This window comes from Nonomuraea sp. WAC 01424, from assembly GCF_003947315.1.
Lineage (GTDB): Bacteria > Actinomycetota > Actinomycetes > Streptosporangiales > Streptosporangiaceae > Nonomuraea > Nonomuraea spiralis.
Genome location: NZ_QHHZ01000009.1, coordinates 55,622 through 109,793 on the forward strand (window position 1 = coordinate 55,622; position 54,172 = coordinate 109,793).

Below are 54,172 nucleotides of genomic sequence, written 5' to 3' on the forward strand. Positions count from 1 at the left end.
CGATCGCTGGACGAAGGGGGCCGACAACCCGCGGCCCTGGGGGGCGGTGGGCTCTGCCGTACTGGAGGGGAAGATCTACTCGGTCGGCGGGTGCACCGGCGAGTGCCAGACGGCTACCGACCAGGTCACCGTCTATGACGTGGCCGGTGACCGGTTCCGCGAAGCCGCGCCGTACCCGGAGCCGATCTCGTGGGCGGCCTGCGCCGGGATCGACGGGAAGGTGGTCTGCGCCGGCGGGCTGGCCGCCGGTCCGGAGGGCACACGGCGCGCCTACGCCTACGACCCGGCGGCCAACCGGTGGAGCAAGGTCGCCGAGCTGCCGACCGACCTGTGGGCCAGCAGCTACTCGGCGGCCAACGGGCAGCTCGTCGTCGCAGGCGGTGTCACGCAGGGTGGCAGCGTACTGACCAACGAGGCGTTCGCCTACAACCCGGACGCCGACACCTGGAGCGCGATCGCCAACTCCCGCTACGCCCTCTTCCGCGGTGCGGGGGCGTGCGGTTTCTACAAGATCGGCGGCGCCAACGGGCCGCGCGTCACTCCCTTCAGCGAACTGCTCCCCGGGTACGACGGCTGCGATCCCGCAGGGACCGACGCTCCCTGGCTGTCCGAGAGCCCCACCCGGGGCACCCTCTCCCCCGGCGCGACCGCGCGCGTCACGCTGACTCTCGACGCCCGGCGGCTCACCCAGCCGGGCATCCGGTCCGCCCGCCTGACGATCAACGAGAACACGCCGTACCCGGCTCCGCACCTCGACGTCACCCTCAAGGCCACCCCGCCGAAGCACTGGGCGATCCTGTCCGGTCAGATCCTCTCCAGGTCCTGCGACGGCACGACCGCGCCGCTGCCCGGAGCCACGCTGACCACTCGCGGCCAGACCCTGGGAACCACGGTGGACGGGCGGTACTCCGGCTGGTTCAAGCCCGGCCTCCACACCTTCACCGTCACCGCCGAGGGCCACAGACCGGCCGATTTCACCGCCCGCACCCTCCCCGCCACCGAAACCCGCCACAACCTGACCCTCACCCGTACCCCTTGCACCGGCTAGACGATGCACCCGATTTCGGTTGTCAGACAACGACCCCTTCATGTCTGGGTGCCGGATGATGGAAGATCGCTAGCGCCACCTCCTCCGCGCGCGGGGGCGGCGGCGCCCCGGGGTCGATCCCGCCGGCCGTGGCGAAGGCCAGTGCCGGTGGGTCCCGGAACAGCGGCTGCTCGCGTGCAGCGCGAGTCTGCGGGCATGGGCGAGAGCCGGTGAGCACCCTGGTGGGTGACGACATGACCGGCCGTAGGCGGTGCGAAGCGCGCCATGGATCTGGGGTTGGTCAGTGTCGCCTGACCTGGGAGTCCTCATGGACCTGATCTTCCGCTGGAAGCCGATCATCGACTTCCGCTCCCTGTGCGTGAGCCCGCTCTGGGAGCAGGCGCGGCCGTGGGTCGCGGAGGCTCGTGTCACCGTGCTGCTCGTGCTCCGGCAGATGCCGCCGGTGTACGCGATCCGCATCCACCTCTAGCGCCTGCCAGCGCCGCCGAGCAACCCATCCCCTACCACACGAGGCGAGTGGCCCCGCATCTCAGGGTGCGGGGCCACTCGCATGCGGGCGTCGCCTCACGGCGCAGCGGCACGGCGTATCCGCTCCTCCCGGTCGTCGGCGAGCAGGTCGTACACGGTCACCGGCAGATGGAACGTCACCTCGGCCAGGGTGTCCGGCCCGAGCCGCGCCCACGCCCGGCGTTCCCGCAGGCCTGCCATCGCGCGCGTCCACTTCTCTGCCGCCGGCAGTTCGTACCAGCCGTCCCACACCGGCTCGTCATCGCGCTCCCGCAGCAGGGCCAGCACGTCCTTCCAGCCCAGCTCGACCGTCCGCTCCGGCCCGTCCGGGCCGACGCGGGAGGTGAGCTGCTTCCGGTACAGCCCGGCCGCCAGGCCCTGCTCGATGATGTCGGCCGCCCATGCCCGGTCCGGCCCCTCGATGAAGGCGTGCTGCGAACCCCACGCGGCGATCTTCGCCGCGAGCCGCATCGGGTCGTTGCCGACGGCCAGTGTTGTGTTCAGGTCCACGTTGCCGGTGTTCAGCCGGACCCCGGCCACTTCCAGGTCCAGCCCGGACAGGCGCATCCGGACCTGTAGCGTCTGCACCAGGCGGTGCCGCAGGGTGGCATCGGCGGGTGATTCTTCGCCTCGGTCAGCAGCTTGCGCAGGTCGGCGATACCGTCCCCATCGACCGCTCTCACCCAGCCGAGGATCAGCTGTGCCCGGTCCAACGAGTCGGCCCGGTCCAACGCCCACGCCGCTTCGGCAGGCTTTCCGGCCAAGTTGTGCAGCCACGCGTACTCCGACCCCAGCAGTTCGGCGGTCCGGGTCGGGTGTGCCAGTACAGACGGCTCACCGGCGCCTCCATTCACGCGCGGACAGGGCTTGTCCCGGCCGCTGACGTCCGGGACAAACTACGCCGATCCCAGCCTCTCTATTCGATCGAGGCGGCCGGTTCGCCTCGCGGACCAGGTAGTGGACGGCGTCATGCCAGAGGGGATGGCCGGGCGCGACGATGTGCCCGGCCAGGACCGGGCGGGCCACTCCCCCGCCAGTCGCGAGCTAGCCGCTTGGCGGCCCGCTAGGGTCGCTCCAAGCGTCACGGTTTTGGCGCGCGAAAGGCCCTCGCAACGGCCGGGCGGCCGCGTGAGAGCACCGTCAAGCGCGTTGTGATGTTGTGGAGGCCGGAACGGCGACTCGGCTGCTCAGCTCGCGTAGGTTGACCGCCTGGAGCTGAGCGATCTGGTCGCGGGTCTCGACCTCGGGAAGGCCGCGCACTGCGCGGCTTTTCTCATTTCCGGGCCCGCTCCCCCCGCCGGACAGGCAGCCGGGCGTGGCGGCGGCAGGCCGAGACGAGTCTCTTCGGCGCGCGGGCACATCGCGCAAACCTCGCGACCTCGCCCACCAACGCCCCCCATCCGCAACACCTCACCACCAGACGGGCCGAAAAGTCGTAGCCCCCAGGCCCACTCGCCCTCGAACGAGCGTCTGCGACGTACACAGGCCCATACACGCAGCACGAGGGGTGTCTGCAGCAGCGCGAGCATCGCGACCTTGGGCAAGGGGGCCGTCGCAACGGCTGTGGCCAGACGTCAGGAAGAACGTGATGCACCGAGGTTGTCCGGGAAGGCGCCCCCCCGTGCCACGGCGGCCTATGACGGGAGCTCGCCAACCAGTGGCCCGCGGCCGATCGGGGATAGTGCGGTCGAGGTCGGTGACGTGGCTGGTGGACAAGCACGCCTGGTGCTCGCCCTCGACGGCACACGGTCGTCTCCACCCCAAGAACGACAAGCGTCGGGTGGAGCTAGGCCAATTGCGTACCACCTCACCTGGGGATACGCAGGCGGCCACCACGTCAGCGAGGCAGGGGCGATGGACATGGTGGTCATAGAGGCGAACGCCTGACATAGGCCAAAAGCGAAGCCGTAGAGAAATTAAAGCGCGACTGGCGGCCGCCAGGATCGAAGCTGCGCAGTGATGACCGTTGACCTGCGTGTTCCTGCTCAGGCTGGAACTAGGGGACGATCCCGGCCCCGACGGGATGAACTGGCTCTGTCGCACCGGTAGCGCGATCAAGTTTTGTCCAGGCGGCGAATCGGGGTTCCAGACAATCCCGCAGTCGCCCAGGCTGAGAGCCGCCGCCGTGATGCTGTGCGATGTCACCGGTATTCACCACTCGAACGAAGGAGAGATCCGTGCGGAAATCAAAAACACTCCGGCCGAGGAGGGGAAGCATGACTCGCATGCTGGCCAGCGTCCTCGCGGTCGTCGGGCTCACGATTGTCGGGCTGTCGAGCAGCCCCGCCCAAGCCTCCGCCGATCCAACCGTCAGAATCTTCAGCCGGGGAACCGGCGACTGCATAGACGCTGGTACGGGCGACGTCCACACCAGGGCGTGCAACAAAGAGGCAGGAAAGCCGGAAGAGGGGTGGCAGCTCTGGAGAATCCACTCCTGGGCTCTCGACGTCTACTCGCTGGAGAGCGTCAGGTTCCCTGGCCGTTGTCTGGCTGGAAGAAGCGAAGCCAGCAATGGGGTGGTGCTTGCCGGGTGCTCGGCGGCCGACTCCTCGCAGCTATGGTTCACGACGGCTTATCGCTTCCCAGAAGTATTCACAAATATTACTAACTACTTCCATAAGTGCGACCTCTACGACGAAGCGGGCACACTCGACCTCCGTATGCACTGTGGGCCTATAGACCCGGTAAAGAACGCACAGTGGACGATCCAAGTCTGGCGCTGACCCGCTCGCGCACAGCCCAGAGACTCCAGTCGGCAGGCTGGCCTTTCGCCGACCTGGGCCGGCTCAGGCAACTAATGAGGAGATCTCATGCTGAGAGAATTCATCCCGGCCGCTGTCGCTGCCGTCTCCCTCGCAGGGCTGGCGTTCGCGCCGTCTGCGAGCGCGGACAGCCTTTCCTCTTCCACCCTCTACGGCTGCGCGGCCGGAGACTTCTGCATGTATTCGACAGAGGTCATCTCCGCGGGAACGAAGATCGGCATCGGCCGGGGCGAAACCTGGCCGGACGGCGGGTTCTCCAGTGTGGAGGCCAGCCCGTACAAGAACGTCCGGTCCCTCTTCAACAACGGCTTGGTCGATCCCAAGGACCACGTCCGCGTCGTCTACGTCTACGGGAACGGCGGTGTCGAGTGGCAGTGCATTGGCCGCGCCACCGACAGCAACCCTGCGGCGGGACATGTGTGGCCCAAGCTCCGAGCCCCCGTGACCGTCATCCAGATCAAGTGGACGGCGAAGGGCTGTCCCACGTAGTCCACATCCGCCGGTGATCCGGCGGTCCGGTCCGACGCCACCGGGGCCGTCGGGCCGGACCGCCGGGGCGTGCGTCCGGGACCGGTTGGGCCGATCTCGGCTCCCTTGAGTCTGCGACCGAAGGCACGGGGACGACCTGACTGTTGGGCCGGTCAGCTGCCGGAAGTCTTCTCACAATCTTCGCCTCGCACCCACAACACGCCTCCGGCCTGGCCGGTTCGACAGCTGTAGACGCTCCGGGTCGCGGCGTCGATGATGCGGAGCTGCGTCACAGGCCCCCGCTTGATGGTCATGCAGGTGAAACCCATGACGATGGGCATCTGTGATGCATCCACCGTTTCGCACGCTATGACTTCCTCAGCGTGGGCCGCAGCGAGAGGGGCCGCCGCCATCGCGGTAGCAGCGGCGACGGCAGCCAGCGCCGACAGAACGAGTCGCATGATCGATTCCCTTCCGAGGTGCGGGCGTGGCATATGCCACCCCAACCGATCATCAACACTATGTGATCAGACAACTACTATCTGTGCCGTAAGGGTGTCATGCCAAGCAATCACAACGGCCCGGCGAACCCCAGCCGTCTCCTCCTCGTCAAACACTTCAACTTCCACCTCGCGCGATCAGGTATCCAGCTCCTGGCCCAGCCGCCCCAGCTCGTCTGCAGCCGCACGCGGCACCACATCATCCCGGCGCCGGGACTCCTCCACATCCGCCCGCGCCACCCGCACCTCGCCCCCGGCCACCCGGGCAGAGATCACGCCGTCCTCCAACAGCTTCACCAGGAACTCCGACGACACGTTCAACACGTCCGCCGCCTGCTGCACCGACAGCTCGCCACGCACATCCGCCACCACAACACCCCCTCCCCCGCAGCGTCCCCCAAGAGACGAGACAAACGCACCCAACCTGACCACAGCCGCTCGGAAGCGCCGGCAGCCAAACCCCCGACTGCCCCCGCCCGCCATCCGAACGTGGCAGACTAGACAGCACAGCACCACACACCAAGGGCCAACGCCGTCCCTTCCAGAACCTGGAAGGGACCAGCATGCCCTCCGCTGTTCAGGCCACCCGCGAAACCATCGACCAGCTCATGCTGCTCATCATCGCCATCGGCGGCCTCATCGCACTCACCCTCGTCATCGCCCACCTGACGATCGGCACCTACCGCGCCCTCTTCCCCACCGGCCGCGCACCCCGATTGCACCGCCGAGCCCGCACCGCACGTTCCACCAGCAACGGCGATCAAGACGCATCAGGCGCCAACGGCCGCCACGCCAAGACCTCGTTTCGCTATTCGATCGCCGCAGCGACCAGGTCAGACGGGTCGTCCTCCAGCCGCCGGGCGGCCGACAGGTAGATGTCCATGGTCGAGGACTGCGCGTGATCCAGCGCCTCCTGGATCTTCTTCACCCTGACGCCCGCCTCCTCGGCCACCGTCGCGAACGTATGCCGCAGCTTGTGCGGGTGCAGCCCCTCGATCCCGGCCTGACGGCCGACGCGCCGGACCAGCTCGTACACGTCCTTGCGGTCGAGCCGCCGCCCCGTGGCGGACGCGAAACAGCGGGCCGGTCAGCTCCGCCACCGCCCCCACCCCCGGCCCGCCCCGCGTGGTCGGCCAGGTACACGTCGATCGCGTGCGCCGCAGCCGGCGGGATTTTGCGCGTCTTCGGCTTGTCGCCCTTGCCGACGATCCCCGCAGGGTGCGGTGACCGCGCTCGTACCCGAGGTCGTCGATCTGGGCGGCCAGGCCTCGGTCGCGGTGCGCAGGCGTTCCCGGCCGTGGTCGTTGTCGGCCGCGTGGAGCACGTCGCGGGCTTCGGCACGGGTGAGGCCGAGGTGCTGCCGGTTGCCCCTCGGCCGCTTCACCCGGTCGTACGGGTTGAAGTCGGCTGCCTCCTCCTCGACCAGGTAGCGGTACCAGCACGACACGGAGGCGAGCCGCCGCGCGAGTGTCTTCGCGGGCAGGTGCTCGTCAGCTTGCAGGTCGAGCCACCGCTGTAGACATCGCCGTGCGGGCGCCGCACCTCGGCGATGTCGAGGTCGTGTTCGGTGAGGAAGTCGAACCACATCTCGATGTCGCGCCTGTAGGCGTCGCGGGTGTTCGCGGAGTTGTAGCTGAGGCCGCGGGCCAGACGGTTGCGGGAAGCCTCGGCCCACTGCTCACCAGACCGGTCGCAGTCGCCGGCACCAGCTCGCCACCGGCGGTTCCACCCTGGCGAGGTTGAGCTGATCGCCGGTCCGGTTCCGGCCGAAACGCGAGTACTTCCAGACGAGGATCGCCTTGGCCATCCCCGATTCGACGTGGGAGAAGGCCTCCAGGATTGTCCACTGGAAGCCTTTTGCCGGACGTCTCCCGGCCCGGGGGCCGGGTTGACCGAACCGCCCCGGCGCCGCATGAGGTCGGCGCCGGGGAGTCATGTTCACGGCGTCGGCGTGAGCACCTTCGCCTCGTGCTTGGGAGCCGACGGCTTGCGCCGCATCCGCTCCTTCGTCCGCTCCACCACCGTGTACAACGTGGGAACCAGCACCAGCGTCAGCAGCGTCGAGGTCACCAGACCGCCGATCACCACGATCGCCAGCGGCTGCGAGATGAACCCGCCCGATCCGGTCACCCCCAGCGCCATCGGCGTCAGCGCGCAGATCGTGGCCACCGCCGTCATCAGGATCGGCCGCAACCTGCGCCGGCCGCCCTCGATCACCGCCTCGACCACCCCCAGCCCCTGCTCCCGGTACTGGTTGATCAGGTCGATCAGCACGATCGCGTTCGTCACCACGATGCCGATCAGCATCAGCATGCCGATCAGCGCCGGCACGCCCATCGCGGTGTCGGTCGCCACCAGCAGCCCCACCGCGCCGGTCGCCGCGAACGGGATCGACACCAGCAGGATCAGCGGCTGCACGAAACTCCGGAACGTCGCCACCATGATCATGAACACGATCGCGATCGCCGCCAGCATCGCGATGCCCAGGTCGGAGAACGCGTCGGCCTGGTCGGCCGAGGCGCCGCCGATCTCGTAGCGGGCACCCGAGGCCAGCGTCACCGACTCCATCTTCGTCGTCAGCTCCTGCGTCACAGTGCCCAGGTCAGCCGCCTCGACCTTGCCCGACACCGTCGCCGAACGCTCACCGTCGATCCTGGTCACCTGCGTCGGACCGGCCACCTGCTCCACCTCGGCCACCGACGACAACTTCACCAGCCCCGCCGCGGTCGGCAGCTTCAGGTTCTCGATCGCCTTGATGTCCTCGGGAGCATCGGCACCGCGCAGCACCAGGTCGCTGCTGCGCCCGTCGAGGGTGATCTGGCCCAGCGGCGCGCCGCGGAAGGCCTGCGCCACCGCCTGACCCACCTGCGCCTCCGACAGCCCCTTGGCCGCCGCCTTCTCCCGGTCCACCGCGACCTCGATACGCGGAGCGCTGGCCTCCAGGTTGGACGACAGGTCCCGCAGGCCCTTCACCCCGCCCATCGCGCTCTTGACCGAGTCGGTCGCCGTACGCAGCGTCTCGGCGTCGGGCGCCTGGACGATCACGCTGACGGTGTCGGAGGAGAACCCGCCGCCACCCGAGCCGCCCACGGTCACCTCACCGACCCCGGACAGGCCCGTGATCTTCTCCCGGAGCTGCTGCTCCACCTTCGCCGGGTCGGCGCCGTCCTTGACCGTCACCGAGAACGACGCCCGGTCCGCGCCGCCGCCCACGCCACCCTGCATGGCGTTGCCGCCACCCACGTTCACCTGGTACGTCTCCACCCCCGACACACCCGACAGCACGCCCTCCACCTTCGCGGCGGCCTTGTCCGTCGTGGCCAGGTCGGTGCCCACCGGCATCTTCTGCGTCAGCGAGATCGTGTTCTGGCCGGAGGAGTCCAGGAAGTTCGTCCGCAGCCCGCCGGCCAGGCCCATCGTCCCGATGAACACCGCCACGCCGATCAGCACCGTCACCAGCTTGAACCGCGTGGCGAACCGCAGCACCGGCAGGTACGCCCGCTGCAACGGACTGCGCAGCTCCTTGGCCTCGGCCGCCTCGCGCTGGGCCCGCGCCTCCTCCGGCGACAACGCCGGAGCCTTGAGGAACCAGTACGCCAGCACCGGCACCACCGTCAGCGACACCACCAGCGAGGCCAGCAACGCCACCGCCACCGTCACCGCGAACGGCCGGAACAGCTCGCCCACCATGCCGCCCACGATCGCGATCGGCGCGAACACCGCCACCGTCGTCAGCGTCGAGGCCGTCACCGCCCCCGACACCTCACGCACCGCCGTGAGGATCGCCTGCAACTTGGCCTCGCCGTAAGCGAGATGGCGCTTGATGTTCTCCAGCACCACGATCGAGTCGTCGACCACCCGGCCCACCGCGATCGTCAGCGCGCCCAGCGTCAGCATGTTGAGCGAGTAGTCGCCCGCCCACAACACGATCAGCGCGATCACCACCGACAGCGGGATCGACACCGCCGTCACCAGCGTCGAACGCACCGACAGCAGGAACACCAGGATGACCAGCACCGCGAACGCCAGACCCAGCAGGCCCTCGGTGGTCAGGTTCTCGATCGACTCCTCAACGTAGGGCGCCTGGTCGAACACCACCGACACCTGCGTGTCGGAGGAGTCGCCCAGCGACCGCGTCAGCTCCGGCAGCTTCTCGCGGATCTCGTGGGAGATCGTCACCGCGTTGCCGTCGGGCGTCATCGTCACCGACAGGCCGAGGCTCGTCTTGCCGTCGGTACGGGTGATCGTCGAGGCGTCGGCCAGCCCGCGCTTGATCTCGGCCACGTCACCGAGCTTGACCGGCTTGAGCGGCTTGGGCCTGACCGGCTGCTGCGGCACGGCCGTCCGGCCCGTCTGAGCCGGCTGCCCGGCCTGCGGGCGGCCCTGAGGCTGGGAGGGCTGCTGAGGCTGCGAGGGCTGGGCGGCCTGCGGCTGGACGGGGGTCAGGTAGAGGTTCTTCAGCTTCTCCAGCGAGTCGACCCGCGCCCCCACCTGGACGGTCAGCGACCTGCCATCGGCGGTCAGCGACCCCGCCGGGATCGGCGTGCCGTTGGCCTTGAGCACCTCGGGGATCTGCGCCGCCGACACCCCGGCCAGCGCCATCTTCTTGACGTCCGGCTCGATCGTGACGACCTCGTCGCGGGTGCCGGTGACCGTGGCCTCGCGCACCCCCTCCACGCTCTGCAACTCCGGCACCATGATCCGGCGCAGCTTGTCGGCCATCGCCCGCTCGTCGCCGCCGTCGCCCACCGCCAGCACCAGCACCGGGATGTCGTCGGTGTTGCCCGCCACCACCTGCGGATCGACACCCTGCGGGAGCGCGATCCGGCTGACGGCCTGCTGCATCTTGTTCAGCGAGGCCTCGATGTCGGTGCCGTACTCGAAGGCCACCTGGATCTGGGCCATGCCCTCCTTCGACGTGGAGGTCATCTGCTCCATGCCGGGAATCCCCTGGAAGGAGTCCTCGATCGGCTTCGTCACCTGGTCTTCGACGATCTCCGGCGAGGCGCCGGGGAAGGGCGCGATGACGAACGCGCCCGGAAACGCCAAGGACGGCAGAAGTTGCTGCTTCAACTGCGGGATCGTGAACGCGCCGAAGGCCGTGATCACCACCGCGATCATGATCACAAGACTGCGGTTGACCAGACTCAACCGGGCGAAAGCGGTCATAGGCTCCCCTCCAAAGTTCGCCCCAGACTAACACTTTGCCTTGCACGAATATTTAGCGTGATGCGACTTTCCTGATAACCTTCTCAGGAAGCGAGAGGTGAGCGTGAACGACGAACGCGAAGACCTGATCCGCCGGATCAACGACACACAACACGACCTGGGACGACTGTTCACACAGCACCAGTCGCCCCTGTTCAGCTCCAACCTCACCATCCGCCAGCTCCGCGTCGTCATGCGGCTCTCGACGAACGGCTCGGCCTCAGGCCAGGATCTCGCCCACACCCTCGGCGTCGGCCTCGGCACCGTCACCGGCATCGTCGACCGCCTGGTCGCCCAGGGCCTGGTCAGCCGGCACGAAGATCCCAGCGACCGCCGCGTGCGCCGGGTCGAGCTCACCCCCGCCGGCGCCACACTGATCGCCGAGATCAACGACGCCGGCCTCAGACACTACAAGCGCATCATGTCCCACCTCGACACCGAGACCCTGCGTGCCCTCGACCTCGTCACGCGCCGCATGCGCGAGGTCGCCGACAAGCTCTACAACGACTGACCCGGCCGGCGTTCTCCCGGCCGGGGCTGCCTTTTTGGTGAATTACCGGGAAATTTCCCGGTCCGAGCGGCTTTACATTGTAGATTTCAAGCGGGACAACATCGGCGGAAGATCGTCCTCGTGCGCCACCGTCAGCCGCCGGGTGGCGCGCGTCACCGCCACGTACAGGTCGTGGCCGCCCATGGGCGACTGCTCCAGGATGCCCGCCGGCTCGACCACCACCACCCCGTCGAACTCCAGCCCCTTGGCCTGGTTCACCGTCAGCACCACCACTGGCGCGTCCAGGTCCTCCGCCCCCGGGAACAGCTCCGCCACGCCCGCGTGCAGCGCGTCGGGCGTGATGATCCCCAACCGGCCCTCGCCCAGTTCGGCCTGCTCCGCCGCGACCAGCCCCGGCAGCTCCCCGACCGGCAGCCGCACCGCGCGCGGCTCGTCGCCGCCGTCCCGCACCGACTCCGGCGGCTCCTGCCACGGCGCCACCGCCGCCAGCACGTCGGCCGCCACCAGCATGATCTCCACCGGCGTACGGTAGTTGACCAGCAACCGCTCCTCCCGCCAGCGCCCCTCCAGGTACGGGTCGAGCACCTCGCCCCACGACCGCGCCCCCGCCGCCGACCCCGTCTGGGCCAGATCGCCCACCACGGTCAGCGACCGCGCCGGAACCCGCCTGATCACCGTCCGCCAGGCCATCGGCGACAACTCCTGCGCCTCGTCCACGATCACATGCCCGTACGCCCACGTGCGGTCGGCCGCCGCCCGCTCGGCCGTCGTCAGGCCCCCGCCGTCGTCGGCCTGCCGCTCGGCCAGCACGTCGGCCTTGTCGAAGACGCCGCCCTCCAGCAGGCCGGTGGTCTCCAGCACCTCACGGGCGTACAGCTCCTGCTCGGCCCACTCCTCCCCCGCGCGGCGCGCCGCCACCCGGTCGGCCGAGTCGTCCCGGCCCAGCAGCTCGGCCGCCTCGTCCAGCAGCGGCACGTCGCCCACCGTCCACGGAGACTCGCGCGGACGCACCAGCGGCGTCCAGTCGAGACCCGGCGGGCACACCGCCCACAACGTCTCCGGCGAGGACAGCAGGCCGGCGACCAGCTCCTGCGGCGTCAGCTCCGGCCACAACTCCGACACCGCCCGCCGTACCGGCTCCTCCCCCCACAGCCGCTCGGCCGCCAGCGCGATGTCCACCTCGTCCAGGTCGCCCTCCAGGTCCAGCGGCTCGGCCAGCTCCGGGTCGTCGACCGCCAGCTCCTCCAGGTGCAGCGACTCCTCCAGCGCCCGCGCCTCGGCCCTGGCCAGCTCCTTCAGCAGCTCCGTCACGTACAGCTTGCGTGCCATGTTGTGCGGCAGCCGCACCGCGCGCGCCCGCTCGCGCAGCCGGGCGCACACGCCATGCGGCACCCGCAGCCGCAGGCCGTCGAGCTCGACCTCCAGATCACCCGCCGGCACCCGCTGCCGGTCGGCCACCGCGGCGGCCACCACCTCGGCCATCCGCAGGTCGCCCTTGACCACCGCGGTCACCGGCGGATCGGCGGCCACCGCCCGCACGCCCGGGAACAGCTCACCCACCGTGGCCATCACCACCTGCGTCTCCCCCAGCGCCGGCAGCACCTGCCCGATGTAGCGCAGGAACATCGGATTGGGCCCCACCACCAGCACGCCGCGCCGCTCCAGCGTGTCGCGGTGGGTGTAGAGCAGGTAGGCGGCCCGGTGCAGCGCCGCGACCGTCTTGCCGGTGCCCGGCCCGCCCTGCACCACCAGCGCCCCCTGCAGCCCGGACCTGATCACCCGGTCCTGCTCGATCTGGATGGTGGCCACCACGTCGGCCATCCGGCCGGTACGGCCCCGCCGCAGCGCGGCCAGCAGCGCCGCCTCCCCCACCAGCGTGCGCCGGTCGCCGTCGGACATGCCCTCCAGGTCGAACACCTCGTCGTCGATGCCGACCACCGCACGGTCCTTCAGGTGCAGGTGCCGGCGGCGGACCAGGCCGCCGGGGTCGGTGGCGGTGGCCACGTAGAACGGGCGCGCCGCCGGGGCCCGCCAGTCGATCAGCACCGACTCGTGATCCTCGTCGCGCAGCCCGATCCTGCCGACGTACGTGCTCGCGCCGCCGGAGTCGTCGATCCGGCCGAAGCACAGGCCGCGCTCGACGGCGTTGAGCTGGGCCAGCCGCCGCGCCTGCTCCGAGGCCGCCACCTCGCGCTCGACCATCGCCTGCCGGCTGCCGCCCAGCGCGCCGCCCCCGGCGTAGACCTGGCGCAGGGCCGCCTGCGCGCGTTCCCTTGCCGCGTCGAGCCTGGCGTACAGGCGCTGGACCGTGCGCTGCTCGTTGTCAAGGGCTTCCGCGAGACCATCTTGACGATTCGCCATTCCGTGCTATACTCCTAACGGGATGCTTGTGGAATCGACGTTCTGCGTGTCGAGCCTACGAGCTTAGCCCTCCTTCGGTGTCCCGGCAACCGACTCCCCGCGCCCGCGTGCTAGCTTGAGCGGTCATGCCGGACTATCTACGCGACCTGTTCTCCCTCCACGGCCGGCGCGCGCTCGTCACCGGCGGCAGCTCCGGGATCGGGCTCGCCATGGCCGAGGCGATCGGCCGCGCCGGAGCCGAGGTCGTGCTCGCGGCCCGCCGGCCCGCCCAGCTCGAACAGGCCACCGACCGGCTGCACGCCCACGGCGTCACCGTCACCGGCATCGCCGCCGACCTGCACGACCGCGACGACCTGGCCCGCCTCTGCGCCACCGCCGGAGAGATCGACATCCTGGTCAACGCAGCCGGCAACAACATCCGCAAACCCATGGCCGAGCTCACCCCCGGCGACTACGAGCAGACCGTCGCCGTGCACCTGACCGCCCCCTACCTGCTTGGCCAGCACCACGGCCCCAGGATGGCCGCCCGCGGCTGGGGACGCATCATCAACATCGGCTCCCAGCAGACCATCAGCGCCTTCGGCGACAGCGGCGTGTACGGCGCCGCCAAGGCCGCCGTCGCCGGCCTCACCCGCTCCCAGGCCGAGGCCTGGTCGGCCCGCGGCGTCTGCGTCAACACGATCATCCCCGGGTTCGTGCTCACCCCGCTCACCGAGCCCGCCCAGGCGGTGCCCGGCCGCGTCGAGGAGCTCGCCGCCCGCCACATGACCGGCCGCAACGGCCTGCCCGGCGACTTCGCGGGCGCGGCGGTGTTCCTGGCCGGGGAGGCGAGCGCGTTCGTCACCGGCCAGATGCTCTTCGTCGACGGCGGTTTCTCCGTGCACTGACAGCCCGCTTTCGTGCCGGCCCGACGCCTTTACGTTGTAGATCACTTACGGCGGAACCGGCGTACACCCACGCCCTCGCGCCACGATTCGATGACCAGCTCGTCGCCCTCGACCCACGTGCGCACCACCTCCGTCAGCTCCAGCCGGAACAGGTGGGACCCGCCGTCGGGCAGCTCGAAGGCGGCCAGCACCGCCGGGTCGAGGACCTCCACCGCCCGCCCGGCCAGCTTCACGTCGCCCTCCCACGACGACGGATCACCCTCGTCGGGATCGTCGGCGCTCACGTGGATCGCCATGCGCGGATCGCGCCGCAGGTCGAGGGCCTTGACCGCGCCCGGCATCGAGCCCGACCACAACTCCCCGTCCTTGAACTGCGTCTCCACGCCGCTCACCCGCGGCGAGCCGTCCCTGCGCAGCGTCGCCAGCACCTTGTGCCTGCGCCGGTCCATCAGCCGGCGCGCCGCCGCGGCCAGCGCGGGCGCCTGCTGCTCGAACTCCTGCCATGAACCCATGCCCTCATCCTGCCCGCCGCCACCGACAGAACCCGGCCGGTCCCCCGGGCCCAAAGGTCAGGCACGGCGGCGGGCGCGGTAGGCGCTGGCCTTGGCGCGATTCTGGCAGGACAGGCCGCAGAACCGGCGCGAGGCGTTGCGGGTGACGTCGAAGAAGACCAGCTCGCACGCCGCCGCCTCGCACGAGCGCAGCCGTACTCCCTGGCCGACCCCGATCACCATGGCCAGTGCCGTGGCGGTGTCGGCCGCCCAGGCGTCCACCAGGTCGGCGCCGGGGCCGTGGAAGGCCAGGACGGGTGGGTCGCCGTGCAGGTTGGGCACCGCGCCGTGCCGTACCAGGGCCTGGTTCAGCGCGGCGGTCGCGTCGGGACCGGCGGTGAAGGCGGGGTGCAGCTCGGCGGCCACCCCGGCCAGGCGGTCGGCGTCGGAACCGGTCAGCGCCCGGCTCGGCGTCCAGCCGCGCTCGGCGAAGGCGGCGTCGAGCGCGGCCCGCCGGTCCTCGGGCACGCCGGTGGTACGGCCGCGCGCCCGCGTGACGGCCAGTTCGTTGACCAGCAGCACCGCCAGATCCACCCACCTCCCAACATAACTGTCTATTTGAGATTGACCAGTGATGTGCCACGCGTCTATCGTCACTGCCGAAGCTTATCTAGACAGTGAGGTGTTCGTCGTGAGCGCATCGTCGAGACTTTCCCGCCGCATGTGGCACCAGCTTGAGCCCCTGCACGCCGTGCTGTACTTCGCACCCGAGGCGTTCGCCGAGGCCGCGGCCCTCGGCTACGACGTGGAGTCACGCTGGCCGAGCTACTTCGCCTACCGCACCGCGCCGCTCGGCCGCGCGGGCGCGCATCTGGCGACCGCGGCGTACTACAGCTTCAGCCCGCGCACGGTCGGCGAGCACGTGCCGGGCGTGTGGGAGGTCGCCGCGCCCGAGCGGGTGCTGGAGGCCCGGCTGACGGCGGTCGACCGTACCTACCGCGCGCTGCTCGCCGCCGGGGTGGGCGGGCCGGAGCTCGCCGAGGCAGCCGGGCTGGCCCGGCGGGCCGCCGAGAGCGCGGAGGTCGCGGGGCGGCCGTTCACCGCGGCCAACCTCGACCTGCCCTGGCCCGACGAACCGCACCTGGTGTTGTGGCACGCCGCGACCGTGCTGCGCGAGCACCGCGGCGACGGGCACGTGGCGGCGCTGCTGACGGCCGGGCTGGACCCGTGCGAGTCGCTGGTGTCCTTCGCCGCGATCGGCGCCGCGCCACCGGAGAACTTCGCCGGACGCGGCTGGAACGACCAGGAGTGGGCCGAGGCCGCCGAACGACTGGCCGCGCGCGGCCTGGTCGACGCCGACGGCCAGGCCACCGAACGCGGCCGGGCGCTGCGCGACCAGGTGGAACGCCTGACCGACGAGCTGGCCGCCCAGCCCTGGCGGGAGCTCGGCGAGGAACACGCGGACCGGCTGGCCGGGCTCGGCGCGCCGCTGCTGGGCGCGATCTTCAAGGCCGGGCTGCTGCCCATGACCAGCACGTTGGGCATCACCACGGTCAAGGCCCCCGACTGAGCCGGACGGCTGCGATCAGCCGAAACCGGGATCAGTCGAAGCCGGGGGCGGGCTGCCACAGGCTGATCTCGGTGCCCTGGTCGTCGGTGCAGGTGCAGCCGCGGCCGGACTTGCTCTCGTACACCTCGCCGGTCGTGCCGCCGAGCTCGCGCACCTGCTCGACCGCGGCGTCGATGTCCTGTACGTGGTAGTAGAGGTTCGGCTGCGAGGATGGGCCGCCGGCGCGCAGGCCCATCGGCACGGCAGTGTTGGTGACGTGCAGGTAGGTCTCGTGCTCGCGCCTGAACTCCCAGCCGAACAGCGGCCCGTAGAAGGCCGCCGCCAGCTCCAGGTCCCGTACGGACAGGGTGTAGTAACCCAGCTCGACACTCATGTACGGCCCTCCGCAATAATTGCCTTCAACGTTAAGGACTCACACCATAACGGAAGTGGGCAATAATTAACAGCAACGTTAACGACTTGGACGCGACCCTGGCCGCCCTCGCCGACCCCACCAGGCGCAAGGTGATCGACCTGCTGCGCGACGGGCCGCGCCCGGCCGGCGAACTGGCCCAGGCCGTACAGATGAGCGCCCCCGCGCTCAGCAGGCACCTGCGCGTGTTGCGGGCCGGCGGGCTGGTCCGCGCCGAGGCCGGGGGCGCCGACGCCCGGCTGCGGCTCTACACCCTGCGCCAGGAGCCGTTCACCGCCTTGCAGGCGTGGCTGGACCAGGTGCAGGCGTTCTGGGCCGAGCAGCTCGGCTCGTTCAAGGAGCACGTGGAGCGCGGGCGGTGAACGCGGTCAGGGCGACCGTCACCGTGCCCGTCGATCCCGCCACGGCCTTCCGGCTGTTCACCGACGAGATCGACCAGTGGTACGTACGCGGCCGCCACAGCTGGATCGACCCCGATCGCGCGGTGGCCATCCGTTTCGAGGACGGCCACCTGCGCGAACTGTGGGACGACGGCGGGCACGTGGACATGGGCCGGATCGTCCGCTGGGAGCCGCCCCACCGCGTGGTCTGGGCCGACCTGCTCAACCCGGACGGCCGGATGGAGATCGAGGTGGCCTTCACCGCGGTCGAGGACGGCACCGAGGTCCTGCTCGAACACCGCGGCCTGGACACCCTGCCGCCCGACGTGGCCGGGCGCATCCGCCGCGGCTACTCCTGGAACATCGTCCTGAGCTGGTTCGCCGCGCGGTGGCCCGAGGCGTGAGTCAGCGGCGGCCGTACTTCTTGTGCACGGCCTGCTTGCTGACGCCGATCGCGTCGGCGATCAGCGCCCAGGCCAGGCCCGCCACCCTGGCCCGCCGCACCTGGACGGCCTCCAGGCGCTCGACCTCGCGGCGCAGCGCCGTGGTGGCGCGCAGGGCCAGCAGCGGATCGTCGTCCTGCGCCTGCCGCATCAGGGACGCCAGGTCGTTCGTCATGCCCTAAAGGTAGTCCAGGAGCCTCTAAAGGTGATCCAGGAGCAGGTCGGCGATCTCCTTCGGACGTTCCATGGCCGGCAGGTGACCGGCCCAGTCCAGCTCGACCAGCCGCGCCTGGGGCAGCGTGGCCGCCAGGTGGCGGGCGCCCTCGCGGAAGAAGGTGAGGTCGAGCACGCCGGAGACGACCAGCGCGGGCACGTCGATGCGGGCCAGGTCGACCTCGTGCTCGATCTGCTCCGGGCCGGGGTGGGCGGCGAGCTGCACCTCAAGGGCGTGGCGCTGCATCTCCAGCAGCCGTCCGCGCGCCTCGTCGTCCGCGTCGGGCCCGAGCAGGGTGCGCACGTTCAGCTCGGCCGCGCCCGCCACGTCGCCGGCCTCCAGCAGGCGGTTCTCCTCGTCCCAGAACGCCCGCAGGTCGGGCGTGGGCGTCAGCGGAGCCAGGGAGTTGAGCAGCACCAGGCGCGTGGCCCGCCCGGCGGCGGCCAGCTCCAGTGCCGCCATCCCGCCGCCGGAGGCGGCGACCAGCGCCGCGCGCTCGACGCCCAGCTCGGCCATCAGGTCCGCCACGTCCCCCGAGTCGCTGTACGGGCCGTCCGCGCGCAGCGGGGTGCGGCCGTAGCCGCGGAAGTCCACCCTGATCACCCGGTGCCGGGCGGTCAGTTCCTGCCAGACGCCGTCCCACATGCCGGAGTCGGCCGCCGTCGAGTGCAGCAGCACGACGGGGTCGCCGGTGCCGGCCTCTTCGTACCAGATGGTCATCGTGCCTCCACAACCAGTCGCACGCCGAGTGCGATGAGGACGACGCCGGAGATCTGCTCCAGGCGCCGCTTGACGGACGGGCGGCCGAGGAAGGCCTTGGCCTTGGCGACCGTCCAGATGAGCAGGCCGTACCAGACGGTGTCCACCAGGACCCACACGACGGCGAGCGTCACCAGGGTCAGGGGCACGTTCTGCCCGGCGGGCACGAACTGCGGCAGGAACGACATCGCGAACACCGCCGCCTTGGGGTTGGCCATGCAGGTGCCGAGCCCGGCCAGGTACGCCCCGCGCACCCCGGCCACCGCCTCCACCTCCACGGGGGGCGAGCCCTTGCGCGCCTGCCACAGTGCCTGGACGCCCATCACGACCAGCACCACGGCGCCCGTGACGCGCATCACGTCATAGGCGACCTGCGAGGCCACCAGCAACGCAGACAGTCCGAACGCGGCGGCCAGCCCCCACAGCAGGATGCCGGTCTCGTTGCCCACCGTGGCGGCGAACCCCGAGCCGCGCCCGGACCGCAGGGTCTGGCGCAGGATGATGGCCGTGCTCACGCCTGGGACCATGGCCACCAGGAAGCACGCGCCGATGAAAGCTAACACATACATGGCAGGCATCATGGCAGAAGTTTGTCCTAGTCTCTCCTGCTTTATCCGTACAGCTTGCTGAGGCCGGCCACCGCCTCGGCCATCAGTATCCGCAGGTCGGCGGGTTCCAGCACCTCGACATCGGCCCCCATGCGCAGCAGCAGCCAGCGCGCGTGCGTGATCGACTCGACCGGCACCGTGAGCACCCGCCACCCCTCGGGGTCGGGCTCGCCCGCCGCGGCCAGCGCCGCCGTGACCACGTCCGACCCCATCGTGTACGCCAGCATGTCCTCCCGCCCCGGGGCCAGCCGGATGACGGCCTCGGTGGTGTACATGCGCTCGCGGAACTCCTTGGCGTACTCACGCCAGAACGCCGTCAGGTCGAACCCCTCCGGCCTGCGGAAATGTCCGGGAAGCTGGTCGATCGTGAGGATGCGCGAGACCCGGTAGGTGCGCGGGGAGCCCTCGGGCGGCGCGGCGACCAGGTACCAGGAGCCGCCCTTGAGCACCAGCCCGTACGGGTGGATCACCCGGTCGACCTCCTTCCTGCCCCAGCGCCGGTAGGTCATATGCAGCGGCCGCTGCTCCCACACCCCCTCGGCCACCTCGCTCAGGTGCGGCACGTCGTCGGCCGAGCGGTACCAGCCGGGCACGTCCAGCAGGAAACGTTCGCGCATCCGGGAGGCGTGCGAGCGCGGCTCGGGCGGCAGCGCGGCCAGCAGTTTCAGCTCGGCGGTCGCGGCCACCTCGGCCAGGCCCAGCTCGGCGGCGGGGCCGGGCAGCCCGGCCAGGAACAGGGAGGACGCCTCCTCGGCCGTCAGCCCGGTGAGCCGGGTGCGGTAGCCGTCCAGGAGCTGGTAGCCGCCGGCCGGTCCGCGGTCGGCGTAGACCGGGACGCCGGCCGCCGACAGGGCCTCCACGTCCCGGTAGACCGTACGGATCGAGACCTCCAGCTCGGCGGCCAGCTCGGGCGCGGTCATGCGGCCCCGCGTCTGCAGCAACAGGAGGAGGGAGAGCAGACGGCTGGCACGCATACCCGCCATTGTATTGCGCACATTTTCCGTGTTTGTATGAACATATGGAACGTTTGACCGCCATCATGAACGCCCTGCGCGCCCAGGACAGCGTCTCGGTGACCGAGCTGGCCGAGGAGCACGGCGTGTCGGAGATGACGATCAGGCGCGACCTGGACGAACTGGCCCAGCAGGGCGTGGTCCGCCGGGTCAGGGGCGGGGCGCTGTCACTGCTGCTGCGCGGCGAGGAGCCGCCGTTCGGGGTGCGCGAACGGGAGGCCGTGGAGGCCAAGAAACGCATCGGCGCCCAGGTCGCGGCCCTGATCGCGGACGGGGAGGCCGTGGTGCTGGACGGCGGCACCACCGTGCTGGAGGTGGCCCGCACCCTGGCCGGGCGGCGGCTGACCGTACTGCCGCTGGCGTTGCAGGCGGTCGGGCTGCTGGCCGCGGCGCCGCGGGTGCGCCTGGTCCTGCCCGGCGGCGAGGTGCGCAAGGGCGAGCTGAACTTCATGGGCCCGCTCACCGAGAGCTCCATCGCGGCGCTGCGCTTCGACACTGCGGTGATCGGCTGCTGCGGCCTGTCGGCCGAGCACGGCCTGACCGCGCACGACCTTCCGGAGGTCGCGGTCAAACGGGCGGCCATCGCCGCCGCCCGCCGGGTGATCGTGGCCTGCGACTCGGGCAAGTTCTCCCGTACGGCGTTCGGCGCGGTCTGCCCGATCTCCCGGCTGGACGTCGTGGTGACCGACGAGGACGTGCCGCCCGAACAGCGCGACGCGCTCGCCGCGGCCGGGGTGATCGTCGAGGTGGCCGGATGAGACGCGAACGCACGGCCGTCTACCTGCTGTTCTTCCTGGCCGGCATGGCCATCGGCACCTGGACGGCCCGCATCCCCGCCATCAAGGAGGGCCTCGGCCTGGACGCGGGACGGCTCAGCCTGGCGCTGCTGGCCACCGCCGCGGGCGCCGTCGCGGGCATGACGACCGTGGGCCGCCTGGTCGACCGCTACGGCAGCAGCCGCGTCATGATCCCGGCCGCCCTGCTGCAGGGCGTGGTGCTGGTGCCGCCCGCCTACGCCCCGAACCTGGCCCTGCTGGCCGCCTCCCTGCTGGCCTTCGGGATCGTGCACGGCATCCTGGACGTGTCCATGAACGCCAACGCCGTCGAGGTCGAACTCGCCTACGGGCGGCCGCTCATGTCGTCCTTCCACGCCGTCTACAGCATCGGCGGGTTCGCCGGGGCCACGACCGGCGGGGTGTTCGCGCAGGCGGGGCTGCCGCCGTCGGTGACGTTCGGGTGGGTCGGGGCGGTGATCGCCGTACTGGCGGTGTGGGCCTGGCGGTGGGCGCTGCGCTCGGTGCCGGCCCCGCTGCCGGCCGGCGGCGGGCGGGCCGGGCGGCCCCGGGGCATCCTGTTCCTCGGCGTGCTGGCCTTCTGCTGCCTGGTGGGCGAGGGGGCGGCGGCCGACTGGAGCTCGGTCTACCTGCGCGAGAACCTGGCCTCGTCGGCCGGGTTCGCCGCCGCCGGGTACGCCGCGTTCTCGATCACGATGACGGCCGGGCGGCTGGCCGGGGACCGGCTGGCGGTCAGGTTCGGGCCGGTGGCGCTGGTGCGGTGTTGCGGGCTGCTGGCCGCGGCGGGGCTCGGGCTGGCGCTGCTCGGCGGGCGTCCGGTGACGGGGGTGATCGGGTTCGCCCTCTTCGGGGCGGGACTGTCGTGCATCGTGCCGCAGGTGTTCTCGGCCGCCGGGCATCGCGATCCGGCCTTCGCCGGGCGGGCGCTGGCGCGGGTGGCCTCCATCGGCTACCTGGGGTTCCTGTCCGGGCCGATGATCATCGGGGCGGTGGCGCAGCTCGCCGGGCTGCCGCGGGCGCTGGCCGTCCCGGCGCTGATGGCGGCGTTCGTCGCGCTGACGGCGACCGCGCTGCGTACCCCCGAGCCGGCCGCCTGAGGGACGTCCCGGGCCTCAGGCGAACTGCTGCCAGCCGAGCCTGATCACCATCGCCACCACCACGCACAACAGCACGATGCGGACGAACGCCGTCCCGCGCCTGATCGCCATCCGCGCGCCGAGCTGCGCGCCCGCCACGTTGCACACGGCCATGCCGAGCCCGAGCGCCCACTGCACGTGGCCCTGCAGCGCGAACACCGCCAGCGCCCCGAGGTTGGTGCCCACGTTGATGATCTTCGCTGAGGCGGAGGCGGAGACGAAGTCCAGCCCGAGGATGGTGGTGAAGGCGATGATGAGGAACGTGCCGGTGCCCGGTCCCATGATGCCGTCGTAGAAGGCCACGCCCACGCCCGCCACGGCCACCGCGGTCACCACGCGGGCGTTCGTCCGCAGGTGCGGCTGGGGCAGCGCGCCCATCGACGGACGCAACGTGACGAACGCCGCCACCCCGAGCAGCACCACCATCACGACCGGGCGCAGCACGTCGGCCGAGATCGCCCCGGCCGCCCAGGCGCCCAACCCGGCGCTCAGCACGGCCAGCCCGGCGCCCGGCAGCGCCACCTGCCGGTCGATCTTGGTGGAGCGCGTGTAGGCCACGGCGGCCGAGGCCGTGCCGAACACCGAGGAGAACTTGTTGGTGGCCATCGCCTGGACGGGGGGCATGCCGGTCATGAGCAGGGCGGGCAGTTGCACCAAGCCGCCGCCGCCCACGACGGCGTCGATCCACCCGGCTCCGGCCGCTGCCGCCAGCAACACCACAACCTGCTCCAGCGGCACGCCAACCCCCTATTTCCCCCAAGAAACGCCCAGAAGACTACAACCCCCTCCTCCACCCAGCACCGGGCCCCCACCCCATCGCTCCGTCCGATGAAAGGGGACAAGGATCCAGCAGACACAACCGGACAACCGGGCCGGGCCGCTCTTGGGGCGAGGCGCCGGGGGTTCCTCAGGGCCCTCGACAGATGGCGACCATCCGTTGCGCCGGCCGCCTGCGCAACCCGTCGTAGCGGCGCAACGCCGAGCTCAGATCATCGGCCTCCCCCAGGCAGGAGGTGAGGGCGGCGGCGTCCAGAAGGGCCTGGCAGGCACCCTGCCCGAGCGAGGGCGTCATGGCGTGCGCCGCGTCCCCCACCAGGACCGTGTTCCCACTGACGAACGACCGCAGGCGCGGCGACAGGTCGTAGATCTCGTGCCGCAGCACGCTCTCCTCGTCGGCCTCGGCCAGGACGCGGGTGACGAGGCCGTGCCAGCCGGCGAAGCGGGCCCGCAGTTCCTCCAGGGACTCGCGGTGCCCTTCGGGGGTGGCGACGGCGGCGTACCAGTTGGTCGAGCCGGGCTCCTGGGGCGTGATGCCGAACACCTGGCCGGCGCCCCACGTCTCGCCATAGACCGGCGGCTCGAACCCGGCGACGCCGCGCCAGGCCACGATCCCGGAGTAGCGCGGCCGGGCGGCGTCGCCGAAGAACGCCTCGCGGACCGTGCTGCGCAGCCCGTCCGCGCCCACGACCAGGTCGTACCGGGTGCGCAGGGCCTCGGGGATCGTGATTTCCGCGCCGGTCTCGACCGTCGTCGCACCCACGGCGTCGAGCAGCATCTCCATCAGCGAGACCCTGGACAACATCAGGACGGGCGCGCCGCCCTTGCGTTCGACGCGTTCCAGGGGGAGGTCGGCCAGCCGGCGCCCGTCCGGCCTGCGGATCTGCGCCGACCGGTACGGCACGGTACGGCGCCGCAACTCCTCCCCCAGACCGAGCCGGTCGAGGGCCGCCTGGGCCTCCGGCCGGATGCCGAGCGCCGTGCCCTCCGGACGGATCTTCGGCCAGCGTTCGAGCACGGTCACCTCCCAGCCCGCCCGCCGCAGGCCGACGGCCGTCGCCAGCCCGCCGATCCCGGCACCGACGATCACCGCGGTTCCTCTCATGGCCATGCCTCCTCCTTGTTTCACCACAACTGTGGTACCACTGTTGTGGTGGTTCGGCAAGCTGGGAGGATGGCGGCCATGGCGGAGAACCGGGACCGGCGCGACCAGCTTCGCGACGCGGCGATCGAAGTGCTGGCCCGGGAGGGCGGCAGGGGCCTGACCCACCGCGCGCTCGACCGCGAGGCCGGCCTGCCGGAGGGCACGGCCAAGAACTACTTCGCCAGCCGCGACGCCCTGCTGCGGGCCGCCGCCGAACGTTGCGTCGAGCGCTACTGGGCCGATCTCCAGGCGGCGCCGGCACAGGAGATCCGGGGGCGCGACGGGCTGGCCGCGTTCCTGCGGCGGCTGGTCGACCAGGCGGTCACGGCCAACAGGTCGAGGGTCCTGGCCTACGTCGAGCTGCACGCCGAGGCGGCGCGCCGGCCGGAGCTGCGCGAAACCCTGGCCGGGCTCACCCGCGCCGACCTGGACCTGCATCTGCGCACCCACGAGGCGGCCGGCCTGCCGGCCACCCGGCGCACCGCCGCGACGGTGACGATGTGCCTGAACACGGCCCTGACCTACCTGCTCACCCAGCCCCCCGAGACGCTGGCCGACTACGGACTCGACGACCTCGACGCCTTCCTGCGCGACCTCGTCCACACCGTCTACCCGCCGAAGGATTGAGCGACAGGCGGCGTACGGACGAAGAACGGCGGGCTGCCCGACCCGCGTGGCCGTGCCGTACGGCCAGGACAAGGACGGGCAGCCCGCCGATGGGTCAGCGCGCCGGGGTCAGGCTGCGCTTCCTGGAGGCGTAGATGTCGTCGATCAGCCGGTACGTGCGCGCCTGCTCGGCCGTGAAGATGCGGTCGCGCTCGATGTCCTTCCTGATCTCCAGGACCCCGCGCCCGGTGTGCCGGGACAGGATCTCCTCCTGCTGGTCACGCATGCGCAGGATCTCCCTGGCGTGGATCTCCAGGTCGCTGGACTGCCCCCGGCCGCCCTCGGTGGCCGGCTGGTGGAGCAGGACACGCGAGTGGGTCAGGGCCGCCCGCTTGCCCGGCGCGCCCGCCGCGAGCTGGACGGCCGCCGCCGAGGACGCCTCACCGATGCAGACCGTGTGGATCTCCGGCCGGACGAACTGCATCGTGTCGTAGATGGCCGTCATCGCCGTGAACGACCCGCCCGGCGAGTTGATGTACATGTTGATGTCCTGGTCGGGGTCGAGCGACTCCAGCGTCAGGAGCTGGGCCATGACGTCGTTGGCCACCGTGTCGTCGATCGGGGTGCCGATGAAGATCACCCGGTCCTCGAACAACTTGTTGTACGGGTTCATCTCCCGCACCCCGTAGGAGGTGCGCTCGGTGAAGGAGGGCAGAACGTAACGACCGCTCATGTCAGTTCATCCCTTCGGCGATGTGGTCGACGAACCCGTACTCCAAAGCCTCACGCGCGGTGAACCAGCGGTCGCGGTCGGAGTCCTCCTGGATGCGCTCGAGCGGCTGGCCCGTGTGGTGGGCGATGATCTCGGCCATCCTGCGCTTGGTGTAGAGCATGTTGGCGGCCTGGATCTCGATGTCACTGGCCGAGCCCCCGATGCCGCCCAGCGGCTGGTGCATGACGATGCGGGCGTTGGGCAGGGCGTAACGCTTGCCCGGCGCGCCGGCGGTGAGCAGGAGCTGGCCCATGGAGGCGGCGAAGCCCATCGCCACCGTCGCCACGTCGCACGGCACGAACTGCATCATGTCGTAGAGCGCCATGCCGGCCGAGACCGAGCCCCCCGGGGAATTGATGTAGAGGGTTATGTCCCGCTTGGGGTCTTCGGCCGCCAGCAAAAGCAGCTCACCGCAGAGCCGGTTGCAAATATCGTCGTCGACCTCCTGGCCGAGCACCACGATGCGCTCCTTCAGCAGACGCTGACTGAGCTGGTCAGGCCAGGCTGCGCGCGCGGTCTCCATCATTGACGTCGCCTTTCTGTCGGACTAATTCTGCGAAAAACGCTAGACCCGGCGGCGGCGAATTCCAGTCCCTTTTCGCTGGGGGCGCATTTCACTCAGGGCGCATTACTCCCTGCGCGAAAAACTGTCGACATACAATCCCGGATATGAGAAGGAACCTCCCCCGCCGCTGGGCGTGCCTCGTCCTGGGCGGCGCGCTGCTGATGCCGTACATGATGGCCGGGGTGCTGGTGGCCGGGATGTGGCACGGCGGGGCGGCCGACCTGCTGATGCCCATCCAGGTCGGGGTGTTCGTCGCGGTGCTGCCGGTGGTGGCGCTGACCGGGCTGTTCCTGCCGGTGCGCGGCCTGGAGGTGAACGCCGCCCAGGGGCTGCTGGGCGCGCGCGTGGAGACCCCGCCGCGCCAGTCCCGCAGGTCGTGGCAGGAACGGCGGCGCACCGCCGCGTGGTTCACGCTGCACCTGGCGGTCGGCGGCGTGGTCAGCGGGTTCACACTGGCGGTGGTGCCGTTCACCGCGTTCACGCTCGTCCTGCCGTTCCTGGGCGAACCCATGCCGGTGCTGGGCGTCACCGCCGAGCCGGGGTGGCCGTCGGTGTTGTGGTCGGTGGCGGGCGTGACGGCGCTGGCGCTGCTGGTGGCGGTCGCGGCCGGGGCGGGCGCGCTGCTGGCCGCCCTGGCCTCCCCGCTGCTCGGCCCCACCCCCGCCGAACGGCTGGCCGCCGCCGAGGAGCACGCCCGTACGCTGGCCGAACGCAACCGGCTGGCCCGCGAGCTGCACGACTCGGTCGGCCACGCGCTCAGCGTCGTCACCCTGCAGGCCGCCGCGGCCGGCCGCGTCCTCGACCGCGACCCGGCCACGGCCAGGACCGCCCTGGCCGCCATCGAGCAGTCGGCCCGCGCCGCGCTGGAGGACCTCGACCACGTGCTCGGCGTCCTGCGCGAGGACGTCCGCGGCCAGGACGTCCGCGGCCAGGACCGACGCGGTGGGGACCGACACGGCGAGGACCCCGACGGCGGGCGGCGCGCCCCGCAGGCCACGCTGGCCGACCTCGGCACGCTGGTGGCCGCCTCCGGCGCCGAGGTGCGTCAGGAGGTGGGCGACCTGTCCGGCGTGCCCGCCGTGGTCTCCAGGGAGGCCTACCGCATCCTCCAGGAGGCGCTCACCAACGCGATCAAGCACGGCCACGGCCCGGTACGCCTGGCCGCCGCCGTCCAGGGCGACGACCTGCGGCTGGAGGTCAGCAACCCCGGCGCCGCACGCGGCAGGGGCCGGGGCGGGGGCAGGGGCGTGCGCGGCATGCGCGAACGGGTCCGTCTGCTCCGCGGCGACCTGCGGGCCGGCCCCGACGAGGGCGGGTGGACGGTGTCGGTCCGCCTCCCGCTACGGTCGAGCCCATGACACTCAAGGTCGTGATCGCCGACGACGAGGACCTCATCCGCGCCGGCCTGCGCGTCATCATCGACGCCGAGCCGGGCCTGCGCGTGGTCGGCGAGGCCGCCGACGGCGCCGCGGTGCTGCCGGTGGTGCGCCGCGAGCGTCCCGACGTCGTGCTGATGGACGTCCGCATGCCCGCCGTGGACGGCATCCAGGCCACCCGGCGGCTCGTGGCGCTCGACGACCCGCCCAAGGTGCTGGTCGTGACCACGTTCGAGAACGACGACCACGTCTACGACGCCCTGCGCGCCGGCGCCAGCGGCTTCCTGCTCAAACGCACCAGGCCCGACGACCTGATCCAGGCGATCAGGCTGGTCGCGGCCGGCGAGTCGCTGCTGTTCCCCGCCGCCATCCGCGCCCTGGCCGGCCGCGGGCCGCGCGGCCACGTGCCCGGGATCGACCGGCTCACCGGCCGCGAGGGCGACGTGCTGCGGCTGATGACCAGGGGCATGTCCAACACCGAGATCGCCGCCGAGCTGGTCGTCAGCCAGGAGACCGTCAAGACGCACGTCGGCAACGTGCTGGCCAAGCTGGGCGCGCGCGACCGTACGCAGGCCGTGATCGCCGCCTACGAGTCGGGGTTCGTCTCCCCCGGCTGAGCCCGGCCGAGCAGCCGCGCGGCGGGCAGCAGGGTGGCCTCGGCGGCGCTCAGCCCGCGCTCGGCCAGGGCCCGGTCCACCAGGCGCAGTCCCACCGCGTACCCGGCCATGTCGGGGACGCCGCGGGGTTCCTGGCCGAACAGGCGCACGGCGCTGTCGCCCAGCACGTACGCCGGGGTGTTCCACATGCCCTGCAGGTCGAACGCGTCCATGATCATCTCGTGGGCGCGTTCCAGCTCCTCCCCCGTGACCATCCGCGACCACGGGCCCATCGCCTCAGGCCCCGACAACTCCCGGACGAACGCCTCGGCCAGCCCTTCGGCCACCACGTGCTCGCCCACGGTCACCCGGGCCGGGTCCCACTCCACGTTGGTGTAGCGCACGTTGTGGTGGAACTCGTGCACCGCGCAGTGCGCGATCCTGCCGATGACCTCCTCCGACGGCCACCCCAGCAGGTACAGCCAGCCGGGTGAGCCGCCCATGCCGTAGTAGCCGCCGCTGACCTTCGTCAGGTGCTCGTTGTCCGGGTCGCCGAGCACGAACATCACCTGGAGCGAGTCGGCCTGCCGGGCGTCCTTCAGCGCCCGCGAGGCCCGTTCCAGCTCCCTGCGCACCTGGCCGAGCACGTCGGCCTCGATCATCGCCCGTACGGCGGGCAGGTAGCGCGGGTCCTCGACGTCGACGCGGAAGCCGGCGCCCTGGTGGTGGACGTCCACGATGTCCCCGGGGACCGGGATGGCCGGCCGGATCGGCGCCAGCATCTCCCGCAGCGCCCCGGGCCGGTCGGCGAGCGGCCCGGCCAGCAGGTCGGCCATGGCCGTGAGTGTGTCGTGAATGATGAACTCCATGCCGGGGACGCTAAAGCCTCACGTAACGTCAGGCTCAAACGCTTAAACAGGCTCAGCCACTCACAGCGGCGACTCGCCCAGTTCGTCACCCGGCGACTCCCCCGGCGTGCCGGGGCCGGTGCGGGTCGGCGACGGCGACTGCGACGGGGAGGGCTGCGGCACCGGCGTCGCAGGCGTCGGCGGCGGGGTCGGCACGAACACCGTCGGCGGAAGCTGCCGCGGCATCTGCTCGCTGTCGCGCCTGCCGAACAGCAACAACAACAGGATCGTCGTCACCAGGACCAGCAGCAGCGCCAGCGCCAGCGCGGCCAGCAGCACCCGCCTGCGGGTCTCGGTCAGCGGCAGCGCGCGCCGCAGCGGCCCCGGCAACGCGGGCGCGCGGTCAGTCAGCCAGTACGGCACGAAGTCCGGCCCGTGCGCCTGCCCGATGAACGTCCCGCCCACCATGACCGGCTCCAGGAACCGTTCGGCCCCCGCCTGCCCCGGCGCGTACGGCACCGCCACCCACGGCGCGGGCCCGTCGTCCACCTCGAGCACCTCGGGCGCGCCGTCGATCACCGAGCCGCGCGCCCGCCCGATCCCCAGCCAGCCGCGCGCGCCCGAACGCCCCGACGACTCCTTGATCGCGGTCAGGAACCGGTCGCGCGCCGCGGCGTCCAGCGCGGCGCCCCGGGTGAGCACGCCCAGCGACACCGCGCGCCCGTCGGGCCCCTGGCCCAGGTAGACGAACCCGGCCGGAGCCGTGTGCAGGCGGGCCTGCACGACGTAGCGCCCCAGCTGGGGCGGATCACCGTACTGCAGGGGACTTGCCACGTTTGCCATGAAAGCACAGACGTGGCGTCGTGCACGTTCGCGGCGCGTTTGGTGGAATGGCGTCATGAGCGTCGCCGAAGAGTTGCCAGGCGGAAACGACGCGGCACTGCTGCGTCAAAGTCTCGACGAGGTCCGGCGTGTCATCGTGGGACAGGAGCACATGGTCGAGCGGCTGGTCGTGGCCCTGCTGGCCCGCGGTCACTGCCTGCTCGAAGGTGTGCCCGGTGTCGCCAAGACCCTCGCCGCCTCCACCCTGGCCACCGTCGTGGGCGGCACGTTCGCCCGGATCCAGTTCACCCCCGACCTCGTGCCGAGCGACATCGTCGGCACCCGCGTCTTCCATCCCTCCAACGAGAAGTTCGACGTCGAGCTCGGTCCGGTGTTCGTCAACTTCCTACTGGCCGACGAGATCAACCGCGCCCCCGCCAAGGTCCAGTCCGCGCTGCTGGAGGTGATGGCCGAGCGCCAGGTCACGCTGGCCGGCGTCACCCATCCGCTGCCCAGGCCGTTCATCGTGCTGGCCACCCAGAACCCGATCGAGTCCGAGGGCGTCTACCCGCTGCCGGAGGTGCAGCGCGACCGCTTCCTGTTCCGCGTCCGCGTACCCCACCCCAGCGCGCACGAGGAGCTGGAGATCCTCCACCGGATGAGCGTCACGCCGCCCGTGCCCGGCCGGGTGCTCGACCCCGGCCGGCTGCTGGCCCTGCAGAAGGCCGCCGAGCAGGTCTCGGTGCACCAGCTCGTGGCCGACTACGTGGTGCGCCTGGTCATGTCCACCCGCGCGCCCGCCGACTACGGCCTCGGCGACCTCGCCGAGACCATCGAGATCGGCGTCAGCCCCCGCGCCACGCTCGGCCTGGTCTCGGCCGGGCGCGCGCTGGCCCTGCTGCGCGGGCGCGACTACCTGCTGCCCGACGACGTACGCGACGTCGCCGTGGACGTGATGTCCCACCGGCTCATGCTGACCTTCGACGCCCTGGCCGACGGCGTCGACCCCGAGCAGGTGGTCAAGCAGATCCTGCACGCCGTGCCGCCGCCCCTCGTCGTCTGGAACCAGAACCGTTGAACACCGCCGAGCAGGCGCTGCGGCGGCTGGAGCTGACCGTCACCCGGCGGCTCGACGGCCTGCTGCACGGCGCCCACCAGGGGCTGCTGCCCGGCACCGGCAGCGAGGCCGGCGACAGCCGCGTCTACGTGCCCGGCGAGGACGACGTACGCCGCATGGACTGGGCGGTCACCGCCCGCACCACCGTCCCGCACGTACGCGACCTGATCGCCGACCGCGAGCTGGAGACGTGGGCGCTGGCCGACCTGTCGGCCAGCATGGACTTCGGCACCGCCGACACCGACAAACGCGACCTGGTCGTGGCCGCCGTCGGCGCGATCGGCTTCCTGTCCAGCCGCTTGGGCGACCGGTTCGGCGCGCTGGTGCTGCACGACGAGTTCATCCACCGCATGCCCGCCCGTACCGGCCGCCCGGCCCTGTACGGGCTGCTCAACTCCCTCATGGACGCCCCCCTCGGCGGGGCCGTGCCCGACGCCCCCGACCTGGCCGAGGGCATCGACGTGCTGGCGGCCACCCGCCGCCGCAGGGGCCTGCGGCTGGTCGTCTCCGACTTCCTCGACGCCCGGCCCGAGCTCGACCCCGACGCCGAACGCCCCTGGGAACGCCCGATCAGGCGCCTGGCCGCCCGCCACCAGGTGCTGGCCGTGGAGATCATCGATCCGCGCGAGCTGGAGCTGCCGGACGTCGGCCGGGTGGCGTTCACCGACCCCGAGACCGGGAACGTACGTGAAGTGCACCTTTCTCCCAAAGTCCGGCAAGCATATGCAGAAGCCGCCGCCCTCCAGCGTGAGGGCACCAGGATGGCCCTGCGCCGCGCCGGGATCGCCCACCTGGTGCTGCGAACCGACAGGGACTGGGTGTTCGACGTGGCGCAGTTCGTGCTGCGCCAGCGCCGTATGAGCCACGTAGCCCACCGGAGACCCGTATGACGTTTCTCGCGCCGGGCTGGTTGTGGCTGTTCGTCCTGCTGGCGCTGGTCGTGGCCGGATACGTCGTGGCGCAGTTCGCCCGCCGCCGCTACACCGTGCGCTTCACCAACCTCGCCCTGCTCAACCTCGTCGCCCCCGCCGGGCCCGGCTGGCGCCGCCACGTGCCACCCGCGCTGTTCCTGGTCATGATGTCGCTGCTGGTGGTCGGCGCCGCCAAACCCGCCGACCAGGTACGCGTCCCCCGCGACCGGGCCACCATCATGATCGCCCTGGACGTGTCCCTGTCCATGGACGCCGACGACGTCCAGCCCAACCGGATCAGCGCCGCCAAGGCCGCCGCCCAGGCCTTCGCCAAGGAGCTGCCCGACCGCTTCAACGTCGGCGTGGTCTCCTTCGCCCGCTCGGCCAACGTCGTCATCTCCCCCACCACCGACCACCAGGCCGTCGTCACCGCCATCGGCAACCTGACCACCCGCCCCGGCACCGCGATCGGCGAGGCCGTCTTCAACTCCCTCGACTCGGTGCGCTCCTTCGACCAGCAGGCCGCCACCGACCCGCCGCCCGCCGCGATCGTGTTGCTGTCCGACGGCGACAACACCTCCGGCCGCTCGGTGAACGAGGCCATCGACGCCGCCCAGCAGGCCCGCGTCCCGGTCTCCACCATCGCGTACGGCACCCAGGAGGGCACCGTCAGCATCGACGGCAGGCCGGTGAACGTACCGGTCAACAAGCAGACCCTCCAGTCGCTGTCCGACGGCACCAGCGGCCGGGCCTACACCGCCGAGTCCGGCAGCGAACTGCGCGACGTCTACGAGCAGATCGGCACCTCGCTCGGGTTCAAGCTGGTCAGCCAGGAGATCACCCAGTGGTTCATCGTGGCCGCGATCCTGCTCGGGCTGCTGGTGGCCGGCGCCGCGGTCTTGTTCGGCACCCGGATCCCGTAACGTTTTCCCACGTGGCCCACTACTTCTCCGAGCGACCCGAGACCGCGAGCAGGCCGGGCGTGGTCGACCTGGTCCTGCCCGACCTCCATCTGCGGCTGGAGACCGACAGGGGCGTGTTCTCGCCCGAGCGGGTCGATGTCGGCACGCGCGCGCTGCTGGAGTCCGTCCCGCCGCCGCCACAGGAGGGCGACCTGCTCGACCTGGGCTGCGGCTACGGCCCGATCGCGCTGACGATGGCCGCGCGGGCGCCCGAGGCGACGGTGTGGGCCGTCGATGTGAACCGGCGGAGCCTGGAGCTGACCGAGCGGAACGCCCAGGCCGCCCGCCTTTACAAAGTAAGACCGGTGCATATCGATGAAGTGCCGGATGACGTGAAATTTCGGGCCATCTGGTCCAATCCCGCCATCCGGATTGGCAAGCCGGCTCTGCACGAAATGCTCACCAGGTGGCTCTCCCGGCTGACGCCCGACGGCGTCGCCTACCTGGTCGTCCAGAAACACCTCGGCTCGGACTCCCTGCAGCGCTGGCTCGGCGAGCAGGGCTGGCAGGCCTCCCGAGAGGCCTCCCGAGCCGCCTATCGCATATTGAAGGTGGCCCGATGAGAAGGCAGCTGCGCCCCACCGACGTCAAGCGGCTCAACCGCACCTGGCGCAGGAACACCGAGAACCGGCTCGCGCTGATCCTGGAGTCGGTGACGGGCCCGTTCAACGTCGGCTCGATCTTCCGCAGCGCGGCGGCGTTCGGCGTCGACCAGATCTGGCTGGCGGGCAACGCCACGCCGCCCACCAACCCCAAGGCGGGCAAGACGGCGCTCGGCACCGAACGCCTGGTCACCTGGCACGAGCCGGTCCCGGCCACCGAGGCGGTCAAGGCCGCCAAGGAGGACGGCTACACCGTGCTGGCCATCGAGCTGACCGGCGAGGCCCTGCCGCTGTACCGCGCCGACCTCGGCCGCGACGTGTGCCTCGTGGTCGGCAGCGAGGACCACGGCTGCTCCCCCGCCCTGCTGGAGGCCGTCGACGGCGTGTGCTACATCCCGCAGGTCGGGCGGGTCGGCTCGTTCAACGTGTCGGTGGCCGCGGCCATCGCGCTGGCCGAGGCCCGCCGCCAGGAGTGGGAGAATCTCCCCCAGACGTGACCTAACCGTTCACCCAGGGAAGGGATACTCGGGTCGTGCTCAGCCGTCGTTTCGCCTTTCTCGACCATCCGGGCCCGCTCGCCTTCGCCCACCGCGGAGGCGCGCTGGAGGGCGCCGAGAACTCGGTCGCGGCCTTCGAACGGGCGGTCGCCCTCGGCTACGACTACCTGGAGACCGACGCGCACGCCACCTCCGACGGCGTGCTGCTGGCCTTCCACGACCACACCCTCGACCGGGTGACCGACCGGCGGGGCCGCATCTCCGAGCTGCCCTACCGGGCGGTCCGGCAGGCCCGCATCGGCGGCCTGCACGAGATCCCGCTGCTGGAGGACCTGCTCGGCACCTGGCCGCAGGTGCGCTTCAACATCGACGTCAAGGAGGCCGCGGCCATCGCGCCGCTGGCCGACGCGATCCGCCGCACCAACGCCCACGACCGCGTCTGCCTGACCTCCTTCTCCGACGAACGCCTGGTCATGGCCAGGGCCGCGATGGGCCGCGAGGTGTGCTCGGCGCTCGGCCCGCGCGGCGTGGCCGCGCTGCGGGCCGCCGCGACCACCTCCGGCTACGGCCGCCTGCTGACCCGCCTGTCGCGCGCCGGGATCCCGTGCGCGCAGGTGCCCATCGGCTTCCGCGGCCTGCGCGTCACCACCGGCCGCCTGATCCGTACGGCGCACGCCATCGGCATGCAGGTGCACGTGTGGACGATCAACGACACCGTCCGCATGGAGAGCCTGCTCGACCTCGGCGTCGACGGCATCATGACCGACAACGTCATCGGCCTGCGCGAGGTCCTCGACCGCCGGGGCCTGTGGCATCCGCGCGGCATGGCGGCCTGACCGTACGGGCCCGGCGGGCGCGACCTTCCTCTCATGCGGTGATCACTGTAAGGTCATGGGCACGACATCCGGACGTGACCTGCGACCTGCGAGGATGGTCACTCCGTCAAGTTTGGTCCCATCCCCGTTTCCGGGCCGCGCGAGGCCCCCGGCCGCCCGGCCGCAGAGGAGCGACACGACACCATGGCCTCCACCGCACCCCCCGCGGCCCTCGACGACTCCCCCGCGGCGCGCCGCCGGGAACAGCGCGGCTGGTACTTCTACGACTGGGCCAACTCGGCCTTCTACACCACGATCATCTCGGTGTTCCTGGGGCCGTACCTGATCCCGGTCGCCAAGACCGCGGCCTGCGCCAAGGACTTCCCCGAGCTGGCCTCCGAGACGTGCATGTCCCAGTTCGACGCGCTCGTCCTGCGCCACCCCGGCCTGGGGTACGTCGACGTGCTCGGCGCCGACATCAGGCCCGCGGCCTTCTTCGGGCTGACGCTGACGGTGGCGGTGTTCCTGCAGATCGTGTTCCTGCCCATCGTGGGCGCGCTGGCCGACCACACCGGCCGCAAGCGGGAGCTGCTCGGCGGGTTCGCCTACGTCGGCGCGCTGGCCACCATGGGCCTGTACTTCGTCGAGGGCGACCGCTACATGCTGGGCGGCGTGCTGTTCGTCGTGGCCAACCTGGCCTACGGCTCCTCGGTGGTGGTCTACGACTCCTTCCTGCCGCAGATCTCCACCCCCGAGGAGCGCGACGGCGTCTCCTCACGCGGCTGGGCGATCGGCTACCTGGGCGGCGGCCTGCTGCTCCTGCTCAACCTGGGGCTGTTCCTGCAGCACGACAGCCTGGGGCTGAGCGAGGGCATGGCGGTGCGCATCAGCATGATGTCGGCCGGGCTGTGGTGGGCGATCTTCACGATCGTCCCGCTGCTGCGGCTGCGCAACCGTCCGGTGGCCACGCACGAGACGACGACGCTGCGCTCGGTGGGCGGCAGCTTCCGCCAGCTCGGCCGTACGCTCGCCGAACTGCGGCGCTACCCGCTGACGCTGCTGTTCCTGGTGGCCTACCTGGTCTACAACGACGGCGTGCAGACGGTCATCGGCAACAGCGCGGCCTTCGCCTCCGAGGCGCTCAAGCTGGACAAGACCGTACAGATCACGGCGATCCTGATGGTGCAGTTCGTGGCGTTCTTCGGGGCGCTGCTGCTGGGGTCGCTGGCCCGCCGGTTCGGCACCAAGCGCACGGTGCTGGCCAGCCTGGTGTTGTGGACCGGGATCGTGGTGGTGGCCATGTTCGTCGGCGAGGGGCAGGCGCTGCAGTTCTACCTGATGGCCTTCGCCATCGCGATCGTGCTGGGCGGCACGCAGGCGTTGTCGCGGTCGCTGTTCTCGCAGGTGATCCCGAAGGGGCGGGAGGCGGAGTACTTCAGCCTGCTGCAGATCAGCGACAAGGGGTCGGCGTTCATCGGGTCGCTGACCGTGACGATCGCGCTGCAGCTCACCAACAGCTACCGGATCGCCATCGTGTCCATGATCATATTCTTCGTGGTGGGCTTCGTGCTGCTCGCCCTGACGAACCTGCCCAAGGCCATCAGGGCGGCCGGCAACGAGGTCCCCTCCCGGATCTGACCCCCGTCAGGGGCCGAACCTGCGCGAGAACCAGTACGTGGCGCCCACCAGCAGGCCGGTGCCGAGGATGGCCGCCAGCACCAGCGGGCCGACGTACCCGCCGGCGCCCACGCCGTTGCCGACGGTGTTGCCGACGGTGCCGCTGACGGAGTTGCTCATGGTGTCGCCGTCCAGCAGGATCTCGGCCCGCCTGGGGACGTCGTCCTGCGCGCGGACGACCCGGTCGCCGGCGTCGTACGAACCGGGCGCACGCTCGGGGTCACGCGCCTCCAGACCGGGGATGCCCCGGACGTCGTCCTCGCGCCGCCGTTCGGGCGCCTGATCCCTGGCCCGATCGCGCCGCCCGGTCGAGCGGGCCTCCCCGTCGTCATCGTCGTCGTCCCCGTCGTCGTCAGCGGCGAGGACGAGGGCTTGGGGGGGCGACGACGCCTGCGCGGGGAGAAGCATCGCCCCGCCGCCCAGGACGAACGCGAGCGCGGCCGCCAACGCGAGCCACCGTGGTCCGAGATCCATCTACGCCTCCTGTACGACGTCCCCGTCCCCTCAGGCTGCGCGGAGGCCGTTGGGTGGCCGTGAGCGGCCGATGAGAGTCCTCTCACGCCGGGCCGGGAGTCAAACGCGGACCGTCACAGATCGGCGGCCAGGACCATCGTCCCCGGCCCGCGCGCGGCTCCGGGGCCCGGCACCGGCAGCACGGTCTCGGCGGTGACCTCCCCGCCACAGTGAGGGCAGGTGACGACGGGCGTGAACTGCCGGCCGCAGGAGTGCACGAGCAGCGCGGGCGGTCCGCCGGGCGGCGTGGACCAGCGGTCACCCCAGGCCATGAGGGTCATCAGCGCGGGCACGACGTCACGCCCCGCCTCGGTCAGCAGGTATTCGTGGCGCACCGGCCGTTCCTGGTAGGGCCGTTTCTCCACGACCCCCGTCGCGACGAGATGGTCGAGCCGGCGGGCCAGCAGGTTGCGCGAGATGCCCAGGTCCTCGGCGAGGTCGTCGAACCTGCGCAGGCCCAGGAACAGGTCACGCAGGATCAGCGGCGTCCAGGGCTCGCCGATGACGCCGACGGCCTGGGCTATGGAGCAGTGCATCTCACCGAACCTGTTCATGCACCCAGGATAGTCGGTTGATAAAGTGAACCCATGACAGTTCACATTCAGGACTCACCCGCCCGGGCGTACCGCGAGGCCGGCGAGGCGCATGACGTCCAGGCGATCAAGGCGACGTTCGCCGACGGGGTGGTGTTCCATTCGCCGCTGAGCTACAGAGCCCGCTTCGACGGCCGCAGACAGGTGGGCGAGCTGTTCGAGGCCGTCTTCGACGTACTGTCGGACCTGCGCTACCAGAGCGACATCGGGGACGGGAACGTCCGCATGCTCACGGCGACCGCCCGGGTGGGCCGCCAGGAGCTGAACGAGGTCGCCCAGCTCGTCCTGGACGACGACGGCCTGATCCGGGAGCTCACGATGTGGATCAGGCCGCTGCCGGCGCTGACCGCACTGATGGCCGCGCTCGGCCCCCGGATCGCCAGAGGCAAGGGCACGCCGGGCCTTCCGCTGCTGGTCAGCGCGGCCTCCAAGCCGCTGGCGGCGATGACGAACTTCGGCGACCGCACACTGGTGCCGCTTCTGACGTGACCTCCACGGCATGACGATGCTCCAAAGAGAGAGCAGTGCTCTTGACATGGCGGGCCCATGGCGAGAGCATTGCTCTCATAACGGAGCAACGCCCTCAGCAAGGAGCATCCCATGACCGCCCCCCGCCTCACCTCCGCCGCCTTCGCCCTCGGCGGCATCCTGTTGTTCGCCTATCCGGTGTTGCGCCCGTCCGGCGACGACGCCGTCGCGATGGCCTCGACCGGCTGGGTCACCGGCCACCTGGCCGCGATGCTCGGCTTCGTACTGCTCGGCCTGGGCGTGCTCGGGCTCCACCAGGTGCTCGGCGACCGCCTGTCGCTGCGGGCGGCCGCGGTGACCTGGGTGGGCGCCGGCCTCACGCTCCCCTACTACGGCGCCGAGGATTTCGGCCTGCACGTGATCGCCGCACGTTCCCTGGCGGACGGGAACCCCGCACTGATGGAGCTGGCCACGCAGTTCCGCTTCCACCCGGTCGCGATCACCATGTTCGCCTCCGGGCTCGCGCTGCTCGGCGTCGGCGCGGTGATGGCCGCGGTGGCCGTCTGGGGCACGGGGACGCTGCCCAGGCAGGCCGGAATCGTGCTCGGGCTGGGTTTCGCACTGTTCATCCCGCAGTTCTTCAGCCCGTACCCGGTGCGGATCGCGCACGGGGCGCTCATCATGATCGGCGCGTTGTGGCTGGCATCGAGCCTGGTCAGGGCCCGTCGCACAGGGGTCGCGGCCTGAGAACGCGGAGCCGATCGGAGCGGGCTCGAATAACCGAGGCCCCAAGCGCGATTGGATCACCCCGCGGGTGGGAATCCCATCACGGTACCAAGCGTTAGACACCGTGGGAGACAGACCCCCCACGTATGGGGGCCCTGTAGGAGGCATTTAGACATGGGCGAGCGCGCGCTTCGTGGCACCCGGCTCGGGGCAACCAGCTACGAGAACGACCGTAACACGGATCTGGCCCCACGCCAGGAGGTGTCCTACACCTGTCCTAAGGGCCATCGCTTCGAGGTTCCGCTTGCCGCCGAGGCCGAGATCCCCGCGACCTGGGAGTGCCGCATGTGCGGCGTGACCGCGGTGCGGGTCGACGGTGAGCAGCCGGAGTCGAAGAAGACCAAGCCCCCGCGGACACACTGGGACATGCTCCTGGAGCGGCGGTCCATCGAGGACCTGGAAGAGGTGCTCAACGAGAGGCTCGCGGTGCTCCGCGCGCAGCGACGCAAGAGCGCCTGACGACCTCTCACGGTGAAAACCCCCGGGCGGCGCCCGGGGGTTTCGCTGTGTCCGTGGCGGCTACCAGCGGTTACGGGCCTCCTCGGCCCAGCCGGTCAGGCCGTCGAGGTCGACCCACGCGCCGTCGTCGTCCTGGATCCGGCCGGAGAAGTGGCCGAAGCACTGGTGGGTCTCGCTGGCCACGACGCCGAGCTGGGTACGGGCGACCTTCTCGTGGAAGGGCCGGAACTCCACCTCGACCCGCGGGCCGGTGATCCGCCACGGGCGCAGCCAGTCGGCGCGGTCGTAGGACCACTCCAGCTCATCGCCGATCTTGTGCAGCCGGCCGCCGGTGAACAGGGCGTTCTCGGTGACGCCGGTGCCGTCGGTCCACTTGCCGCCGAGCTGGACGGCCCTGCCGGGCCCGCTGCCGGCCGCCCAGTTCCAGGTGACCGCGTACGGCCACTTCCCGCGGCCGTGGTCCAGCACCGCGAAGGAGTCGGTCTCCTCGATCGCGAACTCCGCCGTGCCCAGCCGCAGGCGTCCGCGGGCCGGGCGGCCGACGTCCTTGACCGTGTACTGGAACCGGTTCGGCCCCCAGGGCACCACGACGCCGAGCGACTCGTGGCCCTCGGGCAGCGGCACCTCCAGCTCGATCTGCACACCCGGGGCGGCGGCGTGGATGCGCGTGCCGCCGGGGTCCTGCCGGATCTCGATCGCCAGCCCGCCGCCGCGTACGGAGACCGTGCCCGCGCCGCTGCGGTCGGGGAGGACGGCGCCGCGGGCCAGCGGCACCACCACGTCCTTGGCGAACTCCTCGCCGGTGGCCCGGTCGAGCACGTAGATCCCGTGCACCCCGGCGTAGTCGAGGGAGGAGGCGACCAGGCCGATGATGTGGGAGGGGGTGACCACGCCCCAGTACTCCCAGCGCTTGCGCCGTCCCCATCCGCGCAGGCCGGCCCGGTGCAGCGGGGTGCGGGTCCAGCCGACCGCGGCGGGGTTCAGCCGGCCGCCGGGCAGGCACAGGTCGATGGGGGCGGTGATCTCCCGTTCATGGGTGGTCATGGAATGTGAGCCTTCTCGTGACGGAGCGGATGAGGTCGGCGGGCAGCTTGAGCTCGGCCCTGTCGTAGGTGAGCAGGCCGTTCAGCTCGTCCTCGACGTCGGAGAGCTGGGTGTAGACGGTGGCGCTCAGGCCCTTGCCGATGGCCGGGACGATCTGCTCCTCGTGCAGCCGGACGAACGCCTCGCCCAGCTCGGCCGCGGTGCCGTAGCGCCGGTAGCCGAACTCCTTCTCGCCCCAGGTGTGGCCTTCGACGGGCAGGCTGTAGCCACCGTACTCCGACAGGACCAGGACGCGGCCGTCCGGGCGGGGCGGGCGGAAACGCCGGAAGTAGACGTGCAGGCTGAGCAGGTCGCCGGCGCCCTGGTCGTGCCAGCCACTGGCGTGGTCGATCGTACGGGTGGGGTCGAGCCGGGCCAGCTCGCCGGCGACGCGCGCGGCGTCGAACTGGCCCCAGCCCTCGTTGAACGGCACCCACACCGCCAGGCCGACCACGTTGCGCAGGTGCTCGACGGTCTCGCGCAGCTCGGACTCGAACGCGGCGCGCCCGTCGGCGTCGGCCCGTCCGAAGCGGTGGTGGCGGCGGTCGTCCAGCCGCAGCGGCAGGATCGCCGGCGTGGTGATGACCAGCGGCCGGTAGGTCTCGCCGCCGTTGACCAGGTCCTGCCAGACGAGCATGCCGAGCCGGTCGCAGTGGTGGTACCAGCGCAGCGGCTCGATCTTGATGTGCTTGCGCAGCATCGTGAAGCCGAGCTGCTTCATCATGACGATGTCGTCCACCATGGCCTCGTCGGACGGCGGCGTGTACAGGCCGTCGGGCCAGTAGCCCTGGTCGAGGATCCCGGCGTGGAAGTACGGCTGGCCGTTGAGCAGCAGCCTGGGCACGCCGTCGCCGTCGGGGCCGACGGAGAAGGAGCGCATGCCGAAGTAGCCGCGGACATGGTCGGCGCCGAGCGTGACGGTGACTTCGTACAGGAAGGGGTCCTCCGGGCTCCACGGGCGGGCGCCGGGCAGCGGGACGCGCACCGGGCTCCCGGCCGGGGCCGTGGCGCGGGCCACCACCTCCCCGGCGGCGAGGATCTCGATGGCGGCCTCGCCGGCCGGGGCGTGCACGGTCACCTCCACGCACTCCTCGGCGAGCACGGGGGTCAGCGTGAGCCGTTCCACGTACGTCTCGGGCACGCGTTCGGCCCAGACCGTCTGCCAGATGCCCGACTGGGCGGTGTACCAGATGCCGCCGCGCCGCAGCCGCTGCTTGCCGCGCGCGTGCCAGCCGGTGTCGCTGTCGTCCCGTACGGCCACGTCGAGGGTGTTGCCGCCCTCGCGCAGGGCGTCGGTGACGTCGAAGGAGAAGGACAGGTAGCCGCCGGTGTGGCCGCCCACCTCGACGTCGTTGACCCAGACCCGGCAGGTCTGGTCCACGGCGCCGAAGTGCAGGATCACCCGCCCGCCCGCGGGCCCGGCGGGCGGCTCGAACGAGCGCCGGTACCACAGGGTCTCCCCCGGCTGGAGCTGCCGCCCGACCCCGGACAGCGGCGCCTCCGGCGAGTACGGGACGACGATGTCGCCGTCGTAGGAGCCGGGCCGCGTCCCATCGTTGACGGCGTACCGCCAGCGGCCGTTGAGGTTGAGGTAGCTGTCGCGGACGAGCTGGGGCCGGGGGTACTCCGGGAGCGGGACCGGGTCGTGGGTCACGAGAGCCACACCGCCGTGTCGGCCGGCAGCGTGCCGCCGTCCAGGGGGCCGCTGGCCAGCAGGACGGCGGAGTGCGGGGGCAGCGGCACCGGGTCGGGGCCGAAGTTGACCATGAGGGTGAAGCCGGGCTCGCGGGTGAGGGCCAGCACGCCGGGCGGCGCGCCGAGCCAGGTCAGCTCGCCCTCGCCGAGCGCGGGGTGCTCGCGTCTGAGGGCGAGGGCGGCGCGGTAGAGGTTGAGCGTGGAGCCGGGGTCGTCCCGCTGGGCGGCGACGGTGAGGGCGGCCCAGTCCGGCGGCTGGGGCAGCCAGGTGCCGCCCGCGCCGAACCCGTACGGCGCGGAGGTGCCGGACCAGGGCAGCGGCACGCGGCAGCCGTCCCGGCCGATGAAGGCGCGGCCGGTGCGCTCGAACATGGGGTCCTGCCGCGCCTCGTCCGGCATCTGGAGGTGTTCGGGCAGGCCCAGCTCGTCGCCCTGGTAGATGTAGGCGCCGCCGGGCAGGGCGAGCAGCAGCAGCGCGGCCGCGCGGGCGCGTCTCGTGCCGAGCTCGGCGTCCACGGCGACCCGGCCGAGCAGTACGTCCGGGGTCGGAGCGCGGACCAGGTCCTGGTCGATGCCGAACCTGGTGACCATGCGCGGCACGTCGTGGTTGCCCAGCACCCACGGGATCGAGCCGCCCGTCTCGCTGGCCAGCCGGTACGACTCCTCCACCACGCCGCGGAACTCCCCGGCCGACCAGGGCAGGGGCATGAGGCGGAAGTTGAACAGCTGGGCCAGGCCGTCGCCGGTCAGGTAGGGCCGGGCCTGGGCGGCGTCGGCGAACCAGATCTCGGCCACGGTGCCGCGCGGCCCTGGGTAGGCGGCCAGGATCTTGCGCCAGGACCGGTACAGCTCCAGCAGCTCGGGCTGGTGCTCGTACGGCACCGCCGAGCGGCCGGGGGCCAGCGGGGCGCCCTGGCTGCCGGGGACGACGTCCGGCAGGCCGTCCTCCTTGAACAGCATGGCGGCCACGTCGATGCGGAACCCGGCCACGCCGCGGTCCAGCCAGAACCGCAGCACGTCCTCGAACATGGCGGTCACGCCGGGGTGCCGCCAGTTCCAGTCGGGCTGGGCGGCGTCGAACAAGTGCAGGTACCACTGGCCATCGGGCGTGCGGGTCCAGGCCGGGCCGCCGAACATGGACTGCCAGTTGTTGGGCTCGTCGCGGAAGACGAACCAGTCGCGTTCGGGGCTGCCGGGGCCGGCGGCCAGCGCCTTCTGGAAGCGCGGGTGGGCCGAGGAGCAGTGGTTGGGCACGATGTCGACGACGACCTTGATGTCCCTGGCCGTGGCCGCCGCGACGAAGGCGTCGAAGTCGGCCAGGGTGCCGTAGCGGGGGTCGACGCCGGTGTAGTCGGCGACGTCGTAGCCGCCGTCGGCCAGCGGCGAGGGGTAGAACGGGCTCAGCCAGACGGCGTCCACGCCCAGGTCGGCCAGGTGGTCCAGGCGGGCCAGCGCGCCCGGCAGGTCGCCCTGGCCGTCGCCGTCCCCGTCGGCGAAGCTGCGCGGGTAGATCTGGTAGACGACGGCGTCGCGCCACCAGGCGTCGTTATCGAACACTGCGGATCCTCCAGATGAGGCAGGCGCCGAGGGCGGCGAAGCCCGCCGCGACGGCGTACATGAGCGGGTAGCCGCCCGCCGAGGTGACCAGGGGCGCGGCGATCACCGGCCCGAGCGTGTTGGAGGCGGAGTTGGCCAGGCTCACGATGCCCAGGTCCTTGCCGCGGTCGGCGTCGGCGGGCAGGAGCTGGGTGACCATGGCCTGGTCCACGGCGGCGAACATGCCGTAGCCCGCGCCCAGCAGCACGCTGGCGGCCGAGCCGGCGGGCCAGCTCGTCAGGAACGTCAGCACGAGCCCGGAAGCGGCCATCGTGAGGCCGCCGGTGAAGACGGCGGCCCGGCGGTTGCCGGAGCGGTCCGACAGCCAGCCCGCCAGCAGCGTGGGGACGACGCTGCTCAGCGTGAAGACCGCGACCAGGACGACGACGCCCTGCTCGACGGTGGAGCCGGGGAACAGGGCCTCGTAGCCGACGCCGTCGCGCAGGTAGTACTGCAGGTAGCCGATGGCCATGGCGAGCGTGAGGGTGATCAGGAAGCGGCTCACCCAGGCCCAGGCGAAGTCGGGGTGCTTGCGCGGGCTCACGCGGAAGCTGCGCAGCAGCGAACGCGCGTCGAACGGCGGCAGGTCGGCCGGCCCGGTGGCGGGCTCCCGGGTGAACAGGCTGAACGGCAGCACCAGCAGCAGCACCAGGACCGCCATCGCCAGGAACCCGGCCTGCGACCCGGTCGCCACGACGGTGACCTCGACGCCGCCCAGCAGCGGCCCGGCGAGCTGGCCCACGCCCGCCAGCGCCGACACCTTGCCGCGCTGGCTGATCGGCACCTGGTCGGGCACGGTGGCGATGGCGGTGGCCAGGGCGGCGGTGAAGGCGAGCTGGGCGACCGCCCAGCCGATGATCAGCCCGGCCAGGGAGTCCTGGCGGGACAGGAAGACCAGGGACGCGGCGCAGACCAGCGCGCCGCCCGCGATCCAGGGGCGGCGCCGGCCCATCCGGGCGCGGGTCCGGTCGGACAGGGCGCCGAACAGCGGGTTGGCCACGATCGTGCAGACGGCGGCGACGGCGAACACGGCCGCCAGCGACGCCTCCTTGTGCTGGGGATCGATGCGGGCCACGTGGGAGGGGAGCAGGATCTGGTTTCCGACGGTCATCGCCATGATGACCCCCATCTGGGCCAGCGCCAGCAGGGACATCCAGCCCGCGGATACCCGTCTGTCAGGCGCGAGGCGCGTTTCGGCCATGCATGTCCTCCGTTGGGGGGGAACGTGAGAGGATGTCACGTTAGAACATGACGGGTCGTTATGTTAAGACTTGTCCGTGGAGAACCCGGGCCTCCGGCGGCGGCCGGTCCAGCGGCGCAGCATCGACAGGGTCGAGCGCATCCTCGACGCCTCCGCGCGCCTGCTGGACGAGGTGGGCCTGGACGCCCTCACCATCTCCGACGTGGCCAGGAGCGCCGGCGTGCCCGCCGGCACCATCTACCAGTTCTTCGACGGCAGACCCGGGATGCTGCGCGAGCTGGCCCTGCGAAACCTGGAGCTCCTGCTGGCCCGGCTGCGGGTCAGGATCGCCGCGGAGCCGGCGCTGACCTGGCCGCGGGCGGCGGAGGTGGTCCTGGCCGAGACGGTCGCGATGCGCAGGAGCGTGCCGGGCTTCACCGTGGTCGACTTCGCCGACACCCGACCGGGCGGCGCCTCGTTCCTGCCCGCGGGGAGCGTGCGGGAGAGCGGGGACGTGCTGGCCGAGCGGCTCTACCACTTCGCGCTGGAGGAGGCGGGGCTGCCGGCGCTGCCCGATCCGTACCGGGTGATGCGGCTGGCCATCCAGGCCACGGCGGCCGTGCTGCACCTGTCGTTCTCCTCGACGCCACAGGGCGATCGGGCCATGGTCGAGCAGGGACGCAGGCTGCTGCGGGCCTACTTCGTGGACGTGTCCTCAGAAACATTCCGGTAACAAGGATTGACCGTTCAAAACCGGACGAACTACCGTCTTCCACATTCTATAGAAAGCAGAATGCAGGAGGCGGTGCATGGACGCGACGGCACGCGCGGCGATCGTCACCGGCGTCGCGGGCGCGGTGGAGGTGCGCGAGTATGACCTGCCGCGGCCCGGCCCGGGACAGTTCGTCCTGGAGGTCGAGCTGTGCGGCATGTGCGGCACGGACGCGCACATCTACCGGGGCCGCCTGGCCAGCGTGCGCTTCCCCGCGCTGCTCGGGCACGAGATCGTCGGCCGCCTGGCGGCGCTCGGCGAGGGCGTGGCCACCGACCACGCCGGCCGGCCGGTGGCCGTCGGCGACCGGGTCGGCGTCTTCCCGTCGCTGAGCTGCGGCCGGTGCTTCGAGTGCCAGGTACGCCGCAGGCCGGGAAACTGCCCGGACCGGCGGCCGTCCTACGGCTTCGCCTCCCCCGCCGACCGGCCGCCGTACCTGACCGGCGGCTTCGCCACCCACCTGTACGCCTCGAACGCGGGAACGGTGTTCTACCGGACCGATCTGCCCGCCGAGGTCGCCGTGCTGCAGGAGCCGCTGTCGGTGGCCCTGCACGGTGTGGAACGTTCCGCGATCCGGATCGGCTCCACCGTCGTGGTCCAGGGCGTCGGCGCGATCGGCCTGATGGCCGTGGCCGCCGCCCGGGCCGCCGGGGCGGCCAGGGTGGTCGCCGTCGGCGCGCCCGGCGCCCGCCTGGAGCTGGCCGCGCGGCTCGGCGCGGACGCCGTCGTCGATCTCGGCCAGGGAACCGCCGGGCGCCGCCGGGCGGTCTTCGACGCCCTCGGCCGCGAGGGCGCCGACGCCGTCATCGGCACCGCGGGCTCGCCCGAGTCGTTCACCGAGGCGCTCGGCCTGGTCGCCGACGGCGGCGTACTGGCCGAACTGGGCAACTTCACCGACCGCGGCACCGTTCCCTTCAACCCCTTCAGCGACCTGCTGAAGCGGGACATCACCATCGCCGGGGTCTACGGCGCCGGTCCCGACATGCAGCGCCGCTACCACGAGGCGCTGACGATCCTGGAGCGCGGCGGCAGCCCGTTCGAGCAGGTGGTCAGCCACCGCGTGCCGCTCGGCCGGGTCCGCGAGGCGCTCGAGGCCCTGGGCTCCGGCTACGCGCTGGACGGCCGGGACGTCGTCAAGCTCGCCATCGACCCCTCCGCCTGAAATCCCCCATTCCCCTCCGGGAGGACACAAGTGTTGAACAGCACCCGGCTCGTCACGGTCGCGGCCGTGCTCGCGCTCAGCGTCGCCGCCTGCGGCTCACCGTCGGAGGAGGTCGGGGGCGACGGCGGCGGCCTCGGCACGGCGCAGGCCCCGGTGTCGATCCGCGTGATCGCCAACGACGCGTTCGCCAAGCAGTGGCAGGACAAGCTCGTGCCGGAGTTCACCAAGAAGTACCCCAACATCAAGGTCACCGTCGACGGCGTCCCCTACAACGACCAGCTCGCCAAGACGATGCTGGAGCTGACCGGCACCACCGCCACCTACGACGTGGTCCTGGCCGACGACCCCTGGCTCCCGCAGCTCGCCAAGACCGGCGCTCTGTACGACCTCAAGGGCCCGGAGCTGGCCAAGTGGAACGATCCCGGCTACGACTGGGCCGACTTCAACGCCTCGCCGCTGGCCGCCGGCGAGTGGGAGGGCAAGCAGTACGCGGTGCCCGTCCGCTCGAACCTGCTGCTGATGTTCTACAACAAGTCGCTGTACAAGAAGGCCGGGGTGGCCGAGCCGACCGCGCAGACGACCTGGGAGCAGTACTTCAAGGACGCCCCCAAGCTCGTCCAGGACACCGACGGCGACGGCAAGACCGACTCCTGGGCCGTGGGCACGTACTTCACCAAGGACCCGCTGACGCCCACGGTGTGGCAGACCGTGCTCAACTCCGACGGCGGCAAGATCCTGGACGGCACGAAGGTCGCCTTCGGCACCCCCGCCGGCGTCAAGGCCCTGCAGACGCAGGTGGACCTGCTCAAGTACGCGCCGCCCGGGGCGAGCACGTACCAGTTCAACGAGCCGCTGGAGGCCTTCCGGCAGGGCAAGACGGCCACCATGTTCATGTGGGGCAGCGTCTTCAAGGGCACCGCCGTGGACAAGGAGACCACCACCCTCACCCCCGAGGAGGTGGGCATCACCACCCTGCCCGCCGGGACGACCGCGCCGGGCGCCCACCGCGGCATCTGGACGGCGGGCGTCTCCAAGAAGTCCACCCACCCGGCCGCCGCGTGGACCTGGCTGCAGTGGGTGACCTCCAAGCAGGGCGAGCAGTTCACCGCCCAGGCGTTCGGCACCTTCCCCGCCCGCAACTCCACCCTCGACGGCACCCCGCCCGCCGAGTGGGCCGAGCCGGTCTACAAGGCGCTCAAGGAGGGCTACGACGTCGTCTCCAAGGGTGAGATGTGGCGGCCGAGGCTGCCCGAGTCCGACGCCGTGCAGCAGATCCTGGCGCTGCAGACCAGCCGGGCCATGTCCGGGCAGGCGACCGCGCAGCAGGCGATCGACCAGGCCGCCAAGGAGATCACCGACCTGCTGAAGTCCAAGGGCTACAACCAGTGAGGCGTGCTCGACTGGGAGAGCCGGGCACGGCCTGGCTCTTCCTCGCCCCCGCCCTGCTTCTGCTGGCAGGCATGCTGCTCTACCCGATCCTCTACACGGCCTGGGTGAGCGTCTCCGACTTCGACCTGGCCTCCTTCCAGCCGTCCGGATGGGTCGGCTGGCGCAACTACGAGGCCGTGCTGCACGATCCGGGTTTCCTGGACTCGCTCAAGGTCACCGGCGTCTACCTGGTGATCGCGCTGCCGCTGCAGATGGTGCTCGGGTTCGCCATCGCGTTCCTGCTCAACGTCGCCTGGCGGGGGCGGGGCGTGCTGCGGGCCCTGTTCCTCATCCCGATGGTGGTGGCCCCCGTGGTCGCCGGCGGCGTGTGGCGGATGTTGCTCGACCCGCTGTGGGGCGTGGTCAACTACGCCCTCGGCCTGGTCGGCGTCGGGCCGATCGAGTGGATCGGCGACCCGACGCTGGCCATGGCCAGCCTGATCGTCATCGACACCTGGCGCTGGACGCCGTTCGTGGTGCTCATCGCCTCGGCCGGGATCATGGCGCTGCCCGGCGACGTGTACGAGGCCGCCAAGTCCGACGGCGCCGGCCGCTGGGCCATCATGCGGCGCATCACGCTGCCGCTGCTGGTGCCGGTGATGGCCGCCGCGTTCGTGGTGCGCTGGCTGGGCGCGGTCAAGATGTTCGACATCGCGCTGGCGGCCACCAGGGGCGGTCCCGGCAACTCGACCAACGTCATCAACCTCTACATCTACGAGAAGGGGTTCAGGAGCCTGGAGTTCGGCTCGGCCTCCTCGATGGCCACGATCGTGCTGCTCCTGACGATGTTGATCACCTTTGTCCTGTTCCGCGTGACCCGGCGTCTGGAGAACCGATGGTGAGACGGTACGCGGCCGTCACCGGGGCCGTCCTGGTGACGCTGGCTTTCCTGTTCCCCGTGCTCTACATGGTCTCGATCTCGTTCAAGCTGCCCAGGGACATCTTCACGGTGCCGCCGCGGTGGCTGAGCGAGTTCACCCTCGACAACTACGTCAGCTACTTCCAGCAGGCGCGCATCCTGCCCCGCATCATCAACACGGTCATCGTGGCGGCGGGCGCCTCGGCCATCTCCATGGTCGCCGGCTCCATGGCCGGGTACGCGCTGTCGCGGCTGCGGATGCGCGGCGCGGGCGTCGTGGGCGGGCTCATCCTGGCCTCGCGCGCGGTGCCGCCGATCGCGCTGGTGGTGCCGCTGTTCCTGGTGGCCAGGAAGCTCGGGCTGACCGACCAGTACATCACCGTGATCCTGGCGTACGTGACCTTCCTGGTGCCGTACGTGGTGTGGCTGATGCGGGCCTTCTTCCGCGGGCTGCCCAAGGAGCTGGAGGAGGCGGCGATGATCGACGGCTGCTCGCGGTTCGGGGCGTTCTTCCGCATCATCGTGCCGACGAGCCTGACCGGGCTGGTCTCGACGTTGATCTTCTGCATCATCCTGGCCTGGGAGGAGCTGCTGTTCGCGCTGATCCTCACCAACGACCGGGCGGTCACGATCCCCGTCGCCATCGCCGGGATCGCGGCCGACACCGAGAAGGGCGGGATGTGGGGGCCGCTGGCCGCGGTCGGCGTGCTGACCGTGCTGCCCGTGGTCGTCTTCGCGCTGCTGGTGCAGAAGTACCTGATCAAGGGTCTCGCGGACGGCGCGACCAAGGGGTGAGGAGCCGATGAGGATCACAGATGTCCGCGCGCGGGTCATCGAACTGCCCTATCCCCGGCCGTTCGTGCCGTCGTGGGCCCCGGAGGGCGCGCACCGGGCGATGTCGGCGGTCATCGTCGAGGTCGAGACCGACGAGGGCATCGTCGGCGTGTCCGGCGGCGACATGGGGCACGGCACCGGGCCGATGTTGCTGGAGGCGATCCGCGGCTGGATCCGCCCGCAGCTCGTCGGCCTGGACGCCTTCGACACCACGCACGTCGCCAACCGGCTGCGCTACGTGGCCGAGTACGTCTTCCCGCGGCCCTGGGTCGTCGGCGTCGCCGTGTGGGACGCCGTCGGCAAGGCCTGCGGGCAGCCGCTGTACAAGCTGTGGGGCGGGCACTCGGGAGCTGTCCGCGCCTACGCCAGCTTCGGCGAGCTGCGCAGCCCCGAGCAGCGGGCCGAAGACGCCCTCGCCGCCGTCGAACGCGGTTTCCAGGGCGTCAAGCTGCGCGTGCACGCGGCCACCGTCGCCGAGGACGTACGCCAGGTCGCCGCCGTACGCGAGGCCGTCGGGCCCGACGTGGCGATCATGGTGGACGCCAACCAGGCGGCCGCCCGGTGGCGCTACTCCCCCGACGGCACCCGCCTGATCTGGGACTTCGAACGCGCCCTCACCACGGCCAGGGAACTGGCCGACCTGGGCGTGGCGTGGCTGGAGGAACCGCTGCCCCGGCACGACTACCGCGCGCTGTGCGAGCTGACCGCGGCCTCGCCGATCCCGATCGCGGGCTGCGAGCACAACCGCGGCATCGGCCAGCTCGTCCGGATGCTGGAGGATGGTTGCTTCGACATCTTTCAGCCCGACGCGAACGAGAGCGAGGAGATCGGCGCGCTGCGCGACTTCGGCGCCATGGCCGCCGCCCGGCAGCGCAGGGTCATCCCGCACGCCTGGGCCACCGGGCTCGGCGTGGCGGGCAACCTGCAACTTTGCGCCTCGCTGCCGAACTGCGACTGGCTGGAGTACCCCTACGATCCGCCGGTGATCGTCCCGGAGGTGTTCCACGCCATGCTGACCGAACCGCTACTGCCCGACTCCCGCGGTCTCGTCGCCGTTCCGGCGGGCCCTGGAATCGGTGTAGAGCTGGACCACGCGGCGATCGAGCCGCTCACCGTCCAGCGGGTCTGAAGGGCTCCTCAACCATGGCCGAATCGCGTTCCCCCTTCCGCACCAAGGCGGATCTGGCGGCGGAGCACATCAAACATCTGATCATGAGCGGCGAGGCGCCTCCGGGCACCAAGATCACCACCAGGGTCGTGGCCGAGGCCGTGGGCATCAGCGAGACGCCCGTGCGCGAGGCCATCAAGCAGCTGTGCTCGGAGGACTGGCTGGTCGAGCGCCCGCACGTGGGCGCCGTGGTCGCCGAGCTCACGGTGGCCAACGTGCGCGAGCTCTACAGCGTCCGGGCCGCGCTCACCGCGCTGGCGCTGGAGCTGGGCGGCGTGCCCCTGGAGGGCGCGCGGCTGGCCGAGGTCGACGCCGTGCTCGCCGAGTGCGAGACCGCCGTCGCCCGCGAGGACGTGGCCGCCTTCGCCCGCCTCAACCGGCGTTTCCACTCCCTGCTGTGCGACACCGAGCACAGCAAGCTCACCCACCGCATGCTGCAGAGCCTGTGGTCCCGTACGGAGACCGCCCAGCGCGGCTTCCGCCTGGTGCCCTGGCGGCTGCCCAAGTCGCACGCCGAGCACATCGCCATCAGGAACGCCCTGGTCGCGGGCGACATCCCGCTGGCCGGCAAGCTGCAGCACGCCCACGAGATGGCCGCCATGAAGGCCCTCATCGAAGGAATCCAGGAGACACATGGCTGACACCCGCAGGGCTCTCATCGGCGCCGCCTGGCTGGAGGCCGGCGAGACGTTCACCGTGCATGCCCCCGCCACCGGCGAGCCGCTGGCGCGGGTCGCCGACTGCGGCCCCGAGCTGGCCACGCAGGCGGTCGACGCCGCCGCGGCCGCGCTGCCCGGCTGGCGGGCCATGGCCGCGCACGAACGCGCCGACCTCATGCGGGCCGCCGCCCGCGAGCTGACGGCGCGGGCCGACACGATCGCCGCGACCATGACGGCCGAGCAGGGCAAACCGCTCGCCGAGGCCAGGGGCGAGGTGTTGTCGGGCGCCGACCATCTGCTGTGGGCCGCCGAGGAGACCCGCCGCCTCTACGGCGAGACCGTGCCGGGCGCCCACGCCGACAACCGGATCTGGCTGCTGCCCGAGCCCGTCGGCGTGGTGGCGGGCATCACCCCGTGGAACTTCCCGGTCTCGATGATCACCCGCAAGCTCGGCCCGGCGCTGGCCGCCGGCTGCACGGTCGTGCTCAAGCCCGCCGAGCAGACCCCGCTGTCGGCGATCGAGGTCGCCGAGGCGTTCGTCGCGGCCGGGCTGCCGCCGGGCGTGTTCAACCTGGTCACCACGTCCCGGCCGGCCGGGTTCGGCCAGGCGGTCATGACCGACCCGCGGGTGCGCAAGGTCTCCTTCACCGGCTCCACCGAGGTGGGCAGGGAGCTGATCAGGCAGAGCGCCCACGACGTCAAGCGGCTCAGCGTCGAGCTGGGCGGGCACGCGCCCGTCCTGGTCTTCCCCGACGCCGACCCGGTCGCCGCCGCCCGCGCGGTCGCCCGGAGCAAGTTCCTCAACGCCGGGCAGGCCTGCACCTCGCCCAACCGGATCTTCGTCCACTCCTCGCTCGCCGCCGCCTTCACCGCCGAGCTGGTACGCCAGGCCGAGGCGGCCGAGCTGGGCCCGCTCATCGACGAGACCGCCGTGGCCAAGGTGAGCCGGCACGTCGAGGACGCCGTGGCGCGCGGCGCGACCGTGCTGACCGGCGGGCGCCGTCCCGAGGGCGCCGGGACGTTCTACCCGGCGACCGTGCTGGGCGGGGTGAGCGAGGACATGCTGGTCTGCCGCGAGGAGACGTTCGGGCCGGTCGCGCCGGTGCTGGAGTTCGACGACTGCGACCAGGTCGTCGAACGCGCGAACGCGACCCCGTACGGGCTGACCGCGTACGTGTGGACCAACGACCTGAGCAGGACCGTACGGGTGGCCGAGGAGCTGCAGTTCGGCATGGTCACCGTGAACGGGGGCCCGCTGGCGCCGCCGCAGGCGCCGTTCGGCGGCATCAAGAGCAGCGGCTACGGACGCGAGGGCGGCCACCACGGGGTGGCCGACTACCTGGAGTACAAATACCTCAGCGTGGGGCTGGGACGATGACGGAGAGCACGATGAAGACGAGCCCGCGCGCGGTCGCCGAGCGCGAGATCACCCGCCGGGTCGACCTGTGCCTGCCCGACGGGCGGCTCAACCCGGCGGCGGTCGGCTGGAGCCGCACCCCGCTCCACCGCGCCAACATCCGCGGCTGGGGCCGCACGATGCGCTGGGACTACTGGTGCGTCACCAGCCCCGGGCACGTGTTCGCCTTCAGCGCCAGCAGCCTCGACTACCTGGCCGGTGAGTCGGCGTTCTTCCTCGACCGCCGCACCGGCGAGCAGGTCTCCAGCCGGGGCCTGCTCGTCCCGGCCAGGGGCGTGTCCTTCTCCGAGCGCGGCGGCGAGGGCAGCGTGCGCATAGGCGCCGGTCCGGTGCGCATCAGCGTGGACGAGACCGCCGAAGGCACCCGGCTGCGGCTGAAGTCCGCCGAGATCGCCGCCGACGTGCTGGTACGCCGGGTGCCGGACCGCGAGAGCCTGTCGGTCGTGGTGCCGTGGAGCCCCCGCCGCTTCCAGTACACCGTCAAGGACGTCGGCCGGCCCGCCGAGGGCACCGTGCGCGTCAACGGGCTGACCTACGAGTTCGACCCCGCCGACGCCCTCGCCACGCTCGACCTCGGACGCGGGCGCTGGCCCGGCGACATCCGCTGGAACTGGGGCGCCGCCGCCGGACGGCCCGGCGGCCGGGACGTCGCCCTGCAGATCGGCGGCAAGTGGACCGACGGCACCGGCAGCGTGGAGAACGCCCTCATCCTCGACGGCCGCCTGCACAAGATCAGCGAGGAGCTGGTCTGGCGCTACGACACCTCCGACTGGCGCGCGCCCTGGCACATCACCGGCGACCGGGTCGACCTGGAGTTCGTGCCCGAGCACGTACGCGAGGCCGACGTACGGCGGGCCTTCTACATGCGCAGCCAGGAGGCCCAGGCGTTCGGCCACTACCGGGGCACGGTCGTCGCCGACGACGGCGAGAGCGTGACCGTCGACGGCCTGTACGGCTGGGCCGAGGAGGTCTACCGGCGCTGGTAGGCGCGCCACGGGTGAACCACGGCGGGGTCAGTCGTCGCGTTCGTCGCGGATGACCTCGCCGTGCACGACCTTCCCCTGCACGACCTTGCCGCCGTGCACACCCCTGTCGTCGTACGCCGCCTGGCCGCCGCCGGGCGTGGGCGGGAACACGTCCGCGTACGGGGAGGCCGCCGCCATCCGCCTGACCCGCCGGTCGAAGAAGCCCGACGCCAGCCGCCGCATCAGCGGCCGGGTGAACGGCAACACGAAGAAGAGGCCGACGACGTCGGTGAAGAAGCCCGGGACCATCAGCAGCACGCCGCCCGCCATCGCCAGGCCGCCGTCGGCCAGCGCGCGGTCGGGCACGCGGCCCTCC

59 protein-coding genes and 1 pseudogene (2 of these 60 cut by a window edge) are annotated in these 54,172 nt (G+C 71.5%); 34 read left to right on the plus strand and 26 right to left on the minus strand.

Annotated features, from left to right (window positions below; genetic code table 11):
* On the plus strand, nucleotides 1-1,048 hold the 3' end of the coding sequence (locus DMB42_RS24585; RefSeq protein ID WP_125637369.1) for a S8 family serine peptidase. 2,657 nt of this gene lie to the left of the window's left edge; only the last 1,048 of its 3,705 coding nucleotides appear in the window; its start codon lies off the left edge, out of view; its stop codon occupies nucleotides 1,046-1,048.
* Nucleotides 1,049-1,355: 307 nt separating this feature from the next.
* Entirely contained in the window at nucleotides 1,356-1,517 is a 162-nt protein-coding gene (locus DMB42_RS53405) for a hypothetical protein (RefSeq protein ID WP_185844844.1), read from the plus strand.
* A gap of 95 nt (nucleotides 1,518-1,612) precedes the next feature.
* Here the strand turns inward: DMB42_RS53405 and DMB42_RS24595 are convergent, their stop codons facing one another.
* Nucleotides 1,613-2,143, minus strand: coding sequence for a hypothetical protein (locus DMB42_RS24595; protein WP_125637371.1), 531 nt, complete (start codon nucleotides 2,141-2,143; stop codon nucleotides 1,613-1,615).
* A gap of 1,628 nt (nucleotides 2,144-3,771) precedes the next feature.
* Between DMB42_RS24595 and DMB42_RS24600 the strand changes: the two genes are divergently transcribed.
* Complete coding sequence (locus DMB42_RS24600) at nucleotides 3,772-4,278, plus strand: ricin-type beta-trefoil lectin domain protein (protein ID WP_125637372.1); 507 nt, start codon at nucleotides 3,772-3,774, stop codon at nucleotides 4,276-4,278.
* An 87-nt stretch (nucleotides 4,279-4,365) separates the two neighbouring features.
* Nucleotides 4,366-4,806 carry a hypothetical protein gene (locus tag DMB42_RS24605; protein ID WP_125637373.1) on the plus strand — a complete coding sequence of 147 codons (441 nt, stop codon included), beginning with the start codon at nucleotides 4,366-4,368 and terminating at the stop codon, nucleotides 4,804-4,806.
* A 152-nt stretch (nucleotides 4,807-4,958) separates the two neighbouring features.
* Here the strand turns inward: DMB42_RS24605 and DMB42_RS24610 are convergent, their stop codons facing one another.
* From DMB42_RS24610 to DMB42_RS24620, 3 genes and pseudogenes are all read right to left on the minus strand, one after another.
* Nucleotides 4,959-5,246 carry a hypothetical protein gene (locus tag DMB42_RS24610; protein ID WP_125637374.1) on the minus strand — a complete coding sequence of 96 codons (288 nt, stop codon included), beginning with the start codon at nucleotides 5,244-5,246 and terminating at the stop codon, nucleotides 4,959-4,961.
* A gap of 177 nt (nucleotides 5,247-5,423) precedes the next feature.
* On the minus strand, nucleotides 5,424-5,657 hold the full coding sequence (locus tag DMB42_RS24615; protein WP_221762322.1) for an excisionase family DNA-binding protein: 234 nt from the start codon (nucleotides 5,655-5,657) through the stop codon (nucleotides 5,424-5,426).
* Nucleotides 5,658-6,093: 436 nt separating this feature from the next.
* Nucleotides 6,094-6,351: pseudogene (locus DMB42_RS24620) on the minus strand (tyrosine-type recombinase/integrase); the annotation flags it as partial.
* A gap of 157 nt (nucleotides 6,352-6,508) precedes the next feature.
* Here DMB42_RS24620 and DMB42_RS24625 point away from each other — a divergent pair.
* The gene (locus tag DMB42_RS24625) at nucleotides 6,509-6,715 is read left to right on the plus strand and encodes a hypothetical protein (protein WP_125637377.1); all 207 of its coding nucleotides are present in this window, start codon (nucleotides 6,509-6,511) and stop codon (nucleotides 6,713-6,715) included.
* A gap of 508 nt (nucleotides 6,716-7,223) precedes the next feature.
* Here DMB42_RS24625 and DMB42_RS24630 read toward each other — a convergent pair.
* Nucleotides 7,224-10,454: an efflux RND transporter permease subunit gene (locus tag DMB42_RS24630; protein WP_125637378.1), complete on the minus strand. Its 3,231-nt coding sequence runs from the start codon at nucleotides 10,452-10,454 to the stop codon at nucleotides 7,224-7,226.
* Between the two features lie 97 nt (nucleotides 10,455-10,551).
* Between DMB42_RS24630 and DMB42_RS24635 the strand changes: the two genes are divergently transcribed.
* Nucleotides 10,552-11,004 carry a MarR family winged helix-turn-helix transcriptional regulator gene (locus tag DMB42_RS24635; protein WP_260477910.1) on the plus strand — a complete coding sequence of 151 codons (453 nt, stop codon included), beginning with the start codon at nucleotides 10,552-10,554 and terminating at the stop codon, nucleotides 11,002-11,004.
* Nucleotides 11,005-11,076: 72 nt separating this feature from the next.
* Here DMB42_RS24635 and DMB42_RS24640 read toward each other — a convergent pair whose 3' ends face one another.
* The gene (locus DMB42_RS24640) at nucleotides 11,077-13,365 is read right to left on the minus strand and encodes an ATP-binding domain-containing protein (RefSeq protein WP_125637379.1); all 2,289 of its coding nucleotides are present in this window, start codon (nucleotides 13,363-13,365) and stop codon (nucleotides 11,077-11,079) included.
* A gap of 125 nt (nucleotides 13,366-13,490) precedes the next feature.
* Between DMB42_RS24640 and DMB42_RS24645 the strand changes: the two genes are divergently transcribed.
* Nucleotides 13,491-14,252: an SDR family NAD(P)-dependent oxidoreductase gene (locus DMB42_RS24645; RefSeq protein WP_125637380.1), complete on the plus strand. Its 762-nt coding sequence runs from the start codon at nucleotides 13,491-13,493 to the stop codon at nucleotides 14,250-14,252.
* Nucleotides 14,253-14,293: 41 nt separating this feature from the next.
* On the opposite strand, the gene DMB42_RS24650 is transcribed toward DMB42_RS24645, so the two are convergent.
* Nucleotides 14,294-14,764 carry a pyridoxamine 5'-phosphate oxidase family protein gene (locus tag DMB42_RS24650; RefSeq protein WP_125637381.1) on the minus strand — a complete coding sequence of 157 codons (471 nt, stop codon included), beginning with the start codon at nucleotides 14,762-14,764 and terminating at the stop codon, nucleotides 14,294-14,296.
* Nucleotides 14,765-14,821: 57 nt separating this feature from the next.
* Nucleotides 14,822-15,337, minus strand: coding sequence for a CGNR zinc finger domain-containing protein (locus DMB42_RS24655; protein WP_125637382.1), 516 nt, complete (start codon nucleotides 15,335-15,337; stop codon nucleotides 14,822-14,824).
* Between the two features lie 97 nt (nucleotides 15,338-15,434).
* Between DMB42_RS24655 and DMB42_RS24660 the strand changes: the two genes are divergently transcribed.
* Nucleotides 15,435-16,313, plus strand: a complete 879-nt coding sequence (locus DMB42_RS24660; RefSeq protein ID WP_221762323.1) for an SCO6745 family protein — start codon at nucleotides 15,435-15,437, stop codon at nucleotides 16,311-16,313.
* A 31-nt stretch (nucleotides 16,314-16,344) separates the two neighbouring features.
* Here DMB42_RS24660 and DMB42_RS24665 read toward each other — a convergent pair whose 3' ends face one another.
* Nucleotides 16,345-16,686, minus strand: a complete 342-nt coding sequence (locus DMB42_RS24665; RefSeq protein ID WP_125637383.1) for a VOC family protein — start codon at nucleotides 16,684-16,686, stop codon at nucleotides 16,345-16,347.
* A gap of 86 nt (nucleotides 16,687-16,772) precedes the next feature.
* Here DMB42_RS24665 and DMB42_RS24670 point away from each other — a divergent pair, with 86 nt between their 5' ends.
* On the plus strand, nucleotides 16,773-17,087 hold the full coding sequence (locus DMB42_RS24670) for a helix-turn-helix transcriptional regulator (RefSeq protein WP_260477911.1): 315 nt from the start codon (nucleotides 16,773-16,775) through the stop codon (nucleotides 17,085-17,087).
* Nucleotides 17,084-17,509, plus strand: a complete 426-nt coding sequence (locus DMB42_RS24675) for an SRPBCC domain-containing protein (RefSeq protein WP_185844845.1) — start codon at nucleotides 17,084-17,086, stop codon at nucleotides 17,507-17,509. Before DMB42_RS24670 ends, DMB42_RS24675 begins: the two co-directional genes overlap by 4 nt.
* A 1-nt stretch (nucleotide 17,510) precedes the next feature.
* On the opposite strand, the gene DMB42_RS24680 is transcribed toward DMB42_RS24675, so the two are convergent.
* Genes DMB42_RS24680 through DMB42_RS24695 form a run of 4 tightly spaced genes read right to left on the minus strand, consistent with a single transcriptional unit; the run spans nucleotide 17,511 to nucleotide 20,103 of the window.
* A complete protein-coding gene (locus tag DMB42_RS24680) occupies nucleotides 17,511-17,723 on the minus strand; it encodes a hypothetical protein (protein ID WP_125637386.1) in 213 nt (70 codons plus the stop codon).
* 24 nt (nucleotides 17,724-17,747) lie between these two features.
* Nucleotides 17,748-18,482, minus strand: coding sequence for an alpha/beta fold hydrolase (locus tag DMB42_RS24685; protein ID WP_125637387.1), 735 nt, complete (start codon nucleotides 18,480-18,482; stop codon nucleotides 17,748-17,750).
* On the minus strand, nucleotides 18,479-19,090 hold the full coding sequence (locus DMB42_RS24690) for a LysE family translocator (RefSeq protein WP_260477912.1): 612 nt from the start codon (nucleotides 19,088-19,090) through the stop codon (nucleotides 18,479-18,481). Before DMB42_RS24690 ends, DMB42_RS24685 begins: the two co-directional genes overlap by 4 nt.
* Nucleotides 19,091-19,131: 41 nt before the next feature.
* Complete coding sequence (locus DMB42_RS24695) at nucleotides 19,132-20,103, minus strand: YafY family protein (RefSeq protein WP_125637389.1); 972 nt, start codon at nucleotides 20,101-20,103, stop codon at nucleotides 19,132-19,134.
* A 44-nt stretch (nucleotides 20,104-20,147) separates the two neighbouring features.
* Between DMB42_RS24695 and DMB42_RS24700 the strand changes: the two genes are divergently transcribed.
* Both DMB42_RS24700 and DMB42_RS24705 read left to right on the plus strand, forming a co-directional pair.
* Entirely contained in the window at nucleotides 20,148-20,900 is a 753-nt protein-coding gene (locus tag DMB42_RS24700; protein ID WP_260477913.1) for a DeoR/GlpR family DNA-binding transcription regulator, read from the plus strand.
* A complete protein-coding gene (locus tag DMB42_RS24705) occupies nucleotides 20,897-22,033 on the plus strand; it encodes an MFS transporter (protein ID WP_125637390.1) in 1,137 nt (378 codons plus the stop codon). Before DMB42_RS24700 ends, DMB42_RS24705 begins: the two co-directional genes overlap by 4 nt.
* Nucleotides 22,034-22,048: 15 nt before the next feature.
* Here the strand turns inward: DMB42_RS24705 and DMB42_RS24710 are convergent, their stop codons facing one another.
* Together DMB42_RS24710 and DMB42_RS24715 are read right to left on the minus strand one after the other, a co-directional pair.
* The gene (locus tag DMB42_RS24710; protein ID WP_125637391.1) at nucleotides 22,049-22,810 is read right to left on the minus strand and encodes a TSUP family transporter; all 762 of its coding nucleotides are present in this window, start codon (nucleotides 22,808-22,810) and stop codon (nucleotides 22,049-22,051) included.
* Nucleotides 22,811-22,979: 169 nt separating this feature from the next.
* Nucleotides 22,980-23,960: an FAD-dependent monooxygenase gene (locus DMB42_RS24715; RefSeq protein ID WP_125637392.1), complete on the minus strand. Its 981-nt coding sequence runs from the start codon at nucleotides 23,958-23,960 to the stop codon at nucleotides 22,980-22,982.
* A 72-nt stretch (nucleotides 23,961-24,032) separates the two neighbouring features.
* Between DMB42_RS24715 and DMB42_RS24720 the strand changes: the two genes are divergently transcribed.
* Nucleotides 24,033-24,620, plus strand: coding sequence for a TetR/AcrR family transcriptional regulator (locus DMB42_RS24720; RefSeq protein ID WP_125637393.1), 588 nt, complete (start codon nucleotides 24,033-24,035; stop codon nucleotides 24,618-24,620).
* Nucleotides 24,621-24,714: 94 nt separating this feature from the next.
* On the opposite strand, the gene DMB42_RS24725 is transcribed toward DMB42_RS24720, so the two are convergent.
* Nucleotides 24,715-25,332: an ATP-dependent Clp protease proteolytic subunit gene (locus DMB42_RS24725; protein ID WP_125637394.1), complete on the minus strand. Its 618-nt coding sequence runs from the start codon at nucleotides 25,330-25,332 to the stop codon at nucleotides 24,715-24,717.
* A gap of 1 nt (nucleotide 25,333) precedes the next feature.
* Nucleotides 25,334-25,897: a ClpP family protease gene (locus DMB42_RS24730; RefSeq protein ID WP_125637395.1), complete on the minus strand. Its 564-nt coding sequence runs from the start codon at nucleotides 25,895-25,897 to the stop codon at nucleotides 25,334-25,336.
* 143 nt (nucleotides 25,898-26,040) lie between these two features.
* On the opposite strand from DMB42_RS24730, the gene DMB42_RS24735 reads away from it, so the two are divergent.
* Both DMB42_RS24735 and DMB42_RS24740 read left to right on the plus strand, forming a co-directional pair.
* Entirely contained in the window at nucleotides 26,041-27,294 is a 1,254-nt protein-coding gene (locus DMB42_RS24735) for a sensor histidine kinase (protein ID WP_125637396.1), read from the plus strand.
* Nucleotides 27,291-27,929: a response regulator transcription factor gene (locus DMB42_RS24740; RefSeq protein ID WP_125637397.1), complete on the plus strand. Its 639-nt coding sequence runs from the start codon at nucleotides 27,291-27,293 to the stop codon at nucleotides 27,927-27,929. Before DMB42_RS24735 ends, DMB42_RS24740 begins: the two co-directional genes overlap by 4 nt.
* On the opposite strand, the gene DMB42_RS24745 is transcribed toward DMB42_RS24740, so the two are convergent.
* Both DMB42_RS24745 and DMB42_RS24750 read right to left on the minus strand, forming a co-directional pair.
* Complete coding sequence (locus DMB42_RS24745; protein WP_125637398.1) at nucleotides 27,899-28,777, minus strand: DUF2268 domain-containing protein; 879 nt, start codon at nucleotides 28,775-28,777, stop codon at nucleotides 27,899-27,901. The two genes, DMB42_RS24740 and DMB42_RS24745, sit on opposite strands and share 31 nt — an antisense overlap.
* Before the next feature lie 60 nt (nucleotides 28,778-28,837).
* Nucleotides 28,838-29,599: a hypothetical protein gene (locus tag DMB42_RS24750; protein WP_125637399.1), complete on the minus strand. Its 762-nt coding sequence runs from the start codon at nucleotides 29,597-29,599 to the stop codon at nucleotides 28,838-28,840.
* 55 nt (nucleotides 29,600-29,654) lie between these two features.
* On the opposite strand from DMB42_RS24750, the gene DMB42_RS24755 reads away from it, so the two are divergent.
* The 7 genes from DMB42_RS24755 (at nucleotide 29,655) to DMB42_RS24785 (ending at nucleotide 36,120) form a co-directional block, all read left to right on the plus strand.
* A complete protein-coding gene (locus DMB42_RS24755) occupies nucleotides 29,655-30,656 on the plus strand; it encodes a MoxR family ATPase (protein ID WP_125637400.1) in 1,002 nt (333 codons plus the stop codon).
* Nucleotides 30,653-31,585, plus strand: coding sequence for a DUF58 domain-containing protein (locus DMB42_RS24760; RefSeq protein WP_125637401.1), 933 nt, complete (start codon nucleotides 30,653-30,655; stop codon nucleotides 31,583-31,585). The genes DMB42_RS24755 and DMB42_RS24760 overlap by 4 nt, the downstream gene beginning before the upstream one ends.
* Complete coding sequence (locus DMB42_RS24765) at nucleotides 31,582-32,529, plus strand: VWA domain-containing protein (protein WP_125637402.1); 948 nt, start codon at nucleotides 31,582-31,584, stop codon at nucleotides 32,527-32,529. Before DMB42_RS24760 ends, DMB42_RS24765 begins: the two co-directional genes overlap by 4 nt.
* Before the next feature lie 11 nt (nucleotides 32,530-32,540).
* Nucleotides 32,541-33,131, plus strand: coding sequence for a class I SAM-dependent methyltransferase (locus DMB42_RS24770; protein ID WP_125637403.1), 591 nt, complete (start codon nucleotides 32,541-32,543; stop codon nucleotides 33,129-33,131).
* Nucleotides 33,128-33,667 (plus strand): TrmH family RNA methyltransferase, encoded by a 540-nt coding sequence (locus DMB42_RS24775; protein WP_125637404.1) that lies wholly within the window; start codon nucleotides 33,128-33,130, stop codon nucleotides 33,665-33,667. Before DMB42_RS24770 ends, DMB42_RS24775 begins: the two co-directional genes overlap by 4 nt.
* Nucleotides 33,668-33,702: 35 nt before the next feature.
* Nucleotides 33,703-34,503, plus strand: a complete 801-nt coding sequence (locus tag DMB42_RS24780) for a glycerophosphodiester phosphodiesterase family protein (protein ID WP_125637405.1) — start codon at nucleotides 33,703-33,705, stop codon at nucleotides 34,501-34,503.
* A gap of 183 nt (nucleotides 34,504-34,686) precedes the next feature.
* Nucleotides 34,687-36,120: an MFS transporter gene (locus tag DMB42_RS24785; RefSeq protein ID WP_125637406.1), complete on the plus strand. Its 1,434-nt coding sequence runs from the start codon at nucleotides 34,687-34,689 to the stop codon at nucleotides 36,118-36,120.
* Between the two features lie 6 nt (nucleotides 36,121-36,126).
* Here the strand turns inward: DMB42_RS24785 and DMB42_RS24790 are convergent, their stop codons facing one another.
* Together DMB42_RS24790 and DMB42_RS24795 are read right to left on the minus strand one after the other, a co-directional pair.
* Nucleotides 36,127-36,633 carry a hypothetical protein gene (locus tag DMB42_RS24790; protein ID WP_125637407.1) on the minus strand — a complete coding sequence of 169 codons (507 nt, stop codon included), beginning with the start codon at nucleotides 36,631-36,633 and terminating at the stop codon, nucleotides 36,127-36,129.
* A gap of 113 nt (nucleotides 36,634-36,746) precedes the next feature.
* Complete coding sequence (locus DMB42_RS24795) at nucleotides 36,747-37,226, minus strand: helix-turn-helix domain-containing protein (protein WP_185844846.1); 480 nt, start codon at nucleotides 37,224-37,226, stop codon at nucleotides 36,747-36,749.
* Nucleotides 37,227-37,259: 33 nt separating this feature from the next.
* Between DMB42_RS24795 and DMB42_RS24800 the strand changes: the two genes are divergently transcribed.
* From DMB42_RS24800 to DMB42_RS24810, 3 genes are all read left to right on the plus strand, one after another.
* The gene (locus tag DMB42_RS24800; protein WP_125637408.1) at nucleotides 37,260-37,754 is read left to right on the plus strand and encodes a nuclear transport factor 2 family protein; all 495 of its coding nucleotides are present in this window, start codon (nucleotides 37,260-37,262) and stop codon (nucleotides 37,752-37,754) included.
* Nucleotides 37,755-37,865: 111 nt separating this feature from the next.
* The gene (locus tag DMB42_RS24805; protein WP_125637409.1) at nucleotides 37,866-38,480 is read left to right on the plus strand and encodes a hypothetical protein; all 615 of its coding nucleotides are present in this window, start codon (nucleotides 37,866-37,868) and stop codon (nucleotides 38,478-38,480) included.
* A 153-nt stretch (nucleotides 38,481-38,633) separates the two neighbouring features.
* Nucleotides 38,634-38,978: an RNA polymerase-binding protein RbpA gene (locus DMB42_RS24810; RefSeq protein ID WP_125637410.1), complete on the plus strand. Its 345-nt coding sequence runs from the start codon at nucleotides 38,634-38,636 to the stop codon at nucleotides 38,976-38,978.
* Nucleotides 38,979-39,038: 60 nt separating this feature from the next.
* Here the strand turns inward: DMB42_RS24810 and DMB42_RS24815 are convergent, their stop codons facing one another.
* From DMB42_RS24815 to DMB42_RS24830, 4 genes are read right to left on the minus strand one after another with little or no spacing between them, the layout of a single operon-like run.
* The gene (locus tag DMB42_RS24815; RefSeq protein ID WP_125637411.1) at nucleotides 39,039-40,022 is read right to left on the minus strand and encodes a DUF2804 domain-containing protein; all 984 of its coding nucleotides are present in this window, start codon (nucleotides 40,020-40,022) and stop codon (nucleotides 39,039-39,041) included.
* On the minus strand, nucleotides 40,009-41,715 hold the full coding sequence (locus DMB42_RS24820) for a glycoside hydrolase family 2 protein (protein WP_260477914.1): 1,707 nt from the start codon (nucleotides 41,713-41,715) through the stop codon (nucleotides 40,009-40,011). The genes DMB42_RS24815 and DMB42_RS24820 overlap by 14 nt, the downstream gene beginning before the upstream one ends.
* Nucleotides 41,712-43,313, minus strand: coding sequence for an alpha-amylase family glycosyl hydrolase (locus DMB42_RS24825; protein WP_125637413.1), 1,602 nt, complete (start codon nucleotides 43,311-43,313; stop codon nucleotides 41,712-41,714). The genes DMB42_RS24820 and DMB42_RS24825 overlap by 4 nt, the downstream gene beginning before the upstream one ends.
* Nucleotides 43,303-44,553, minus strand: a complete 1,251-nt coding sequence (locus tag DMB42_RS24830; RefSeq protein ID WP_125637414.1) for an MFS transporter — start codon at nucleotides 44,551-44,553, stop codon at nucleotides 43,303-43,305. The genes DMB42_RS24825 and DMB42_RS24830 overlap by 11 nt, the downstream gene beginning before the upstream one ends.
* Before the next feature lie 76 nt (nucleotides 44,554-44,629).
* Between DMB42_RS24830 and DMB42_RS24835 the strand changes: the two genes are divergently transcribed.
* The 9 genes from DMB42_RS24835 to DMB42_RS24875 all read left to right on the plus strand — a co-directional run bounded on the left by DMB42_RS24835 (nucleotide 44,630) and on the right by DMB42_RS24875 (nucleotide 53,817).
* The gene (locus tag DMB42_RS24835) at nucleotides 44,630-45,265 is read left to right on the plus strand and encodes a TetR/AcrR family transcriptional regulator (RefSeq protein ID WP_125637415.1); all 636 of its coding nucleotides are present in this window, start codon (nucleotides 44,630-44,632) and stop codon (nucleotides 45,263-45,265) included.
* A 76-nt stretch (nucleotides 45,266-45,341) separates the two neighbouring features.
* Entirely contained in the window at nucleotides 45,342-46,466 is a 1,125-nt protein-coding gene (locus DMB42_RS24840; RefSeq protein WP_125637416.1) for a zinc-binding dehydrogenase, read from the plus strand.
* A gap of 30 nt (nucleotides 46,467-46,496) precedes the next feature.
* Nucleotides 46,497-47,855, plus strand: coding sequence for a sugar ABC transporter substrate-binding protein (locus DMB42_RS24845; protein WP_125637417.1), 1,359 nt, complete (start codon nucleotides 46,497-46,499; stop codon nucleotides 47,853-47,855).
* Nucleotides 47,852-48,736, plus strand: coding sequence for a carbohydrate ABC transporter permease (locus DMB42_RS24850; RefSeq protein WP_125637418.1), 885 nt, complete (start codon nucleotides 47,852-47,854; stop codon nucleotides 48,734-48,736). Before DMB42_RS24845 ends, DMB42_RS24850 begins: the two co-directional genes overlap by 4 nt.
* A complete protein-coding gene (locus DMB42_RS24855; RefSeq protein ID WP_125637419.1) occupies nucleotides 48,730-49,548 on the plus strand; it encodes a carbohydrate ABC transporter permease in 819 nt (272 codons plus the stop codon). Before DMB42_RS24850 ends, DMB42_RS24855 begins: the two co-directional genes overlap by 7 nt.
* A gap of 7 nt (nucleotides 49,549-49,555) precedes the next feature.
* Nucleotides 49,556-50,716, plus strand: a complete 1,161-nt coding sequence (locus DMB42_RS24860) for a mandelate racemase/muconate lactonizing enzyme family protein (protein WP_125637420.1) — start codon at nucleotides 49,556-49,558, stop codon at nucleotides 50,714-50,716.
* Between the two features lie 14 nt (nucleotides 50,717-50,730).
* On the plus strand, nucleotides 50,731-51,396 hold the full coding sequence (locus tag DMB42_RS24865) for a GntR family transcriptional regulator (RefSeq protein WP_125637421.1): 666 nt from the start codon (nucleotides 50,731-50,733) through the stop codon (nucleotides 51,394-51,396).
* Nucleotides 51,389-52,792 carry an NAD-dependent succinate-semialdehyde dehydrogenase gene (locus DMB42_RS24870; RefSeq protein WP_125637422.1) on the plus strand — a complete coding sequence of 468 codons (1,404 nt, stop codon included), beginning with the start codon at nucleotides 51,389-51,391 and terminating at the stop codon, nucleotides 52,790-52,792. The genes DMB42_RS24865 and DMB42_RS24870 overlap by 8 nt, the downstream gene beginning before the upstream one ends.
* Before the next feature lie 11 nt (nucleotides 52,793-52,803).
* The gene (locus tag DMB42_RS24875) at nucleotides 52,804-53,817 is read left to right on the plus strand and encodes a DUF2804 domain-containing protein (protein ID WP_125637423.1); all 1,014 of its coding nucleotides are present in this window, start codon (nucleotides 52,804-52,806) and stop codon (nucleotides 53,815-53,817) included.
* A gap of 27 nt (nucleotides 53,818-53,844) precedes the next feature.
* Here DMB42_RS24875 and DMB42_RS24880 read toward each other — a convergent pair whose 3' ends face one another.
* Nucleotides 53,845-54,172, minus strand: the 3' portion of a protein-coding gene (locus DMB42_RS24880; RefSeq protein ID WP_125637424.1) for an FxsA family protein. 188 nt of this gene lie beyond the right edge of the window; only the last 328 of its 516 coding nucleotides appear in the window; the start codon falls outside the window, past its right edge; its stop codon occupies nucleotides 53,845-53,847.

Coding starts and splice junctions, on each gene's coding strand:
- DMB42_RS24830 (WP_125637414.1), bottom strand. CDS start 44,553: ATGGCCGAAACGCGCCTCGCGCCTGACAGACGGGTATCCGCGGGCTGG.
- DMB42_RS24640 (WP_125637379.1), bottom strand. CDS start 13,365: ATGGCGAATCGTCAAGATGGTCTCGCGGAAGCCCTTGACAACGAGCAG.
- DMB42_RS24705 (WP_125637390.1), top strand. CDS start 20,897: ATGAGACGCGAACGCACGGCCGTCTACCTGCTGTTCTTCCTGGCCGGC.
- DMB42_RS24720 (WP_125637393.1), top strand. CDS start 24,033: ATGGCGGAGAACCGGGACCGGCGCGACCAGCTTCGCGACGCGGCGATC.
- DMB42_RS24860 (WP_125637420.1), top strand. CDS start 49,556: ATGAGGATCACAGATGTCCGCGCGCGGGTCATCGAACTGCCCTATCCC.
- DMB42_RS24750 (WP_125637399.1), bottom strand. CDS start 29,599: ATGGCAAACGTGGCAAGTCCCCTGCAGTACGGTGATCCGCCCCAGCTG.
- DMB42_RS24795 (WP_185844846.1), bottom strand. CDS start 37,226: ATGAACAGGTTCGGTGAGATGCACTGCTCCATAGCCCAGGCCGTCGGC.
- DMB42_RS24715 (WP_125637392.1), bottom strand. CDS start 23,960: ATGGCCATGAGAGGAACCGCGGTGATCGTCGGTGCCGGGATCGGCGGG.
- DMB42_RS24725 (WP_125637394.1), bottom strand. CDS start 25,332: ATGAGCGGTCGTTACGTTCTGCCCTCCTTCACCGAGCGCACCTCCTAC.
- DMB42_RS24645 (WP_125637380.1), top strand. CDS start 13,491: ATGCCGGACTATCTACGCGACCTGTTCTCCCTCCACGGCCGGCGCGCG.
- DMB42_RS24730 (WP_125637395.1), bottom strand. CDS start 25,897: ATGATGGAGACCGCGCGCGCAGCCTGGCCTGACCAGCTCAGTCAGCGT.
- DMB42_RS24665 (WP_125637383.1), bottom strand. CDS start 16,686: ATGAGTGTCGAGCTGGGTTACTACACCCTGTCCGTACGGGACCTGGAG.
- DMB42_RS24600 (WP_125637372.1), top strand. CDS start 3,772: ATGACTCGCATGCTGGCCAGCGTCCTCGCGGTCGTCGGGCTCACGATT.
- DMB42_RS24680 (WP_125637386.1), bottom strand. CDS start 17,723: ATGACGAACGACCTGGCGTCCCTGATGCGGCAGGCGCAGGACGACGAT.
- DMB42_RS53405 (WP_185844844.1), top strand. CDS start 1,356: ATGGACCTGATCTTCCGCTGGAAGCCGATCATCGACTTCCGCTCCCTG.
- DMB42_RS24810 (WP_125637410.1), top strand. CDS start 38,634: ATGGGCGAGCGCGCGCTTCGTGGCACCCGGCTCGGGGCAACCAGCTAC.
- DMB42_RS24610 (WP_125637374.1), bottom strand. CDS start 5,246: ATGCGACTCGTTCTGTCGGCGCTGGCTGCCGTCGCCGCTGCTACCGCG.
- DMB42_RS24805 (WP_125637409.1), top strand. CDS start 37,866: ATGACCGCCCCCCGCCTCACCTCCGCCGCCTTCGCCCTCGGCGGCATC.
- DMB42_RS24855 (WP_125637419.1), top strand. CDS start 48,730: ATGGTGAGACGGTACGCGGCCGTCACCGGGGCCGTCCTGGTGACGCTG.
- DMB42_RS24700 (WP_260477913.1), top strand. CDS start 20,148: ATGGAACGTTTGACCGCCATCATGAACGCCCTGCGCGCCCAGGACAGC.
- DMB42_RS24875 (WP_125637423.1), top strand. CDS start 52,804: ATGAAGACGAGCCCGCGCGCGGTCGCCGAGCGCGAGATCACCCGCCGG.
- DMB42_RS24800 (WP_125637408.1), top strand. CDS start 37,260: ATGACAGTTCACATTCAGGACTCACCCGCCCGGGCGTACCGCGAGGCC.
- DMB42_RS24685 (WP_125637387.1), bottom strand. CDS start 18,482: ATGACCATCTGGTACGAAGAGGCCGGCACCGGCGACCCCGTCGTGCTG.
- DMB42_RS24815 (WP_125637411.1), bottom strand. CDS start 40,022: ATGACCACCCATGAACGGGAGATCACCGCCCCCATCGACCTGTGCCTG.
- DMB42_RS24775 (WP_125637404.1), top strand. CDS start 33,128: ATGAGAAGGCAGCTGCGCCCCACCGACGTCAAGCGGCTCAACCGCACC.
- DMB42_RS24790 (WP_125637407.1), bottom strand. CDS start 36,633: ATGGATCTCGGACCACGGTGGCTCGCGTTGGCGGCCGCGCTCGCGTTC.
- DMB42_RS24735 (WP_125637396.1), top strand. CDS start 26,041: ATGAGAAGGAACCTCCCCCGCCGCTGGGCGTGCCTCGTCCTGGGCGGC.
- DMB42_RS24630 (WP_125637378.1), bottom strand. CDS start 10,454: ATGACCGCTTTCGCCCGGTTGAGTCTGGTCAACCGCAGTCTTGTGATC.
- DMB42_RS24755 (WP_125637400.1), top strand. CDS start 29,655: ATGAGCGTCGCCGAAGAGTTGCCAGGCGGAAACGACGCGGCACTGCTG.
- DMB42_RS24605 (WP_125637373.1), top strand. CDS start 4,366: ATGCTGAGAGAATTCATCCCGGCCGCTGTCGCTGCCGTCTCCCTCGCA.
- DMB42_RS24840 (WP_125637416.1), top strand. CDS start 45,342: ATGGACGCGACGGCACGCGCGGCGATCGTCACCGGCGTCGCGGGCGCG.
- DMB42_RS24785 (WP_125637406.1), top strand. CDS start 34,687: ATGGCCTCCACCGCACCCCCCGCGGCCCTCGACGACTCCCCCGCGGCG.
- DMB42_RS24650 (WP_125637381.1), bottom strand. CDS start 14,764: ATGGGTTCATGGCAGGAGTTCGAGCAGCAGGCGCCCGCGCTGGCCGCG.
- DMB42_RS24740 (WP_125637397.1), top strand. CDS start 27,291: ATGACACTCAAGGTCGTGATCGCCGACGACGAGGACCTCATCCGCGCC.
- DMB42_RS24765 (WP_125637402.1), top strand. CDS start 31,582: ATGACGTTTCTCGCGCCGGGCTGGTTGTGGCTGTTCGTCCTGCTGGCG.
- DMB42_RS24745 (WP_125637398.1), bottom strand. CDS start 28,777: ATGGAGTTCATCATTCACGACACACTCACGGCCATGGCCGACCTGCTG.
- DMB42_RS24865 (WP_125637421.1), top strand. CDS start 50,731: ATGGCCGAATCGCGTTCCCCCTTCCGCACCAAGGCGGATCTGGCGGCG.
- DMB42_RS24695 (WP_125637389.1), bottom strand. CDS start 20,103: ATGCGTGCCAGCCGTCTGCTCTCCCTCCTCCTGTTGCTGCAGACGCGG.
- DMB42_RS24690 (WP_260477912.1), bottom strand. CDS start 19,090: ATGTATGTGTTAGCTTTCATCGGCGCGTGCTTCCTGGTGGCCATGGTC.
- DMB42_RS24870 (WP_125637422.1), top strand. CDS start 51,389: ATGGCTGACACCCGCAGGGCTCTCATCGGCGCCGCCTGGCTGGAGGCC.